Source organism: Paraburkholderia unamae (assembly GCF_003268775.1).
GTDB lineage: Bacteria > Pseudomonadota > Gammaproteobacteria > Burkholderiales > Burkholderiaceae > Paraburkholderia > Paraburkholderia unamae.
The window spans coordinates 171,821-229,212 of the sequence record NZ_QLSU01000010.1; the positions used below are offsets into that span (position 1 = coordinate 171,821).

The following is a 57,392-nucleotide window of genomic DNA, read 5'->3' on the forward strand; positions in this document are numbered from 1 at the left end:
CACGGCAGGCGGCGCCGAAGAGATCGTCGTGGCCGCCGGCATGACCGGCTCGATGCGCTCGCCTTCGTCGGCCTTGTCGGTCTTGGCGGCGTAGTCGGCCTTTTCAGTCTTTTCCGTGGCCGGTTCCGCCGCGCTCGCGCCGTCAGCCGGTGCGGCCTCCGCGCCCTCGCCCGCCTCGTCCTCGGGAAAGCCGTTGGGTGTCGTGGTTTCCGCCTGGATATCGGCGGGCGTGTCGAGCGGCGCCGCAGTCGCGAAACCCGGCTCCATGCGCTCGGCCTCCGCAGCGCCCGCGAGCGACGGCTCACGCCGCGACGGAGCATGCGCCGGCTCGATAAAGGGGCTTGCCTCCTGTAGCTCGTCGCGTTGCGGCGCTTCGGCCACTTCCTCGGGCATCGGTCGCGGCATGCGACGGCGCACCCTCGCGCCCTGCCATGCGTTGTACACCACCACGCCCCCGACTACCACAGCGCCCGCGCCGATCAACCCGAGAGTCAACTCGTCCATGCATGCTCCATCAGCAATTCTTATTCGACGGCGCGCGCATCACGCACGCCGTTTTCGTGGCGCTTGCGATGCGCGCGGCGGCTGCCTGTTCGATGGCGCCGCCGGTCGCGCTTCGCGCGCCGTCCGTTAGTCCGTAAAAACGATTAGACCGTATTCTGGGCGAAACCCGCCGCAGTTTCCATGTCGACCGCAACGATACGCGAGACGCCCTGCTCCTGCATCGTCACGCCAATGAGCTGCTGCGCCATTTCCATGGCGATCTTGTTGTGCGAAATGAACAGGAACTGGGTTTTGTCCGACATCGCGCGCACGAGGTTCGCGAAGCGCTCGGTGTTGGCGTCGTCGAGCGGCGCATCCACTTCGTCGAGCAGACAGAACGGCGCCGGGTTGAGCTGGAACATCGCGAACACGAGAGCCGTGGCCGTGAGCGCCTTCTCGCCGCCGGAAAGCAGGTGAATCGTCGAGTTCTTCTTGCCGGGCGGCTGCGCCATCACCTGCACGCCCGCGTCGAGAATCTCGTCGCCGGTCATGATGAGCTTCGCCTGGCCGCCGCCGAAAAGGCGCGGGAACAGCTCGCCGAAATGGCGGTTCACTTCGTCGAAGGTGCCCTGCAAGAGCGTGCGTGTTTCCTGGTCAATCTTGCGGATCGCGTCTTCGAGCGTTTCGATCGCGCTCGTGAGGTCGGCCGACTGCGCGTCGAGGAAGGTCTTGCGCTCCTTCGCCGCGGCCAGCTCGTCGAGCGCCGCCATGTTCACGGGGCCCAGCGCCGCGATGGCGTTGTTGATGCGCGTGACTTCGCCTTGCAGGTACGACGGCTTCATGTCCGCCGTGAGCTTCTCCTGCAACGCCGCTTCGTCCACGCCCGCGGCCTGCAACTGCTCCACGAACTGCTCGCCGTTCAGGCGCGCGGCCTGCTCCTTCAACTGAAGCTCGGTGATGCGGTCGCGCAGCGGCTGCAACGCGCGCTCGGCGGCGAGACGCGTTTCGTCGGCCGTGCGCAGCTTCGCGCTCAGGTCGTCGAGTTCGGCGCGCGCGGCGCGCAGCGTGTCTTCCTTCTGCGCGCGAATTTCCAGCGCGTCCTGCAAGCCCGTGTGCGCGGTTTGCTCGTTGATCGTTTCCAGCTCGGCACGCGCGTCTTCGAGGGAAACGGCCACGCGCTCGCTCTGATCGTGCGCGACCTGGATGTTGCGCCTCAATTCCTCGATGCGGTTCGCCATGTTGCGCGCCGCAAAACGCGCGTCGCCGGCGGCGCGTTCGAGGTCGCGCGCCTGGTTGCGCGCCGCGCCGAGTTCCTCGTCGAGCGCTTCGAAGGCGAGCTGGTTGTCCTCGAAACGCGCCTGCAATTCGGCCAGCTCGATGTCGTGGCGCTCGAAGTTCGCTTCCGATTCGGCCCGCAGCGCACGCTGCTCCTCGATCTGCGCGCGAATTTCTTCGAGTTCTTCGCGAATCTGCGTGCTGCGCGCCGTGTAGCGCTCGTGCGCCTGGGTCAGCTTCAGCACGTCCATTTGCAGCGCGTGCACGCGCTGGGTCGCGCGTTCCGCCTGCTGGCGCACTTCGGTGAGCACCTGGGCGGCCTGCGTGTGCGCCGCTTCCGCACGCACGACGGCCGTGCGCGCATCGTCGGCGAGCAGCGCCTGGGCGCGCACCTGACGCTCGAGATTCTCGATCTCCTGCTGGCGCGCGAGCATGCCCGCCTGTTCCGTGTCGGCCGCGTAGAGCTGCACGCCCACGCGCGTGACCGTGTGGCCGGCCTTCACCACGAAGGTGCCGCCGCCTGGCAACTGCGCGCGCTGCGCGAGCGCCTCGGCAAGATCGTTGGCGACGTAGGTCGAACCGAGCCATTCGGTGAGCACTGCGCGCAGACCCGCGTCGTCGATGCGCACCAGCGAAAGCAGCGGCGTGAGCCCCGCGGGCGCCGTGGGCGGCTGGCCCGCGGCGGGAGGCGAATAGAACGCGAGTTTCGCGGGCGGCGCGTCGCTGGCGAACGCCTTCACCCAGTCGAGATTCGAGACTTCGAGCGCCGCGAGACGCTCGCGCAGCACCGATTCGAGCGCCGTTTCCCAGCCCGCTTCGACGTGCAGCTTCTTCCACAGACGCGGCAGCGCACCCAGTTCGTGGCGTTCGAGCCACGGCTGGATCTTGCCCTCGGTCTGCACGTTCTCCTGCAACTGCTTGAGCGCCGCAAGGCGCGCTTCGAACTGGTGGATCTGCGCGTTTTCGGCCTGCACGCGCTCATGCGCGGCGCGGCGTTCGGCGTCGAGGCGCGGCACCGTTTCCTGGGCGTCCTCAAGGCGCGCCTGCGCGTCGTGGAGCACCTCTTCCTGCTCGGCGAGCTGCATGCGCAGTTCTTCGAGCTGGGCTTCGTCGGGGGCGTCGAGGCCGCCTTCCTCCGACTTCAGGCGCTCGTGGCGCTGCTGAAGCTGCTGGAGCATCTGGTCGGCGTTGCGCTGGTGCGCGGCTTCGAGCTTGATGGCCTGCTCGGTGCGCGCAATGCCCGCGCGCTCGTCGTTCAACTGCGCCTGGGCGTCGCGCCAGCGGTTTTCGAGCGCGGGCAGCGCTTCCTGCTTCGCGGCCGCGTCTTCTTCCGCAAGCGCCGCTTTTTCCTCGGCGATCGCCAGTTGCTCTTCGGCGTCTTCGATGTCGTCCTGCGCCTTCTGCGCCTGCGCCTGCCACTGCTCGCGCTGCGCGGTGAGCGCGGCGATCTGCGCCTGCACGCGGTTGCGCGACTCGACAATGAACTTGATCTCGGCTTCGAGACGGCTCACCTCGGCGTTCGCTTCGTAGAGCGAACCCTGCGCGCCCTGCATGGCGTCGCTTGCCGAGTAGTGGGCCACGCGCAGCGTTTCGAGCTGCGCTTCCACTTCACGCAGTTGCGCGGTGTGGCGCTCCAGGTCGATCTGCGCCTGCTCGATCGCGCGCTGCTGGCGCTGCTGCTCGCCCGATGCCTCGTTCTTGCGCAGAAGCCAAAGCAGCCGCTGCTTCTCCTCGCCCTCGGACTGCAACTCGCGGAACCTGGTGGCGACGACGGCCTGGCCTTCGAGCTTTTCGAGGTTGGTCGACAACTCGCGCACGATGTCTTCAACACGCGTGAGATTTTCACGCGTATCGTGCAGGCGGTTCTCCGTCTCGCGGCGGCGTTCCTTGTACTTCGAAACGCCCGCGGCCTCTTCGAGGAACACGCGCAACTCTTCGGGCTTCGCCTCGATGATGCGCGCGATCATGCCCTGCCCGATGATCGCGTAGGCGCGCGGGCCGAGGCCCGTGCCGAGGAAGATGTCCTGGATGTCGCGGCGACGCGCCGGCAGGTTGTTGATGTAGTAGCTCGAGGTGCCGTCGCGCGTGAGCACGCGCTTCACGGCGATCTCGGCATACTGGCCCCACTGGCCGGCGGCGCGGCCGTCCGCGTTGTCGAACACCAGTTCGACGCTCGCGCGGCTGCCGGGCTTGCGCGCGGTGGAACCGTTGAAGATGACGTCCTGCATCGACTCGCCGCGCAACTCGGACGCGCGCGATTCGCCGAGCACCCAGCGCACCGCGTCGATGATGTTGGACTTCCCGCAGCCATTCGGTCCCACCACGCCAACGAGTTGGCCCGGAACCTGGAAATGCGTGGGATCGACGAAGGATTTGAAGCCAGCGAGTTTAATCGAGGTCAGACGCACGGCGATATCGCTGTTTGAATAGTGGTGAACGGGACCGCCCGTGCCGCACGCCGCGCGCCGCCGCAAATCCGGTTTCGATCGCACGGCGGCGGTACGCGCACTGGGCAGCCGCCACGGCTCGCCGCACGAACGCGCATGAGCGCGAGCGGTCGGCGGGAATCAGGGGCAATCATACCATCGCACGCGCGCCATTCCGCGCGCGGGAAGGCAGCGGGCCGGAGTCGCCGCCTGCATTGCCACCGCCGTTGGCACCCCCGTTGTTGCCGCCGTTGCCGCTGTCACCGCCCCCATCGTTTCCCGGGCCGTCGCTGTCGGCATCGTCCGAGTCATCGGTGCGGCTGGCGTCGGCGTGAGTCATGACGCTGGCGTCGGCACTCACATGGGCAGCGCCTTTGCGCGCGTCCTGCGCGCGGTGCGCCCAGCTCGACAGCAGCGAAGCGAGCACGATGCACGCGCCGCCCGCCCATTCGCGCGGGCCGGGCGTCTCGCCGGCGAAGAGCCACGACGTGAGCGCCGTCACGACGATCTCGAACAGCATGATGATCGACGCGCGATTCGCCGGCACGCGGGCGAGTCCGTACTGCACGAGCATGTTGTTGGACCCGAGCACGACGCCGAGCGCCAGCACGAGCAGCACGACGCGCGCGAGATGCTCGCCCGCCGGCACGGCCGACATCGGCTCGAAGCACGAGGTCAGCACGCCGAACAGCGCCGCGCCGGCGAAGATCACGGCCGTGCGCATCTCCGGCTTCATGTGCGGAAGCACACGGCTCGTCTTCACGACCAGCACGTTGCTCATCGCGAAACCCATGCCGCCCGCGAGACCGGCCCATTCCGCCGCATTGGCGGGCAGCGGTACGCCGAGCTTCGGCGACCACAGCATGAGCACGGCGCCCAGCAGCGAGAGCGCCGCGAGTGCGCTGCCCGCCAGGTTCAGGCGTTCATGGAGGATGAAGTGCGCGAAGATCGCCGTCCATGCCGGGGTCAGATAAAAGAGCAGCAACACGCGCATCACTTCGCCGTGGATCGCGCCCCACACGAAGCCGACGTTGGTCACGCCCGCGGCGAGCCCGAGCATCGGCAGCACCCAGTGCCAGCGCACGGTCGCGAGCGAGCGCCAGCGCAGCACCAGCACGAAGAGGCAACCGGCCGCGCTCGTCGCGGCGCTCGCGGCCGTGCCGGTCAGCCCGAATGCCGCCAGCATGCGCAGCGGATACCAGACGAATCCCCATACGGATGCGCCGACCATGATGGCGAGCGTCGGCCAGGCGGCGCGCAGGCCTGTGCTCTGGGTCATGGCTCGCGCGTCCCCAGGTTCCGACGCGCGCTCGCCGCGGCTGCGCCGTTATTCGGCAATTTCATGCTTTTCCCTTTGTCCTGTTGCCCGGCGAGCCCGGGAGACGCCAGCGCCCGCACCGGCCCGCGCCCGCAGCAGCAGCGGTGCCACGCTATAATCGACCCCTTGCAGCCGCATGACCGCGCCACCGTGCTGTTTCGTTTTGTTTCGTTTCGCACAGCCCGGCGCAGCGCGCCACCGGCACCGCACCGGGTGCGCCGAACCCGCGCGCCACGCCTTCCGTCTTTCGCCCACGCCCGTCCAGCCCCAAGTGAATCCGCTACTCGACACCCTTCAGTCCTATCCCTTCGAAAAGCTGCGCGTACTCTTCAAGGACGTCACGCCGAACGCCGGCCTGCGCCACATCAGCTTCGGGATCGGCGAGCCGAAACACCCCACGCCGGCGGTGATCCGCGACGCCATCGTGGCGTCGCTCGACGGCCTCTCGTCGTACCCGGCCACGGCGGGCAGCCCGGCGCTGCGCGAGTCGATCGCGAACTGGGTGAAGGCGCGCTACGGACTGCCGGCCATCGACGCGAACACGGAAGTCCTGCCCGTCTCGGGCTCGCGCGAGGCGCTATTCGCGCTCGCGCAGGCCGTGATCGATCCCACGGCGGGCGTGAAAGACCCGGCAAAGCGGGCGATCGTACTCTGCCCGAACCCTTTCTACCAGATCTATGAAGGCGCCGCGCTGCTGGGCGGCGGCGAGCCGTACTTCGTGAACAGCGATCCGGCCCGCAACTTCGCCTGCGACTATTCGCAGGTTCCCGAGGAAGTCTGGGCCCGCACGCAACTGCTGTACGTGTGCTCGCCGGGCAATCCCACGGGCGCCGTGATCACGCTCGACGACTGGCGCGAGCTGTTCGCGCTATCCGACCGCTACGGCTTCGTGATCGCCTCGGACGAGTGCTACTCGGAAATCTATTTCGACGAAGCGAATCCGCCGCTGGGCGGCCTCGAAGCGGCACACAAGCTGGGCCGCGACTTCGAGCGCCTCGTCATGCTGTCGAGCCTTTCCAAGCGCTCGAACGCGCCGGGCATGCGCTCGGGCTTCGTCGCCGGGGACGCCGCCATCCTCAAGCCGTTCCTGCTGTACCGCACCTATCACGGCGCGGCCTTGTCGCCGGTGTGGCAATCCGCCAGCATCGCGGCCTGGGGCGACGAGGCACACGTGCGCGAGAACCGCGCAAAATACGTGCAGAAGTTCTCGACGGTCACGCCCATGCTCGCCGACGTGCTCGACGTGAAACTGCCCGACGCGGCGTTCTACCTCTGGGCCAACGTCGCGCGCACCGGCATGACGGACACCGCGTTCGCCCAGCGCCTCTACGCCGACTATAATGTGACGGTTCTGCCCGGCTCGTTCCTCGCGCGCGAGGCGCATGGCACGAATCCCGGCAAAGACTTCGTCCGCATGGCGCTCGTCGCCGACGTCGAGGAGTGCATCGAGGGCGCGCAGCGCATCGTCGAGTTCTGCCGCTCGCTCAAACCGTAAAGCCTTTGCGAGCGCGCCGGGGTCCCGCACCCCGCTGCGCGCAACACCGCTTTCCATCATCAATCTCACGAAATCACCACCATGTCGCAACAACTTCAGCAGATCATCGACACCGCCTGGGAAAACCGCGCCGACTTTTCGCCCAAGTCGGCCCCGAACGACGTGCGTGAAGCCGTCGCCCACGTCATCGCCGAGCTGGACCGTGGCGCATTGCGCTGCGCCGAGAAGAAGGACGGCGACTGGGTCGTCAACCAGTGGGTGAAAAAGGCCGTGCTGCTGTCGTTCCGCCTGGAAGACAACGCACCGATGCCCGCCGGCGGCTACAGCCAGTTCTACGACAAGGTGCCCTCGAAGTTCGCCAACTACACGGCCGAAGACTTCGCCGCGGGCGGTTTCCGCGTCGTGCCGCCCGCCATCGCGCGCCGCGGCTCGTTCATCGCGAAGAACGTCGTGCTGATGCCGTCGTACACGAACATCGGCGCCTACGTCGATGAAGGCACGATGGTCGACACGTGGGCCACCGTCGGTTCGTGCGCGCAGATCGGCAAGAACGTGCACCTCTCGGGCGGCGTGGGCATCGGCGGCGTGCTGGAGCCGCTCCAGGCGAACCCGGTCATCATCGAAGACAACTGCTTCATCGGCGCGCGCTCGGAAGTCGTGGAAGGCGTGATCGTCGAAGAGAACTCGGTCATCTCGATGGGCGTGTACCTCGGCCAGTCGACCAAGATTTACGACCGCGAAACCGGCGAAGTCTCGTACGGCCGCATTCCGGCGGGCTCGGTCGTGGTCGCGGGCAACCTGCCCTCGAAGGACGGCTCGCACAGCCTGTACTGCGCCGTGATCGTCAAGAAGGTCGACGCCAAGACGCGCGCCAAGGTCGGCCTGAACGAGCTGCTGCGAGGCGACTGATGGCGAAGTCCGCCAAGACCGTCGTCTACGGCATTCCGAACTGCGACAGCGTGAAGAGGGCCCGCGTGTGGCTGGAGGAGCACGGCGTCGAGTTCGAGTTCCACGACTTCAAGAAAGCGGGCGTCTCGAACGCGCTGGTCCAGGACTGGCTGAAAGACGTCCCGCTCGATCAGCTCATCAACAAGCGCGGCACGACCTGGCGCGGCCTTTCGGACGTGCACAAGGCCGAAGCCGACACGACCGCCGGTGCAATCGCGCTGATGATCCACAAGCCGTCGATCATCAAGCGCCCCGTGGTCGTGGTGAACGGCCGCGTGAAGACGCTCGGTTTTTCCGCCGACCAGTATGCGGAGCTGTTCGTCTGAGCGCCGCATGAGACCGGTGCGCCCGATCCGCTCTACGGAAGGTCGTGCGCACACGGTCATGACACGTTGTTGCCGGCCCCTGCTCCCGCAGCGGCGCCGGCATTTTTATTGAAAGTGGTCCTTTTATGTCCGCCACCCTCGCCCTTACCGAAGCCCTGATCGCGCGCGCCTCCGTCACGCCCGACGACCAGCACTGCCAGCGCATCATGACCGAACGCCTTGGCGCGCTCGGCTTCGCGTGCGAAACGATCGAATCCAACGGCGTGACGAACCTCTGGGCCGTCAAGCGCGGCACTGCGGGCACGCAAGGCCCGCTGCTCGCCTTCGCGGGCCATACCGACGTCGTGCCGACCGGCCCCATCGAGCAATGGAGCTCGCCGCCGTTCCAGCCCTCGCACCGCGACGGCATTCTCTACGGCCGCGGCGCCGCCGACATGAAAACCTCGCTCGCGGCCTTCGTGGTGGCAAGCGAAGAGTTCGTGGCGGCGCATCCTCAGCATCGCGGCGCCATCGCGTTCCTCATCACGAGCGACGAGGAAGGCCCCGCCACCGACGGCACCGTGAAGGTCGTCGAGGCGCTCCAGGCGCGCGGCGAGAAGATGGACTACTGCATCGTAGGCGAGCCGACTTCGACGAATACGCTCGGCGACTGCGTGAAGAACGGCCGCCGCGGCTCGATGTCGGGCAAGCTCGTCGTGAAGGGCGTGCAGGGGCACATCGCCTATCCACATCTCGCGAAGAATCCCGTGCACCTGCTGGCGCCCGCGCTCGCCGAACTCGTGGCCGAAAAATGGGACGACGGCAACGAATATTTCCCGCCCACCACGTGGCAGGTGTCGAACATGCACAGCGGCACGGGCGCGAGCAACGTGATTCCGGGCCACGCCGACGTGATGTTCAACTTCCGCTTCTCGACCGCGAGCACGGTGGAAGGCCTGCAACAGCGCGTGCACGCGATCCTCGACAAGCACGGTCTGGAATACGACCTGCACTGGAGCGTGAGCGGCCTGCCCTTCCTCACCCCGCGCGGCGACCTCTCGAACGCGCTCGAAAAGGCGATTCACGACGAAACGGGCGTCACGACCGAGCTTTCGACCACGGGCGGCACCTCGGACGGCCGCTTCATCGCGCGCATGTGCGAACAGGTGGTGGAGTTCGGGCCGCCCAACGCCAGCATCCACAAGATCGATGAGCATATCGAAGTGAAATTCATCGATCCGCTCAAGAACGTCTACCGCCGCGTGCTCGAACAACTGATCGCCTGATCCATCCACCGCACACGCTCTGGAGTCCAGAACATGACCCATCCGCTCGCCACCACCTTCGGCTCCGTGCGCGATTTGCTGCGCTACGGCGTCTCGCGCTTTTCCGCCGCGCAACTCGCGTTCGGCCACGGCTCGAGCAATGCTTACGACGAAGCCGCGTACCTGATCCTGCACACGCTGCATCTGCCGCTCGACCTGCTCGACCCGTTCATGGACGCGCGCCTCACGACCGAGGAAGTCGACAAGGTGCTCGGCGTGATCGAGCGCCGCGCGAACGATCGCGTACCCGCCGCCTACATCACGCAGGAAGCGTGGATGCACGGCCTGCGCTTCTATGTGGACGAACGCGTGATCGTGCCGCGCTCGTTCATTGGCGAGCTGCTCGCAGACGGGCTGCAACCCTACGTGGAAGATCCCGAGCAAGTGACCGCCGTGCTGGAACTGTGCACCGGCTCGGCGAGCCTTGCGATCCTCGCGGCGCACGCGTTCCCGAACGCCGATATCGACGCCGTGGACCTTTCCGCGCCCGCGCTCGAAGTGGCGCGACGCAACGTCCACGATCACGACCTGGACGAGCGCATCGCCCTCTTCGAAGGCGATCTGTACGCGCCGCTGGCTGAGCGCCGCTATGACGTGATCATCACGAACCCGCCGTACGTGAACACCGATTCGATGCAGGCGCTGCCGCCCGAGTACCGTCACGAGCCGGAAATGGCGCTCGCAGGCGGCGCGGACGGGATGGACATCGTGCGCCGCATCATCAAGGACGCGCGCAACTGGCTCACCGACGACGGCGTGCTGGTGGTCGAGATCGGCAACGAGCGCGAGAACGTCGAAGCCGCGTTTGGCGGCCTCGATCTCGTCTGGCTCTCGACGAGCGCCGGCGACGATCAGGTGTTCCTGATCCAGGCCTGCGACTTGCCGGTCTGATGGTCTAATGGTCTGACGGACCTGCGCGAACGCGTCGCGGCGCCCGTGCGCCGCTTTTTGACGCGGGTCGCCGCGCGCAGGACTGGGACGATAGCCGTCGCGGCAGCGGGTTCGGTAAGATTGAGCCCTCCGGCCGTGCGCCTCCCGGTGCAGGCCGGCCCTGCGTCCGGCCCCAGGGAGCGTCCCACGCCGCTATGCGATTCGACTGGTCACACCTTGGCACGCTGCTCGCGATCATCCATCTGCTTGGGCTGATCGCGGCGTGCCACGCCATCCTCAATACGCGCACCTCACAGGGCGCGATTGCCTGGGCCGTCTCGCTCGCGGCGATGCCCTACCTCACGCTCGTCCCGTATCTCTTCCTTGGCCGCAGCAAGTTCGCGGGCTATGCCGACGCGCGGCGCCTGCGCAACGAAACCTTGCGCTCGCGCGCCCATGCGCCCGAATGGGACAAGCTCGTCTCCGCAGGCGAATGGCCCGCTGACGAACTGGGCGTGCGCGTGATCCGCACGTTCGCGCGCCTGGGCGGCATGCCGCTCGTGCCCGGCAACTCGGTGCGCACGCTCGTGAATGGCGAGGCGACCTTCTCCGCCATTTTCGACGCGATCGAGCGCGCCCGGCACTACGTGATCGTGCAGTTCTTCATCGTGCACGCCGACGCGCTCGGCGACATGCTCAAGGACGTGCTGCTCGACTGCGCGAAACGCGGCGTGCGCGTGTATTTCCTCTACGACAGCATCGGCTCGTTCGACCTGCCCGCCAGCTACGTGCACGAATTGCAGGACGGCGGCGTGGAGGTGCACCCGTTCTCCACGAAGCGCCACTTCGTCAACCGCTTCCAGCTCAATTTCCGCAACCACCGCAAGATCGTCGTGGTGGACGGCCACCACGCGTTCGTGGGCGGCCATAACGTGGGCATCGAATACCTGGGCGCGAATCCGCGCCTCTCGCCCTGGCGCGACACGCATATCGAGCTGCGCGGGCCGGTCGTCGCCAACGTGCAGTTCGCCTTTACCGAGGACTGGTACTGGGCCACCCAGCAGTTGCCCGGCTGCGAACCGCCCACGGTCGTGCCGCAGGAAGGCGACGACATGTACTGCCTCGTGATGCCCACCGGCCCGGCGGACCGCCAGGAGACCTGCTCGCTCTTCTTCGTGGAAGCAATCAACGCGGCGAAAAAGCGCGTGTGGATCACCACGCCCTACCTCGTGCCCGACGAAGCCGTGTTCTCGGCGCTGCGCCTCGCAGTGCTGCGCGGCGTGGACGTGCGCATCATGATTCCGAGCCGCCGCGATCATTACGTGGTGTTCGAGGCGTCCACGCTGTACGCCTTCGACGCCGTGCGCGCGGGCATCCGCATCTTCCGCTACAAGCCGGGCTTCCTGCACCAGAAGGTCGTGCTGATCGATGACGTGGCCGCGGCCATTGGCAGCGCGAATCTCGACAACCGGTCGTTCCGCCTGAACTTCGAGATCATGGTGCTGACCGTGCATCGGGGCTTCGCCGCCGAAGTCGAGGCGATGCTGCTGCGCGACTTCGAGGAGACCTTCGAGATCGATCGCAGCGAGTACCGCGACGCGCCCGCCTGGCGCAAGATCACGATGCATCTCGCGCGGCTCTTCGCGCCGATTCTCTAGCGCAATGCTCGCCCGGCGGTGCTCAAAGCCGCTTTTCGATATCTGCCGCGATCGCCTCGGGTTTCGTGACCGGCGCATAGCGCTTCACCACGTTGCCGCTGCGGTCGACGAGAAACTTCGTGAAATTCCACTTGATGCCCTCGAGCCCGAGCAGTCCCGGCGCCTCGCCCGTGAGCCAGCGATACAGCGGGTGCGCGTTCGCTCCGTTGACGTCGATTTTCTCGAACATGGGAAACGTCACGCCGTAGTTCTTCTCGCAGAAACTGCCGATCTGCGCGGCGTCGCCGGGCTCCTGCTTGCCGAACTGGTTGCACGGAAAGCCGAGCACCGCGAGGCCGCGCGCGGCGTACTCGTCGTAGAGCTTTTGCAGGCCTGCGTACTGCGGCGTGAATCCGCACTCGCTCGCCGTATTGACGATCAAGAGCACCTTGCCCGTATAGCGGTCGAGACTGACCGGCTCGCCGCCGCCAAGCGGTTGCGCCGAAAACGAATAGATCGAAGTCATCTGGCTCTCCCCTGGAAAAGCGCCAGTCTACGTGAGAATGCATGCAATTCGCACTCGACCAAACGGCTAGCCGAACGGCTGATGCCGGCGACGCCGTGTACCCGGCTAAAATAGCGCTTTCTCTCGTTTCCTTCCTGCCGGCGCCGTCGTGATCCGCTTCAACCAATTCAGTCTTGCCCGCGGCACCAAGCCGCTTTTCGAGCAAACCTCGTTCACGCTGAACCCCGGCGAAAAGGCCGGTCTCGTCGGCGCAAACGGCGCGGGCAAATCGACCCTGTTCGCCGTGCTGCGCGGCGAACTGCACGCGGACGCCGGCGACTTCTCGCTGCCGCCGTCCTGGCGCATCGCGCACGTCGCGCAGGAAACCCCGGCGGTGGACCGCACCGCGCTCGACTACACGCTCGACGGCGACGCCGCGCTGCGCGAGATCGAGGCGCGCATCGCCGCGGCCTCGGCGGCACACGACGGCGCGGCCGAAGCCGAGGCGCACGGCGCCTTCGCCGACGCCGACGGCTACACCGCCCCGGCGCGGGCGGAAGCCCTGCTGCTCGGGCTCGGCTTCACGCTCGACCAAACGCGCCAGCCCGTGTCGAGCTTCTCGGGCGGCTGGCGCATGCGCCTGAACCTCGCGCAGGCGCTGATGTGCCGCTCCGACCTCCTGCTGCTCGACGAACCCACGAACCACCTGGATCTGGACGCGATCGTCTGGCTCGAAGACTGGCTGCACCGCTATCCCGGCACGCTCGTCGTGATCTCGCACGACCGCGAATTCCTCGACTCGGTCTGTAACGTCACGCTGCATCTGGAAAACCAGCAGGTCAAACGCTACGGCGGCAATTACTCGCAGTTCGAGATCCTGCGCGCGCAACAACTGGCGCTCCAGCAAAACGCCTATGAAAAACAGCAGCGCACCGTCGCGCATCTGCAAAGCTTCATCGACCGCTTCAAGGCCAAGGCCACCAAGGCTCGCCAGGCGCAAAGCCGCGTGAAGGCGCTCGAAAAAATGGAACTGATCGCGCCCGCGCACGCCAGCTCGCCGTTCACGTTCGAATTTCGTGCGCCCGACTCCGCGCCCAACCCCATGCTCGTCATGGAAAACGTGCGCTGCGGCTATCGCGCCGAAGACGGCAGCGAAACGCCCATCGTCGAACGCGTGACGCTGTCGATCCAGAACGGCCAGCGCATCGGCCTGCTCGGCGCGAACGGCCAGGGCAAGTCCACGCTCATCAAGACGCTCGCGGGCACGCTCGCACCGCTCTCGGGCGACCTGCGCACGGGCAAGGGCCTGCAAATCGGCTATTTCGCGCAGCATCAGCTCGAAACGCTGCGACCCGACGACACCCCGCTCCAGCATCTCGCGCGTCTTGCGCCCGACACGCGCGAGCAGGAACTGCGCGACTTCCTCGGCGGCTTCAACTTCCCGGGCGAGATGGCCACGGCGCCCATCGCGCCGTTCTCGGGCGGCGAAAAGGCGCGCCTCGCGCTCGCGCTCATCATCTGGCAAAAGCCCAACCTGCTGCTGCTCGACGAGCCGACCAACCACCTCGACCTCGAAACGCGCCACGCGCTCACCATGGCGCTCGCGCAGTTCGAAGGCACGCTGATTCTCGTGTCGCACGACCGGCATCTGCTGCGCGCCACGACCGATCAGTTCATGCTGGTGGCGAAGCACCGCCTCCAGCCGTTCGACGGCGACCTCGACGATTACCGCGACTGGCTGCTCCAGCACGCGGCCGAGCAACGCGCGGCGCTCAAGGAGGCGGCATCCGGCACGGCGAATGCGGCGAACGGCGCAGGCGCGGGCGACGGCGTCAACCGCAAGGAGCAACGCCGTCAGGAAGCCGAGCAGCGCCAGAAGGTGGCGCATCTGAAGAAGCCGTTGCAGGTGAAAATCGGCAAGATCGAAAAGGAAATGGACGCGCTCAACGCCGAAAAGAGTACGCTCGACACCTTCGTCGCCAACCCGGCGAGCTACGAGCCCGAGCAAAAGAGCCGCCTGACCGAGGCAATCCGCCGCCAGGCCGAAGTGCAGTCGCGCCTCGATGCGCTCGAAGCCGAATGGCTCGACGCGCACGAGGAACTCGAACAGATCGGCTAGCGCAGCGCACTTTCACCGACTTGTCCAGGCACAGCCGCCTTTTCCGCCACGTCCATTCGCCAGGGAGCCACGAGTGTCGTCACCCGCCGCCGCATTGCAGGGCCTTCGCGTACTCGATCTGACCCGCCTTCTGCCCGGGCCCGTGGCCACCTTGCGGCTCGCGGAAATGGGCGCCGACGTGCTGAAGATCGAGCCGCCCGGCGCCGGAGACGCGGCGCGCGTCATGATGCAAAGCGCCGTCGACGAAGTGGCCGCGCGGCCCGGCGCGTTTTACCTCCTCGTCAATCGCGGCAAGCGTGAAACGCGGCTCGATCTGAAGACCGAGAACGGGCGCGCGGTACTGCTCGCCCTCGCGCGCGACGCCGACGTGCTCGTGGAGAGTTTTCGGCCCGGCGTGATGGACCGTCTCGGGGTCGGATACGAGGTGCTGCGCGCCGTGAATCCCAAGCTCGTGTATTGCGCGATCACCGGTTACGGCGCGACCGGCCCGTTTGCCGGTCATCCGGGTCATGACATCAACTATGTCGCCTACGCGGGCGTGCTCGACCAGCTCGCCACGCGCGACGGCGCGCCGGTGCTGCCCAACTTCCAGATCGCCGACCTGCTCGGCGGCGCGCTCTCGGCCGTCACGCAGATGCTCGCGGCGCTCTGGCATGTGGCGCGCGGCGGCGAAGGCCGTTTCGTCGATGTTTCCATGGCGCATGCGAGCTACGCGCATAACGTGGTCGCACAGGTCGCGCTCGCCAACGACGACGCCGCGGCGCTGCAACCCGGCGGCGGCCTGCTCAACGGCGGCGTGCCCTGCTACAACCTCTATCGCACCCAGGACGGCCGCTGGCTCGCCGTCGGCGCGCTGGAGCTGAAATTCTGGCAAACGCTTTGCCAGGCCATCGGCCGCGACGACTGGGCCGAGCGGCACTGGAGCCTCGGTCAGGCGATCGGCGGCGCCGACGCCGCCGCGCTCACGCGCGAGCTGGCGGCCATCATTGCATCCGAGTCGCTGCAAACCTGGATCGACCGGCTGGAATCCATCGCCTGCTGCGTGTCGCCGGTCCTGACGCCTGGTGAAGCGTCACGCCACCCGCTCTTCAACGCCGAAGTGTTGCAGGCCATCATGGACGAAATGGCCGCGAAGAAGCAGGCCGAGGAGGCCGGGCTCGGCCAGCCGGCCGGGCAGCCGCATGGCGCGCCGTTCGGACAAGCGGGCTATCAGGGGCAAGCAGGACAACCTGGACAGAGCGGACAAAGCGCACAACCCGGTCAAACCGGCACAGGGGCCAATCCGGGCGCACCGGACACCCCGGGGGCGAAAAAGCCCTTCACCTACGGACCGTGGGGCTGAGCGCCCGCGCGCAAACCGGCCGCGCAATGAAAAATGGGCGCTTCGTAGCGCCCATTTTTACCGGCTAGCGTCGCGGCAGCGTTTGCCGCGGAGCGCGTTCGTCGTCGTACAGCACATATTTGCGGCCTTCCACGTGGTGCGCGATGGTGCTGCGCACTTCGGCCGCCGTCACGTCTTCGGCCACGACGCGGCGCGAAATGCGCCCGTCGCCGTCGATCCACTCGACAATGCGGCAAGTGCTGCCCCAAGGTTGCATGAGCGGCTGCGAAACCCGGCAGCCGCGTACGACGATCGAACGATCGCCGACGGACGTATCAGTCTGTTTCAAGTCGCTATCCTTTTTGCTCTGGACACGTGTGGAACATCGGCCCCAAGGATAGGGAAATCGCGAATCGAAAAGGTTACAGCGGCGACCAGGGTTGTTACTAATCATTACGCGACAGTACAGGCGTTTTTGCCTGCGCCGCCGCGCTCAATCGAGTTCGCGCACCCGGCCGATCGCCTCCTCGATGCGCTCCACCGCAATCACCTGTAAACCTTCGATCGGCTGTTTCGGCGCATTGGCGCGGGGAATCAGCGCGCATGAAAAGCCGAGCTTCGCCGCTTCCTTCAAGCGATCCTGGCCGCGTGGCGAGGGTCGGATCTCGCCGGCCAGCCCCACTTCGCCAAAAACGATCAGACCCTTGGGCAACGCCTTGTTACGCATCGATGAATGGATGGAGAGCAGCACGGCCAGATCGGCGGCCGGTTCGGTGATCTTCACACCGCCCACGGCGTTGAGGAAAACATCCTGATCGAAGCACGCAATACCCGCGTGCCGATGCAGCACCGCGAGCAGCATGGCGAGCCGGTTCTGCTCGAGGCCGACGGCGAGGCGGCGCGGATTGGGCACATGCGCGGTGTCGACGAGCGCCTGCACCTCGACGAGCAGCGGCCGCGAGCCTTCCTGCGTCACGAGCACGCACGAACCGGGCACGCTTTGCTCGTGCTGCGAGAGAAAGAGCGCGGACGGATTCGCCACGCCGCGCAAGCCCTTCTCGGTCATCGCGAACACGCCCAGCTCGTTGACCGCGCCAAAGCGGTTCTTGAACGCGCGCACGAGACGGAACGACGAATGCGTGTCGCCCTCGAAGTACAGCACGGTGTCGACGATGTGCTCCAGCACGCGCGGGCCCGCGAGGTTGCCCTCTTTCGTCACGTGCCCGACCATGATGATCGCGGTACCCGACTGCTTCGCGATGCGCGTGAGTTGCGCCGCGCATTCGCGCACCTGGGCGACCGAGCCCGGCGCGGACGTCAGCGCTTCGGAATAGATCGTCTGGATGGAGTCGATCACGGCGACATCGAGCTTTTCCGTCTCGATCGTCGCCTGGATTTTTTCGAGCTGAATTTCGGCGAGCAGTTGCAGTTCGCTCGCCATCGAGCCCGGATCGAGCAGCGCCAACCGTTGCGCGCGCAACGCGATCTGCGCCGCCGATTCCTCGCCGCTCACGTAGAGCGCGCGACGCTCCGCGGCGATCTGCGCGAGCGACTGCAACAGCAGCGTCGACTTGCCGATGCCCGGATCGCCGCCGATCAGCACCACGCCGCCCGCCACGAGCCCGCCGCCCAACACGCGGTCGAACTCGCCCACGCCGGTGGTGAAGCGCGGCACGTCGGACGCCTCGATATCGGCGAGACGGCGCACCGGCGCGCTCTTCGCGAGCGACTGGAAGCGGTGACTGCCCGCCGTTTCCGCCACGCCTTCCACGAGTGTGTTCCACGCTCCGCACGCGGGGCACTGGCCTTGCCACTTGGGCGCTTGCCCGCCACATTCCGTGCACGTATACAGCGTTTTGACCTTCGCCATGCTCTTTGCCATGGCGTTATTCGGCGCGCACCGGCACGCGCGGCGCCACCGCGCACATCAGCTCGTAGCCGATCGTGCCGCAGGCTTTCGCGACGTCGTCGATCGGCAGGTTCGCGCCCCACAGCTCCACGCGCGCGCCCACGCCCGCACCGTGCACCGGCGTGAGGTCGACGGTGAGCATGTCCATGGAGACGCGGCCCACGACGCGTGTGAGCACGCCGTCGACGATCACCGGCGTGCCTTCGGGCGCGACGCGCGGGTAGCCGTCGGCGTAACCGCACGCCACCACGCCGATGCGCATGGGCTTGCGCGCCGTGAAGGTCGAGCCGTAGCCGACGGTTTGCCCTTCGGCCACGTTTTGCGTCGCGATGAGTTCTGAGGCGAGCGTCATGGCCGGTTGCAGGCCCACGCCGTCGAGCGCCGTGGCGACGCCCGAAGGCGAGGCGCCATACAGAATGATGCCGGGCCGCACCCAGTCGAAGTGCGTGGACGGATGCCAGAGCGTGGCGGCCGAATTGGCGAGACTGCGCGTGCCCGCAATGCCCTGCGCGCCGCGCTCGAACGCCGCCATCTGCTCGCCCACGCCACGCGGCGTGTCGGCATCCGAGAAGTGGGTCATCAATGTGATCTGGCCGATGCCGGCATTCGCGCGCGCGCGCTCCCAGGCGGCGCGATACTTCTCCGGCGTGTAGCCGAGCCGGTTCATGCCGCTGTTCATCTTGAGCTGGATATTGACCGGCTTCGAGAGCCGCGCCATTTCGAGCATGCGCATCTGCTCGTCGCAATGGACGACGGTCGTGAGGCTATAGCGGTCGATCACGTCGATGTCGGTCGGCCGGAAAAAGCCTTCGAGCAGCAGGATCGGACCTGCCCAGCCGAGCTCGCGCAGCTTCGCCGCCTCCTCGAGGTCGAGAAGGCCGAAACCGTCCGTCGCGCGCAGGCCCGGAAACGCTCGCGCAAGCCCGTGCCCGTAGGCATTGGCCTTCACGACGGCCCAGATCTTCGACTGTGGCGCGTACTTGCGGACGACGGCGAGATTATTGGCGAGAGCGGCGGTATGAATCGTTGCTGAGAGGGGGCGCGGCATGGGAGATATTTTCACAAAGACGCTTTTGAATCAGGAGCTTACAGGGTGTTTTCAGCGCCCGGCAGGCCCGCCTGATGGGCGGTCAAGGATTGTGCTAGTCCGAATGCACCTATTTTCGTGATATAAAGCCCTGCGCACAACCCATTTCGAACGTAATAAGCCCGGATGCCTCCCACCCGTCCGGGGCGGACGGACCGCAGCGAGGAAAGCATCGCATCAGATGAAAAAAGGCTTTTACACCATCATGGCCGCGCAGTTTTTTTCGTCGTTGGCCGACAATGCGCTCCTGATCGCTGCAATTGCACTGCTGAAAGATCTCCACGCCCCGAACTGGATGACGCCGCTGCTCAAGCTGTTTTTCGTCCTTTCCTACGTCGTTCTTGCCGCCTTCGTCGGCGCCTTCGCAGATTCCCGCCCCAAGGGCCGCGTGATGTTCATCACGAACACAATCAAGGTCGTGGGCTGCGCCATGATGCTGGCGGGCACCCACCCTTTGCTCGCCTACGGCGTGGTGGGCTTCGGCGCGGCGGCCTATTCGCCTGCCAAATACGGCATTCTCACCGAGCTGTTGCCGCCTGAGCGCCTCGTCGCCGCCAACGGCTGGATCGAGGGCACCACGGTCGGCTCGATCATCCTCGGCACCGTGCTGGGCGGCGCGCTGATCAGCCCCCACATCGCCTCGCATGTGATCAAGCACACGCCCGCCGCGATCAACACGCCGGCCGAAGCCGCGATGCTCGTCATCATGGTGATCTATGTGATCGCCGCGCTCTTCAACCTGCGCATTCCCGACACCGGCGCACGCTACCCGCGCCAGCAGCACGGCGTCGTGCGCCTCATCACCGATTTCGCCGATTGTTTCAACACCCTCTGGCACGACAAGCTCGGCCAGATCTCGCTGGCGGTCACGACGCTCTTCTGGGGCGCGGGCGCGACGCTCCAGTTCATCGTGCTCAAATGGGCCGAAGTATCGCTCGGCATGTCGCTCTCCGAAGGCGCGGTGCTCCAGGCCGTGGTGGCCGTGGGCGTGGCGGCCGGCGCGATGATCGCCGCCGCGCGCATCCCGCTCAAGAAGTCGCTTTCGGTGCTGCCCGTCGGCATCATCATGGGTATCGCCGTGATGCTGATGGCGTTCTACACGCGCCATCTCTTTCCGCCGCATTGGGGCCTGCATATCGGCCATCTGCGCATTCCGGGCTACCTCGTTTTCGCCTACATTTTCCTCATGATCGTGGGCGGTCTCTCGGGCTTCTTCGTGGTGCCGATGAACGCGCTGCTCCAGCATCGCGGCCACGTGCTGCTCTCGGCCGGCCACTCCATCGCCGTGCAGAACTTCAACGAGAACCTCTCGGTGCTCATCATGCTGTGCCTCTATGCCGTGCTCGTCTGGCTCGACGTGCCGGTGACCATCGTCATCGTGCTGTTCGGCACTTTCGTCTGCCTGATGATGTGGCTCGTGATGCGCCGCCACCAGGCGAATCAACGCTCGTTCGACTCGGTCGCGCTGATCGGCGAAAATCACAGGCATTGATCACCGGCGCGCGGGCGCGTGGATGCGAGCCGCTGCACGCGCTTGCATAGCCGCCCGCCGTGTTTGCCGAACCGACTCTTTCCTGCGCACGCGCGGCTGGGCCGTCCAAACCCGCCGCGCGCGACGCGCACCTGACGCTGCCATGAACTCACCGATTTTCAACGTCCTCACGATCGCCGGCTCCGACTCGGGCGGCGGCGCCGGCATTCAGGCCGACCTCAAGGCGTTCTCCGCGCTCGGCGCCTACGGCGCGAGCGTCATCACGGCGCTCACCGCGCAGAATACGCGCGGCGTCACCGCGATCCACGCGCCCGACGCGGACTTCGTGACCGCCCAGCTCGACGCCGTGTTCGACGACATCCGCATCGACGCCGTGAAGATCGGCATGCTCGCGAACGCCTCGATCGTGCGCGCCGTGGCCGATGCGCTGCGCCGCCACCGCCCGCCGCGCGTCGTGCTCGACACCGTGATGATCTCGAAGAGCAACCACGCGCTGCTCGCACCCGAGGCCGTGGCCGCCCTGCGCGACGAGTTGCTGCCGCTCGCGGGCATCGTCACGCCGAATCTGCCGGAAGCCGCCGCGCTGCTCGGCGTGGCGCCCGCCACCGACGAAGCGGCCATGGTCGAACAAGGCGAAGCGCTGCGCTCGCTCGGCGCGCAGGCCGTGCTGATGAAAGGCGGCCACCTCGGCAGCCAGGACAGTCCCGACTGGCTGATCGAAGCGGGCGGCACGCTGCGCCTGGGCGGCCCGCGCGTGCCGGTCACCAATACGCACGGCACGGGCTGCACGCTTTCTTCCGCGATCGCCGCGCTCTGGCCGCAACACGGCGGGCTCGCGCCGGCGGTCGGCGAGGCCAAGCAGTATCTGACTGCGGCGCTCGAAGCGAGCCAGCGCCTCGACGTCGGCCACGGCGTCGGGCCGGTGCATCATTTCTGGCGCTGGTGGTGAGCGAGATCGCGCTCGCTTGTTGACGGGCTTGTTGACGGGCTTATCGCCGGTCTTGTTGACGCGCGTATTCGGCCGCGAGTTCGGGCCAGTCGTCAGGAACGATGAAGCCGCGCGAGCACTCGCGATAACCGCCCGCGCTGTCAGCCATGAAGGCGGCGACGAGCGCCGGGTCGTGCGGCCGGGTGAGCGCCGCGAGTAGCGTTTCGGGGTCCGCCGGAGCGGCGAGCGCCGTCAAGATGGCGTCGCCTCCCGGCTGCGCCGCGTCGCGCGGCAGCGTACGCGGAGCGAGCCACGCGAGCCTTGGCAGCGCACACCAGCCACTGGCCGCTTGCCGCTGCGCGAATGCCGGCCACTCCGAACGCGTCACCCACCAGCCGCGCCCGTGATCGGCGGCAAGCTCCGGGGCGTCTTGCACGGGCGACGGCATGACCTCTCCCGCGCGATAAAAGAGCCTGCCCTTCACGAGCATCTGCGCGGGCCACGGACCACCGAGACCGAGCGAAGCGAACTCTTCACGCTCGGTCAGGCGTAGTTGATGTTCTCGCAGATGGGCGAGCTTCAGATCGAAGCGATCGCGCAGATTCGGTCCCACGTAATCCGCAAGCGATGCGCCCGCGTCACCCGCCCCCACGTGCAGGTAGAACTTCACCGCCAGTTCCCAATGCAGGCGTTCACCCGAGCGTGACTGCACGAGAAAATCGCACTCGCCCAGCGTGCGCCCCGCGTGGCGCAGCGCCACATTCTGCGCAACGAGCCGCGCGGCAGGACCGTTCGCGAGAAACCAGCCAAGCAGGTTTTCGGCATAGCGCCCGAGTCGCGTGGTCGGCGCGGCGGCAAGCGCTTCGTGCAAACGCGCGGGATCGCGATCGAGCCGGACGAGCCAGTCGCGCGCGGCGTCCGGTCCCCCAGCATCGGCCCACAGCTGCGCGAGCGGGGCCAAGGGCGGTTGTGCGCGCAACAGATCGGCGCTGAAGAGCAGCCATGCGAGATCGCGCACGGCCCAATCGGTAAGGATGTCGAGTGCGTCGCGGCTGGCGGGCTCGACAGCGCGGGCGGCGTCGAACGGCCCGCCCTCGCCTGCGGCACCGGATGCGTCCGCCGGCCGCGCGGCGTTCATCAGTCGCCGCCGGACGCCGCGCGCCACGTATCGCGCGCAAGACAGAGATCGGCCCAGGCCTTCGCTTTGTCCTGGAGACTGCGCAGCAAATACGCGGGGTGGTAGGTGACGATGACGGGCACGCCTTCGTACTCATGCACGCGTCCGCGCAGCGACGCGATGCTGCCGTCGGTCTTGAGCAGGCTCTGCGCCGCGAAGCGGCCGAGCGCGACGATGATCTTCGGCTTCACGAGCGCCACCTGACGTTGCAGATACGGCTCGCAGCGCGCGACTTCATCGGGCTCGGGATTGCGGTTGCCGGGCGGCCGGCATTTGATGACGTTCGCGATGTAGACGTTCTCGCCGCGAGCGAGCGAGAGTGCGCGCAGCATGTTGTCGAGCAGCTTGCCCGCCTGGCCGACGAAGGGCTCGCCCTGGCGGTCCTCGTTTTCGCCGGGCGCCTCGCCGATCAGCATCCATTCCGCCTCGCGGTCGCCCACGCCGAACACGGTGTTCGTGCGCTTCTCGCACAGGCGGCAGCGCGTGCACGACGCAACGCGCCCGGCGAGCGCGTCCCAGTCGAGCGTCGCAACGTCGTCGCGCGCGGCGCTGTTCGACTGCGCGCCTGGGGCGTCGTGCGGCAACGCCGGCTCGGCGACGCTGTCGAACCAGGCGAAATCGTCTTCGGTGAAGGGCGGCGGTTCGTCGGAAGAAAGCGGCGCCGCCTTCACGACGGGCGCGGCGCGCGGGGCCGCTTCGGGCGCCGGCAATGGATCGGCCTGTTGCGCGACGGTTTCACGCGGCGCGGCAACCGGTGTCGCAGCCTGTGCGACCGGCGCTTCGACGCGCGAGCGCGTCGGTTCAGGCGCGGCCTCGCGCGCGATCGGCGGCGCAACGGCAATCGCTTCGCCAGCGGCTTCGGCAGCCGCTTCGACTGACGCCGGTAGCGCCGCCACGGCAGTCCGTGCGCCCTTGCGCACCCAGCGCGGCGCGAGCCCTAACTCCTCCAGCGCGATCTCATCGAGCGGCATCCGCGCCCTCCCCTGCAAAAGAAAAACGCATCACGAGTGCGTCCTCGCGGCTGTGATGCCGCGCCGGATAGTAGTTCTTGCGACGGCCGATCGTGATGAACCCGAACTGCTCGTACAGACGGATCGCGCGATGATTCGACGGCCGCACTTCGAGCAGCAGCCCTTCGAGCCCCTGCGTGTGCGCAATGCGCACCGCCTCGCGCAGCATCGCGAGGCCCGCGCCCACGCCTTGCGCCGGAGGCGCCACGCACAGGTTCAGGAGATGCATCTCGTCCACCACCGGCATCAGCACGCAATAGCCGATCAGCGTGCCCGTGACGTGGCGCATGCACAGGCCGTAGTAGCCGTTGCGCAGCGAGTCCTCGAAGTTGCCGCGCGACCACGGAAACTCGTAAGCCAACCGCTCGACGATCACGACCTCATCCAGATCGCTCTCGGTCATCGGCGACAGATAGCGCTCCGTCATGAGCACGCCGCTCATCGTGAGCCCTCGCCACCGGTCCCGCCTGGCTGTGCCCCGGCCTTCGCGGCCAGACGCTCGGCCGTGGTCTGAGCGACCTTGTTGCGCACGTATTCGGGCGCGGCCTGGTCGGCGCGTTGCGTGCGACCCGCGCGATACGCGCGCAGCGCCGCGTGGGCGAGCGGCAGCGCATGCGGCAGCGCCTCGCCGTCGACGGTGCGCGCGGCAGCGGCGGCGCTCAGCCGTGCGCCGAACGCGGCGGCCGCGTTGCCGGCCAGCGTGAAGGGCTCTTCAGGGGCGACGATGCGCTCGGGCGCGTCGAGCGACGCGCCTTGCAGCGTGCGCCAGTCGCCGGCTTCGGCGTCCCAGGCGTAGTCGGCCCAGTAGGCTTCGTCCATGCGCGCGTCGAGCGCGGCCAGCACGCGTGTGGCGCCGGGGTCGCGCAGCCGCGCGCTTTCCGCGCACACGAGCAGCGTGCCCACCGGCACCACCGGAATATCGAGGCCGAACGCGAGCCCCTGAGCCACGCCCGTTGCTGTGCGCAGTCCCGTGAACGAGCCCGGCCCCGCGCCAAACGCAATCGCGTCGCAGTCGGCGAGCGTCAGCCCGGCTTCTTCGAACAATTCGCCGATGGCCGGCAAGAGGCGCGTGCTGGAAACCGCCCCGGTGGCCTCGTGGCGCACCCAGACGCTCACTTCGGAGCGCGACCCGGCGGTGGGCTCCAGGGCGGTAGTTCCACTGGCGGAGGGGGAAGCCTGCGCGCCGCCCGGGGCGACGCGAAGCAGCGCGACCGAGCAATATTCGGTCGAGGTATCGAGGGCAAGCAGCACGGTTTCATTCATGAGCGCTATTGTAATGCCCCGCCCCCCACGCGGGCCCCCGGCGCTCGCCATGCGACGCACACGCCATCGCGTGGAGGGGCGCGAATGCCCATGCGTTCGCGCCCCGAGTGGAGGAATCGCTCCAGCCTTTCGCCGGGTTGCGCTGCTACCATCGGCGCAGACCTGAATCAACATGCGGAGAAAAAAACCATGAGCGATGTGAACGCCCTGTTCGCGCAAGCCCAGCAAGACGTGCAGCAACTCCCGGAGCGTCCCGGCAACCTGACGCTCCTGCGTCTGTACGCGCTCTTCAAGCAGGCAACCGAAGGCGACGTGCACGGCGACAAGCCCGGCTTCACCGATATCGTCGGCAAATACAAGTACGACGCGTGGGCCGCCCTGCAAGGCACGGCGCAGGATACGGCGAAGCAGCAGTATGTCGAGCTCGTCGAGTCGCTCAAGAGCGGCGCCACGAGCTGATCTCCACGCGGCTCCCGCAGTTCCCCCTCAGCCGCCCCCACGGGGCGGGCCGCGTGAGCGCACGCCGTCCCGCCCGCCTCCTCTTGCGCCGCCCGCCCCCTGCGGCATATTGTTCTGGCGCGACGCAACAAAACGAGATATAATCCGCGCTGCGTTGCTGCTCCGGTCGCTAGTTCGATCAGCGCAACGCCACGTAGCGTTAAGCTCCAATCCAGTTTAGAACCTGTCCCCCCCTGCCGTGGCCCTGTTTTCGGGCCGTCAAGAATCAGGCTGGCGACTGGCCAATCCCGGCCTTGGTCGCACCCAAAACAGCTTCTAACGAAAATCCGCGGATGTGTGCGGATTGCCCCCGTTTTTCGATTTGTTCGCAAAATCCGACGACTTGGGTATGCCGATTGGCGCCGACGTTCTATTTCCTGTGTACCAAGGATTTTCATGACTTCGAGCAATACCCAAAGCCCCCTCGACGCGATCGCCAACGACGCCCTCGGTCTCGACGCCGCTGCCAGCGCTGAAGCGCCTGCGCAAGAAGCCGCCGACACCCCCACGGGTCCGACGTTCGCATCGCTCGGTCTGTCGCCGGAGATCGTCTCCGCGCTGACCGCGGCGGGCTACAAGGCTCCGACGCCCGTGCAGGAACGCGCCATTCCTGCTGCGATCGCCGGCCGCGACCTGCTGGTCTCCAGCCCGACCGGTTCGGGCAAGACCGCAGCATTCATGCTGCCCGCCATCGAGCGCTTTGCCCAGATTCAAAAGGCCCAGGCCGCCCAGCCGCGCGAGCCGCGTCCGCAAGGCGCGAACAGCCAGCAAGGCGATCGCCGCCAGCGCCGCCCGCAACCCGTGGCGCGCCCCGGCCTCCTCGTCCTCACGCCCACGCGTGAGCTCGCCATGCAGGTGACGACGGCCGCTTCGACGTACGGCCAGCACCTGCGCCGTCTGCGCACCGTCAGCATTCTCGGCGGCGTGGCTTATGGCCAGCAACTGATGCTGCTCGCGAAGAACCCCGAGATTCTCGTGGCGACGCCGGGCCGTCTGCTCGATCACCTCGAGCGCGGCCGTATCGATCTGTCCGAACTCAAGATGCTCGTGCTCGACGAAGCCGACCGCATGCTCGACATGGGCTTCATCGACGACATCGACACGATCGTGGCCGCCACGCCCGAATCGCGTCAGACGATGCTGTTCTCGGCCACGCTCGACGGCAAGATCGCGTCGATCACGGGCCGTCTGCTGAAGGACCCGGAGCGTATCGAGATCGTGCGCAAGGTCGAAGCGAACTCGAACATCGCGCAAACCGTGCACTACGTGGACGACCGCGATCACAAGGATCGTCTGCTCGACCATCTGCTGCGCGCCGAAAGCCTCGACCAGGCCATCGTGTTCACGGCAACGAAGATGGACGCCGACCAGCTCGCCGGCAAGCTTGCCGACGCTGGCTTCGAAAGCGCCGCGCTGCACGGCGACCTGCCGCAAGGCGCGCGTAACCGCACGATCCGCGCCCTGCGCGAGCGTCGCGTGCGCGTGCTCGTCGCGACCGACGTCGCGGCGCGCGGCATCGACATCCCCGGCATCACGCACGTCTTCAACTACGACCTGCCGAAGTTCGCCGAAGACTACGTGCACCGTATCGGCCGTACCGGCCGTGCAGGCCGCTCGGGCGTGGCGGTGAGCCTCGTGCATCACGCCGAGCAAGGCGCGCTCAAGCGCATCGAGCGCTTCGTGCGCTCGCCGCTGCCCGTGAACGTCGTGGAAGGCTTCGAGCCGCGCAAGGCACCGCCGGCCAACCGAGGCTTCGGTGGCCGCGGCCGCCCCGGCGGTGGCAACGGCGGTGGCCGTCGCTTCGGCAATGGTGGCGGCAACGGCAAGCCGGGCGGCTACGGCGCACGCGGTGGCAATGGCGGCAACGGTGGCGATCGCAACGGCAACAGCTGGGGCAACAAGCCGGAAGGCTCGCGTGGCGGCTATGGCGCCCGTGAAGGCGGCTACGGTTCGCGTGAAGGCGGCTTCGGCGGCGGCTCGCGCAGCGGCGAAGGCAACCGCGGCGGCTACAGCCAGCAACGCGAAGGCTACGGCCGCCCGCGCGAAGGCGGTGGCGGTTACGGCGCGCGCCGCAACGACGGCCCGCGTGGCGCACGTCGCGACAGCTAAATAACCGACAACGGCGTGTGGCGCGGCCTTCGAGCCGCCCCGCCGCCGCAGCGAAATGCTCAAGGACCGGTGCTCAGGCACCGGTCTTTTTTTATTTCCACGCAAATTTCACGATATGAAAAATTTTTTTGCTTCGTAAAAAATCGTGCTGCGTGGCACAAAGCGCCCGATTGCAAGATGGAAAATCACCTTTCACATCGCAAAATTAAAAGTGTAAATAATTGATTTTATTAAAATAAAAACATCGAAAAAAGCACCTTGCCTGCCTGTTGCCGGCTGATCGATTTGCCTAGACTCTTATATAAGAGTTAGCGAAACGAAACGGCCAAATCCAGTCCCGGCGCCTTCGTTTCTTGAGATTCAAGCGGTTCAGCCGTTCGGTATCAGCGATCCACTTATCCGGTAAACGAAGGAGCACGCCATGTCGACACGTCAACAGCAAGCCCAGCAACTCCAACAGCAATGGGAAACCGATCCACGCTGGAAGGGCATCAAGCGCAACTACACCGCTGAAGACGTCGTGCGCCTGCGCGGTTCGATCCAGCCGGCGCACACGCTCGCGAAGCTCGGCGCCGAGAAGCTCTGGAAAGGTGTGAACACCGAGCCGTTCATCAACGCACTGGGCGCGCTCACGGGCAACCAGGCCATGCAGCAGGTGAAGGCCGGCCTCAAGGCGATCTATCTGTCCGGCTGGCAGGTCGCGGGCGACGCCAATCTCGCGGGCGAAATGTACCCCGACCAGTCGCTCTATCCGGCCAATTCGGTGCCGCAGGTCGTCAAGCGCATCAACAACACGCTCACGCGCGCCGACCAGATTCAGTGGTCCGAAGGCAAGAATCCCGGCGACGAAGGCTACACCGACTTCTTCCAGCCGATCGTGGCCGACGCCGAGGCGGGCTTCGGCGGCGTGCTCAACGCGTTCGAACTGATGAAGGCGATGATCGAAGCGGGCGCGGCAGGCGTGCACTTCGAAGACCAGCTCGCTTCGGTGAAAAAGTGCGGCCACATGGGCGGCAAGGTGCTCGTGCCGACGCGCGAGAACATCGCCAAGCTCACGGCCGCGCGCCTGGCCGCCGACGTCTGCGGCGTGCCGACCGTGCTGCTCGCCCGCACCGACGCCGAAGCCGCCGACCTCGTGACCTCGGACATCGACGACAACGACAAGCCGTTCCTTACCGGCGAGCGCACGGTGGAAGGCTTCTTCCGCACGCGCAACGGTCTCGAACAGTCGATCGCGCGCGGCCTCGCCTACGCGCCGTACGCCGACATGATCTGGTGCGAGACAGGCAAGCCGGATCTGGAGTTCGCGAAGAAGTTCGCCGAAGCGATCCACAAGCAGTTCCCGGGCAAGCTGCTCTCGTACAACTGCTCGCCGTCGTTCAACTGGAAGAAGAACCTCGACGACGCGACCATCGCCCGGTTCCAGCGCGAGCTGGGCGCGATGGGCTACAAGTTCCAGTTCATCACGCTCGCGGGCTTCCACTCGCTGAACTACTCGATGTTCAACCTCGCGCACGGCTATGCGCGCCAGAACATGAGTGCGTTCGTCGAGCTCCAGCAGGCCGAGTTCGCCGCCGCCGAAAAGGGCTTCACCGCCGTGAAGCACCAGCGCGAAGTGGGCACGGGTTACTTCGACGCCGTGACGCAGACGGTCGAGCGCGACGCGTCGACGACCGCCCTGCACGGGTCGACCGAAGACGAACAGTTCTTCGACAAGAAGGTGGCGTAAGACCACCGGCAGCAACGGCAGGCGCAAGCCGCCGCGCACGAGACGGCAGCCGGCGCGCGTTACCTTGGCGGGGCGCGCCGGCCGCCCAACGGCGCGGCACGCGCGCGCCGCAAGGCGTTTCAGGGAGAAGCCGTAGAAGCGGAAGCGGCAGGTGGTAGCAAGCAGGGAGCAGCGATAACAAGAAAGACACAGGCCGCGCGTGCCGGACAGAATCCGGCTCGCGGCACGCCCAGCCAACGCACCGGGCGTGCAGGGCCATGTGCTTCGTCGCGTCTGCGGACCCGCCACCCGGCCCCAACCTAGCGGTACACGATCACCGGAATCTTCGTATGGGTGAGCACGCGCTGCGTTTCGCTGCCGATCAACAGGCTGCCGAGCCCGCGCCGCCCGTGCGAGGCCATGAATATGACATCGCAGCCGCCCGCTTCGGCGGCTTCGATGATGCCGAGATACGGCGATGGATGCACGCTCGTGCGGCTCTCGCAGCTCACGCCCGCGTTGCGTGCCGCCGCCTCGATTTCCTGTAGATGCACGCGCGCCTCGCGCTCGCTGCGCGTCTGGAAGTCGCCGGGCGGCTCGATCACCACGTCGGCATAAGGCGAGTATGGGTACTGCGGCAGGCACGCGTAAGCCGTGACGCGCGCGCCGACCGTGCGGGCGAGGTCGATCGCGCCGTCGATCGCCTTCTTCGACAGCTCCGAGCCGTCGGTCGGAACAAGGATGTGCTTGAACATGGCGCCCTCCGTGGTCTGGCGGATGATGGGCAAGTCAGGCGGCGTCTCGCGCTGGCGTGCGCAAAGCCCCCCAGGTCGATTGTAGTGCGCGAAAAAACCGCGCAAGCCGTGCGTGCGGGTCATCCCGGATATCGGAAACACGCAGCGCGGCCCCTATCCCCAGTAACCGGGTTGACCGTAGGTATGCTTGAGATAGTCGAGAAAGAGGCGTACACGCAGCGGCAGATGCCTGCGCTGCGGAAACACGGCATGAATGCCGATCGGCGGCGCCGCGAATGCGTCGAGCACGCTCACGAGCCGGCCCGCCGCGATGTCCTCCCCGACTTCCCACCACGAGCGCCACGCAAGTCCGTGGCCTGCGAGACACCATTCGTGCAGCACCGCGCCGTCCGAGCATTCCATCGTGCCCCCCACGCGGATCGACATCACCTTGCCGTCCTGCTGGAATGCCCAGCCGCGCTGCTGGTTCGCGCTCGCGCCGAACGCGAGGCAGTTGTGGCGCGCGAGATCGGCGGGCGTGTCGGGTTGGCCGCGCCGCGAGAGATACGCGGGTGCGGCCACGCACACGCGGCGGTTCTCGCCGAGCTTGAGCGAAACCAGGGACGAATCGGGCAGTTCGCCCAGACGCACCGCGCAATCGAAACCTTCATTGACGAGATCGACGAGCCGGTCCGACAGATCGAGCGTGAGCGTCACATCCGGGTGCGCGACCGTGAAATCGGGCACGAGCGGTGCGACATGCCGCCTGCCGAAGCCGGCCGGCGCCGACACGCGCAAGTGCCCGCTCGCCTTCACGCCGCCCGCCGACACGCTCGCCTCGGCGTTCTGCATGTCGTGAATGATGCGCTGGCAGTCCTCGAGGAACGCGGAGCCTTCGAAGGTGAGCGTGATGCGCCGCGTGGTGCGCACGAGCAGCTTCACGCCAAGGCGTTCCTCCAGCGCGTCGATGCGCCGGCCGATGATGGCGGGCGCCACACCCTCGGCCTGGGCGGCGGCGGAAAGGCTGCCCTTGGCAGCCACGGTCACGAAGGTTTCGATCTGCTTGAAGCGGTCCATGGGTGGGCAATACCGGCACTGAGCAACAGAAATAGAGGGAAAGACAAATCAGGTCGCCAGATTAGGTGGGTAAAAGTAAAAGATCAAGTGATCAATCCCGCCTTTTTCAGTGATACGACTCATGAATACAATCGACCTCGACCTCTGAAGATGGAGTGCAAGGCTATGTCGGCCACAACGACACCACTCGCAACCGCAATCTCCTTTCCCAAGGCAGTGATTTTCGACGCGTACGGCACGCTGTTCGACGTGCACTCGGTCGTCGCTGCCGCCGAGCAGATGTTTCCAGGCCAGGGCGAAGCGCTCTCGCAGCTCTGGCGTCTGAAGCAGATCGAATACACGCAGCTGCGCACGCTCTCGGACCCCGCCGGCGCGCGCTACCGCCCGTTCTGGGACATCACGCTCGACGCGCTGCGCTACGCCGCGCGCCGCCTGAACCTGCCGCTCACGGGCGCGGGCGAAAAGCGTCTGATGGACGAATACGCGTGCCTGTCCGCGTTCCCCGACGTGTTGCCCGTGTTGCGCCGCCTGCGCGAGCCGCGCGAAAACGGCACGCGCACGGGCCTCGCCATCCTCTCGAACGGCAATCCGCAGATGCTCGACATCGCCGTGAAAAGCGCCGGTATGAGCGGCCTGTTCGACCACGTGCTCTCCGTCGACGCCGTGCGCGCCTACAAGCCCGCCGCCGCCGCGTACGCGCTCGGCACGACCGCCTTCGACGCCGCGCCCGGCGAGATGGTGTTCGTCTCGTCGAACGGCTGGGACGCCGCGGGCGCGGGCTGGTTCGGCTACACCACGTTCTGGATCAATCGCCAGCGGCTGCCCGCCGAGGAACTCGGCGTCGCGCCGCACGGCACCGGCGGCGGCATGGCAGAGCTCGCCGCCTTTATCGAAACCGCTGCGCCCGCCGGGCGAAGCCGCCCTCGCCCCAGCCCGGGCGCATGACGGCACGCCTCGCACGACGCAGCCATAACAACCACGCATTCACAATCTGACCGACCAAGGAGCAAGAAAATGGCGAACACGTTGCAACTGCCGCAAGGCATGCAGATCACGGCTGACATCCAGCCCGGCTTCGAAACGATCCTCACGCCCGAAGCGCTCGAACTCGTCGCAAAGCTGCACCGCGCATTCGAGCCGCGCCGCCAGGAACTGCTGAAGGCACGCGTCGAGCGCACCAAGCGCCTCGACGCCGGCGAGCGCCCCGACTTTCTTGCCGACACCCAATCCATCCGCGAAGGCGACTGGAAGATCGCGGCGCTGCCGAAGGACCTCGAATGCCGCCGCGTGGAGATCACGGGCCCGGTCGAGCGCAAGATGATCATCAACGCGCTGAACTCGGGCGCGGATTCGTACATGACCGACTTCGAGGACTCGAACTCGCCGAACTGGGAAAACCAGATCGTCGGCCAGCTCAACCTCAAGGACGCCGTGCGCCGCACGATTTCGCTCGAGCAGAACGGCAAGACCTACCAGCTCAACGACAAGACCGCGACGCTGATCGTGCGTCCGCGCGGCTGGCACCTCGACGAGAAGCACGTGACGGTGGACGGTCAGCGCGTTTCCGGCGGCATCTTCGACTTCGCGCTTTACCTCTTCCACAACGCGAAAGAACTGATTTCGCGCGGCAGCGGCCCGTACTTCTATCTGCCGAAGATGGAAAGCCACCTCGAAGCACGCCTGTGGAACGACATCTTCGTCGCGGCGCAGGAAGGCGTGGGCATCCCGCGCGGCACGATCCGCGCGACGGTGCTGGTCGAGACGATCCTCGCCGCGTTCGAGATGGACGAAATCCTCTATGAACTGCGCGAGCATAGCTCGGGCCTGAACGCCGGCCGCTGGGACTACATCTTCTCGGCCATCAAGAAGTTCAAGAACGACAAGGACTTCTGCCTCGCCGACCGCTCGCAGATCACGATGACGGTGCCGTTCATGCGCGCCTATGCGCTCGAACTGCTCAAGACCTGCCACAAGCGCAACGCCCCGGCGATCGGCGGCATGAGCGCGCTCATTCCGATCAAGAACGACGCGGCCGCCAACGACAAGGCCATGGCCGGCGTGCGCTCGGACAAGGCGCGCGACGCAACCGACGGCTACGACGGCGGCTGGGTCGCGCACCCGGGCCTCGTGCCCATCGCGATGGAAGAGTTCGTGAAGGTGCTCGGCGACAAGCCGAACCAGATCGGCAAGCAGCGCCCCGACGTGAACGTCGCGGGCAAGGACCTGCTCGACTTCCGTCCGGAAGCGCCGATCACCGAAACGGGCCTGCGCAACAACATCAACGTGGGCATCCACTACCTGGGCTCGTGGCTCGCGGGCAATGGCTGCGTGCCGATCCACAACCTGATGGAAGACGCAGCCACCGCCGAAATCTCGCGCTCGCAGGTGTGGCAATGGATCCGCACGCCCAAGGGCAAGCTCGATGACGGCCGCAAGGTCACGGCCGAATACGTGCGCGAGCTGATTCCGCAGGAGCTGGACAAGGTCAAGGCTTCGGTCGGCGGGGACACGAAGACCTACGAGCGCGCCGCGCAGATCTTCGAGCAGATGTCGACGGCGGATAACTTCGTCGAATTCCTGACGCTGCCGCTTTACGAAGAAATCTGATCGATCGGCAGAGCTAACGATCAGCCGATGAAAAAGGCCCGGCGGACGCAAGTCCGCCGGGCCTTGGTGCTTTCACGCACGGCGCACTCAGCGCAAACTCAGCGCGCCAGCCGGTACGCGACCCAGTCGCCGCTTTCGATCTCGGGGCGTCCGGCGATGGCGCCAGGCGCGACCGGATAGTAAAGGCAGGCAATGCGTTCGCCCTGCACTTCGATGTTCACTTCCTTCGAAATGAACAAACCATCGACGCCCGGATAGACCTGTTCGATCTCGTCGAGCACGGGCAGCAGCGCATCGTCGATTTCATAGACGTCGCCCACCACCGTCGATTGCACATCGGCGGCCTCGGTCACCATTCCCGGATAACTCCCGAAGTCGAACAGGCGGCCCGCAAGCCGCGTGAGACCGAGATGGCGCGGCCGCGCAATGGCGTGGCGATCCGCGGCGAGGTTGATGTCGTTGATCTCGCCCGCGCGCAAGGTGCCGTAGACGAACACGTATTTCATGGCGTTTTGCTCCTTCAAGGCGGCTCGCCGGACACGAGCTCGCTGCCGTTTCGGCGACATTATGCCCCGGCGCGCGCCGTGCGCGGCCCGATCCTCCGCACGCGAGCCGGATCGCCCCGAGGCGTCTACAATGAGTCCGCCCGCTCGTCCTTCCCCCGCATCAGGCCATGTCTCAGGACCCTCTCGCCAATTCACCCCGCGCCGAGCTGATCGATATTCCGCCCGAGTTCGCGCCCACGCCCACGCACCCCATTCGCGTGCGCTCGCGCCCCATGCCGGCCGGCATCTCCATCGCGCTGCACACGCATGCGTGGGCGCAGCTCGCCTATTCGTCGCGCGGCGTGCTGCGCATGGCGACGCCCGGCACGACATGGATGGTGCCGCCCTCGCGCGCGATCTGGGTGCCGCCGTATGTGACGCACGAGGTCGTGATCGTCGAGGACGCCTTCCTGCGCACGCTCTACGTCGACGGTTCGGTGATTCCACCCGGACTCGACGCGTGCCGCGTGGTCGAGGTCTCGGGCCTGCTGCGCGAGACAATCGCGGCACTCGACGAGCGTGGCATCACGCCGGCGCGCGAGCGCCTGCTCGGCACGCTGGCGCTCGACGAGATCACGCGCTCGGCCCCGCTGCCGCTCGCGGTGCCGATGCCCGAGGAAAAGCGCTTGCGCGCGCTGTGCGAGGCGCTGATCGCCGACCCGGCGGGACCGGGCTCGCTCGAATACTGGGCCGCTCACGTGGGTGCGAGCACCCGCACGATCGCGCGGCTCTTTCGCCAGGAACTGGGTGTGAGCTTCTCGCAGTGGCGCCAGCAAGCGATCCTCGCGCGCGCGATTCCGCTGCTCAACCAGGGGCGGCCGATGGCCATCGTGGCACAGGAGCTTGGCTACCAGAGCCAGAGCGCGTTTTCGGCAATGTTTCGCCGCGCCTTCGGCGAGAGCCCGCGTGCCTTCATCGCCCGCGGCGCAGGCGAACGGGAAGAGGACGAACCCGAAGACTCTGTGGCCGCGACGCGCGACGCTGCGCCATAAATTCAGACCAGCCGCGTCATATGGCGGATCGAGCCAAGACGCGCAAGCCGCGGCCCCGCCACGCGGTAACCCATGCGCAGATAAAGACGCGCCGCCGGGTTATCGACGAACACGCGCAGTTGCAGCTCGCGCAGGCCGCGCTCGCGCGCCCACTGATGCGAGATGTCGAGCAGGAACGTCCCTGCGCCATTGCCGCGATACCCTTGCGCGATCTGCACGTCGCGAATGTGCAGCGAGTCGCCCTCCTGCGTCACGCGCAGCACGCCGATCGCATCGCCATCGAGTTCGAGAATGAAGTTTTCGGACTCGCGATAGCTCGCCAGAAAGAGATCGCCGCGCCAGACGAGGTGATGCCGCAGGTAGTAGCCGCCCATGTTGTTGCGCGTGAGCGCCTCGGCGAATTCGAAATCGTCCATGGTGGCGTGGCGCAACTGGAAACGCGACGGAATGTCGTTCGGTGCGAACATGTCGGCAAGCAGGGAAACGTAGGTTTCGACAACGCTACGATAACGCGCAGCGCCCGGCAATCGCAGATTGTCCGTACGACGGGCAGAAATAGCGTGTAGGGAAAGGATCAGGAAAACATCAGGAACGCAGCGGGGAAAAGTCTGCGGAAAAAGAAAAAGCCCGTTGGACGTATCCAACGGGCTTTATTCTGGCGGAGCGGACGGGACTCGAACCCGCGACCCCCGGCGTGACAGGCCGGTATTCTAACCAACTGAACTACCGCTCCAGCTTGCTGCTCAACCTACGGGCGTCGGTCGATTCCCGTTGGCGGCGTCGCCGCATGACTTTCTTGGCGCCGCATTTTTATTTGGCGTCCCCTAGGGGATTCGAACCCCTGTACTCACCGTGAAAGGGTGATGTCCTAGGCCTCTAGACGAAGGGGACAACACAGGCTTTCGCCTTGAACTGCAATCCGTCCGATACGACTGAACGACTTTGAATCTGGCGGAGCGGACGGGACTCGAACCCGCGACCCCCGGCGTGACAGGCCGGTATTCTAACCAACTGAACTACCGCTCCAGCTTGCTGCTCAACCTGCGGGCGTCGGTTGATTCCCGCTGGCGGCGTCGCCACACTGCTTTGGCGCCGCATTTTAATTTGGCGTCCCCTAGGGGATTCGAACCCCTGTACTCACCGTGAAAGGGTGATGTCCTAGGCCTCTAGACGAAGGGGACAACACGGGCTTTCGCCTGTAATCGTCACTTTAACTAAAAAGCCCGCTCACAGTTTCTGAACGGGCTCGTTCTGGCGGAGCGGACGGGACTCGAACCCGCGACCCCCGGCGTGACAGGCCGGTATTCTAACCAACTGAACTACCGCTCCAACTCGACACAATCAGATGGATGTCGGCTGACTTCCACCCGATGCTTCGCCAATCTCATTGACGCCGCTCATGTCTGGCGTCCCCTAGGGGATTCGAACCCCTGTACTCACCGTGAAAGGGTGATGTCCTAGGCCTCTAGACGAAGGGGACATGATCTTTTCAGATAATGCCGCTACCACACTTTACTGCCTGATCCTGCCAACTGCTTGTTCTGTTGGTGGAGGTAAGCGGGATCGAACCGCTGACCTCTTGCATGCCATGCAAGCGCTCTCCCAGCTGAGCTATACCCCCTTGCAGAACAGAAGCGAGATTATAAACATCAATTTCGCTTTCGTCAAGAGCTTTTGAATCGTTTTTTGTAGCGCTTCGAGGTTTTCTTGAAACTTCGTTGCCCGATTCTGCCGCTCTTTGCGTGAGATTTGCTGCTTCTCGCGCTCCGTATTCAACGGAGCCCGAATACTACAAGAACTCCCGCCCGGGCGCTAGGGCCCGAGCGAAAAATTCTTCAAATAATTTAGTTGGCGCCCGAAATGCCCTTCTCCAGGCGGCTCACCACGGCATCGCGGCCGAACAGCACGAGCACCGCATCCACCGACGGCGTATGCGTCGTCCCCGCCACCAGCAGACGGGCCGGCATCGCAAGCTGCGGCATCTTGAGCTTGTGCGTGGCAAGCGTGCCCTTGAGCGCGGCGGAGACGCCCTCCTTCGTCCACTCGGCGGCCTTGAGCGCCGCGGCGAGATCGGCAAGCGCCGGACGCACCGCGTCGGTCAGATGCTGCGCAAGCGCGTCCGCTTCCGGCTGCGGCTCGCGATAGAACATCATCGCGCTCTCGGCGATCTCCTTGATCGTGTTCGCACGATCCTTGAAGAGCGCCACCACGCCTTCGAGCGACGGGCCGTTCGCGAGCGCCGCCTCGTCCACGCCGAGCGCCGCGAAGAACGGCTTCGAGAGTTCGGCCAGGCGCGCGTGGTCCACTTCCTTCAGGTAGTGGTTGTTGAGCCAGTTGAGCTTGTTGTGGTCGTACTGCGCCGGCGACTTGCCGAGATGGTCGAGATCGAACCACTCGACGAACTGCTCGCGCGTAAACACTTCGGCGTCGCCGTGCGACCAGCCCAGACGCGCGAGATAGTTGAGCACGGCCTCCGGCAGATAGCCGGCATCGCGATAGCCCATCACGCTCATCGCGCCATGACGCTTGCTCATCTTCTCGCCCTGCTCGTTGAGCACGGTGGGCAGGTGCGCGTAGACCGGCGGCTCGGCGCCGAGCGCGCGCAGGATGTTGATCTGGCGCGGCGTGTTGTTCACGTGATCGTCGCCGCGAATCACGTGCGTGATCTTCATGTCGAGGTCGTCCACGACCACGCAGAAGTTGTAGGTCGGCGTGCCGTCCGGGCGTGCGATCACGAGGTCGTCGAGTTCTTCGTTCGAGATCTCGACGCGACCCTTCACGGCGTCCTCCCATGCCACCACGCCCGTAAGCGGATTACGGAAGCGCAGCACGGGCTGCACGCCTTCGGGCGGCGTGGGCAGCACCTTGCCCGGCTCCGGACGCCACGTGCCGTCGTAGCGCGGCTTCTCGCCGGCGGCGCGCTGGCGCTCGCGCAGCGCGTCGAGCTCTTCGGTCGACATGTAGCACGGGTACACGAGGCCGTTCTGCTGCATCTCCTTGAGCACTTCGCGATACCGGTCCATGCGCTGCATCTGGTAGAACGGGCCTTCGTCGAAATTCAGGCCGAGCCACGCCATGCCTTCGAGAATCGCATCGACCGACTCCGAGGTCGAACGCTCGAGGTCGGTGTCCTCGATCCGCAGCACGAAGACGCCCTCGTTGTGGCGCGCGAACGCCCAAGGGTAAAGCGCGGAGCGGATGTTGCCGAGGTGGATGAAGCCGGTCGGGCTCGGCGCGAAACGGGTACGGACGGGAGTCGTGGTCATGGGCGATTACTCGAAGACGATGCCGGCCGGCGGCGCGCGACGCTGGCGATGAAGGCAGCAACGGCGGCGGCGGACAGCCAGGGTTCGCGGCGCATTCGGCTCGCGCCTGAAGCGCGCGGGCGCCGGGGCGCGCAGCCGGGCGCGCGCGAACGGAAATCCGGGAAAATTAGAGACCGGATTATACCCGCCGCACGCGGCTTCGGCCCGAGGGAAAGTCCGGCGCGGGCGGCCGCTACCAGCACATGGCGTCCTGGCGTCTGTCCCATACCTTCGTCCATGCGTTCGCAGGAAGCGATGCGCACCGTCATGCGCCGACACATCGCGTTACATGCACGCTCGCAAAACCCGCCGCCCTTTGCCTTATGATGTCGGCGCGCCGCCACTTGCCAACAAGATGCGGCGCCGCGCGCGCAAACACAGTCACTCGGCCGCACGCGCGAGAGAGACCGGGGCACCGCGCCGCTCGTCGACCTGGTTCGACCTGGTGTCGACCACTCGGCAGGCTCGGGCCACATGGAGAACCTTCTTGAAGCAGTCATCGCCCTCTCTGGGCCGCCGCCACTTTTCGCTCGCGGCCGCCTCCACCGTCCTTGCGGCCTGCACGACCGCGGGCACGCAGACGGCCAACGTCACGCCGCCCGTCACCACCGCGCCGCCACCGCCCGTCGCCAAGCCGCAGCGGCCGCTGCGCGTGGGACTCGCGCTCGGCGGCGGCGCGGCGCGCGGCTTTGCGCACATCGGCGTGATCAAGGCGCTGGAAGCGCGCAACGTGCAGGTGGACTTTGTCGTCGGCACGAGCGCGGGCTCGGTCGTGGCGGCGCTGTACGCCTCGGGCATGAACGGTTTCGCGCTCAACAAGCTCGCGCTGACGATGGACGAAGCCTCGATCAGCGACTGGGCCATGCCGTTTCGCACGCGCGGCCTGCTGCAAGGCGTCGCGCTGCAAAACTACCTGAACACGACGCTGCGAGATCGCCCCATCGAGAAGATGGCGAGGCCGCTCGGCGTGGTCGCCACCGACCTGCGCACAGGCCAGCCCATCCTGTTCCAGCGCGGCAACACGGGCATCGCCGTGCGCGCGTCGTGCAGCATTCCGTCGATTTTCGAGCCGGTGAAGATCGCGGGCCACGAGTATGTGGACGGCGGCCTTGTGAGCCCCGTGCCGGCCGCGTTCGCGCGCAAGATGGGCGCCGACTTCGTGATCGCCGTGGACATCTCGGCGCGCCCGGAAACCGCCTCGACGCTGAGCCAGTTCGACGTGCTGATGCAGACCTTCACGATCATGGGCCAGACGATCAAGACCTATGAGCTCGACAAGTATGCCGACGTCGTGATCCGCCCGAACCTCAACGCCATGTCGAGCAGCGACTTCACGCAGCGCAACGCGGCGATCCTGGCGGGCGAGGAAGCGGCGGCGCGCATCATGCCGGAACTCGACCGCAAGCTGGCTGCCGCGCGCGTCGCGGCGTAGTCGCACGCGACGACCCAAGCGCAAAAAGCCTGCTTCTTTCGAAGCAGGCTTTTTTATTCATTGGTACGGGCTAGCTGCGAGGGTTCGCTGCAAGCGCGACAAGCACGCGATCAGTTGCCGCCGTTGCTGTCGAACTGGGCGCTCACACGCTGCTTGAGGCTTTGCTGCTGGTCCGGCGTGAACGAGGTCTCGACACGGCGAGCCCCCGTGAAACGCTTTTCCCAATAGCCGTCGTCAAGGTCGTCGACACGGATCGTGCTGCCCGTGGACGGCGAGTGCACGAACTTGTTGTCGCCGATATAGATGCCGACGTGCGAGAACGTGCGGCGCATCGTGTTGAAGAACACGAGGTCGCCCGGCTTCAGGTTGCTCATGCTCACCTTCTCGCCCACGCGGCTCATTTCCTCGGCGCGGCGCGGCAGCGACATGCCGAGCGTGTCCTGGAACACGTAGCGCACGAAGCCGCTGCAATCGAGGCCGGAGTCCGGCGTGTTGCCGCCCCAGCGGTAACGCACGCCAATCATGTTGAGTGCACCGACAACGACGTCACCGGCCTTTCCGGCCATGCCGGAAAGAAACGCCTTCGCGCCGCCTTCGGACGGAGCCGGAGCTGCTGCCGGCGCCGCCTGATTGGCGTTCTGAAGTGCGTTCTGGATCGCGGGAAGGGACTGCGAATTCGCCGTGTTGCTCGGCGAAAATGAGGCATTCTGGCTAAAGCTGCTGACTTCGTCGGCGAACGCGCCGGGAGCTGCTGCCATTAGGACGCCGATGAACATCCCGGCGACGACGCGCGTACAAGCCTGGGTCAGGTATCCGTGCTGCATGGGTCGGTAGAAATTGCCCGTAAATCAGGGAGTTAGTAGAAAAGTTTGGACGATACTAGCCAGTAAGTATTTGTGTGTCAAAACAAATAGAAAAATTCAATCGCGATGCGCACTTCATTGGTGAATTTCACCGAAATCCACACTAAAGTTCCGCCAAAGCTCAGCGATCGAACGCGGCTTTCAGTAATTTTCGAGTGTAAGGATGCGCGGGGCTATCGAAGATGTTCGAAATGTCTCCGGCCTCGACAATCGCCCCGTTTTGCATGACCGCCACCCGGTGCGCCATCGCCCCGATCACTTCGAGATCGTGACTGATGAACACATAGCCCAGGTTGTACTTGCGTTGCAAATCCGTCAACAATCGCAACACCTGCTGCTGGATCGACACGTCCAGCGCACTGGTCGGTTCGTCGAGCACGATCACGCGCGGCTCCAGCACCAGCGTGCGCGCGATGGCAATGCGCTGACGCTGCCCGCCCGAGAACTCGTGCGGGTATCGTTGCAGCACCGTGCGATCGAGGCCCACTTCGCGCAGCACGCCGACGATGCGCTTGCGCCGCTCCTCAGCCGAAAGATCGGGCCGATGCAGCACGAGCCCCTCCCCCACGATGCGCTCGATGGTCTGGCGCGGTGAAAGCGAACTGAACGGATCCTGAAAGACCACCTGCAAGTGCGAGCGCAACGACAGCTTCTCGCGCCCCTCATAGCTCGCGATCGGACGCCCCTGGAACTCGACGACGCCCCCGGCCGTGCGCTGCAAGCCGAGCATCGCCATCGCAAGCGTCGTTTTTCCCGATCCGGACTCGCCGACGATGCCCAGCGTCTCGCCCTGGCGCACGGCGATGTTCGCGTCGTTCACGGCGCGATAGCGCCCCTTGTGCCACCACCCGCGAAATCCCGGCAGCTTCGTCGCGAAGTCGACGATCACGTCCTTCGCCTGCAATAGCACCGGCGCGATCGGCAGCACCGGCAACACATTGCGCTCGGGCCGGCTAGCGATGAGCCGCTGCGTGTACGCATGCTGCGGTGCCTCGAAAATCTGCTCCACGCTGCCCGACTCCACGAGCCTGCCCTTCTCCATCACGGCCACGCGCTGCGCGAAGCGGCGCACGAGGTTCAGGTCGTGCGTGATGAGCAGCACCGACATGCCGCGCCGCGCCGCCTCCTCGCGCTGGAGTTCGAGCAGCAGGTCGACGATCTGGCCGCGGATCGTCACGTCGAGCGCCGTGGTCGGCTCATCGGCGAGCAACAGGCGCGGCCGGCACGCGAGCGCCATCGCGATCATCACGCGCTGGCGCTGGCCGCCCGAAAGCTGGTGCGGATAGCTCCACACGCGCCGCCGCGCCTCGGTAATGCCGGTGCGTTCGAGCAGCCCCACCGCCTGCTCGTAGGCCTCCTTCTTCGAGACCCCGTCGTGCAGCACGATCGTCTCCGCAATCTGCTCGCCAATCGTGTACAGCGGATTGAGCGCCGACATCGGCTCCTGGAAGATCATCGCGATGTCGTTGCCGCGCAGGCCGCGCATCGCGCGCTCGCTTTTCGCGAGCAGATCGTCGCCGTCGAGACGGATCGACCCCGCGATTTCGGCGTCGCGCAACAGGCGCAGGACCGCCAGCGCCGTGACGGTCTTGCCCGAGCCCGATTCGCCCACCAGCGCCACGCGCTCGCCACGCCCGATCGCGAGCGTGACGTCGTCCACGGCGAGCGTCTCGCCGAAGCGCACGTTCAGGTGCTCGATCGAGAGCAGCGGCGCGGCGATCTCCTGAGGCATGGCGCTCACTGGTTGCCCCCGGCCTTCATGGCGTCGGAGATGCGCGTGTCGAGCGCGTTGCGCAGTGCGTCGCCGATGAAGGTGAGCAGCAGCAACGTGGCGACCAGCACGCCGAAGGTCGAAAGCGCGATCCACCACGCGTCGAGATTGCGCTTGCCCTGCGCGAGCAGCTCGCCAAGGCTCGGCGTGGGTGCGGGCACGCCCAGCCCCAGAAAGTCGAGGCTCGTGAGCGCGAGAATCGCGCCGCTCATGCGAAACGGCAAGAACGTGATGACGGGCGTGAGGCTATTGGGCAGCACGTGATGCCAGATGATCTGCCAGTTCGACAGGCCCATCGCGCGCGCGGCGAGCACGTAATCTTGATTGCGGTTGCGCAGGAACTCGGCGCGCACGTAGTCGGACAGGCCGATCCAGCCGAACAGCGAGAGCAGCACGATCAGCAGCACGAAGCCCGGCTCGAAGATCGCCGCGAAAATGATGAGCAGGTAAAGCTCGGGCAGCGAACTCCAGATCTCGATGAGCCGCTGTCCGATGATGTCGACCTTGCCGCCGAAGTACCCTTGCACCGCGCCCGCCAGCACGCCGAGCAGCGTGCCGATGAACGTCAGCACGAGCGCGAACTCGACCGACACGCGAAAGCCGTAGAGCAAACGCGCGAACAGGTCGCGGCCGCTCTCGTCGGTGCCGAGCCAGTTTTGCCGCGACGGCGGCGCGGGGTTCGGCACCTTCGCGAAGTAATTGAGCGTGTCGTAGTAGTACGGGTTCGGCGGGTAGATCGCGAAGTTGCCGGGCGCGTCGAAGCGGTGACGGATATACGGATCGAGATAGTCGGCGGGCGTGGGGAAGTCGCCCCCGAAGGCCGTCTCCGGATAGTCCTTGAACAGCGGGAAATACAGATGCCCCTCGTAGCGCACGACGATCGGCTTGTCGTTGCACCAGAGCGGGCCGGCCAGGCTCGCCGCGAACGCGACGAGAAACACGATCAGGCTCCAGTAGCCAAGGCGCTGCTGCTTGAAGCGCAGCCACACGCGGCGCGCGGGCGTGGCGGATTTGAAGGCGCGCACGCTCTCGGTGCGCAGTTCGGGCTCGGCGCCGGTGCGGACTCGGTTCAACTCAGCGCTCCAGTTGTTCGAATTGGATGCGGGGATCGACCCACACGTAACAGAGATCGGAAATCAGCTTGGTTAGCAGTCCGATCAACGTGAAGAGATACAGCGTGCCGAGCACGACGGGATAGTCGCGCCGCACGACGGATTCATACGAAAGCAGCCCCAGGCCGTCGAGCGAAAAGAGCGTCTCGATCAGCAGGCTGCCCGTGAAGAACGCGCCGATGAAGGCGGCCGGGAACCCGACCACGAGCGGCAGCAAGGCGTTGCGAAACACGTGCTTCCAGAGCACCGTGCGCTCCGAGAGCCCTTTCGCGCGCGCAGTCAGCACGTACTGGCGGCGGATCTCTTCGAGGAAGGCGTTCTTCGTGAGCATCGTCGTGACGGCGAAGCTGCCCACCACCGAAGCCGTCACGGGCAACGTGATGTGCCAGAGATAGTCGAGAATCTTGCCGCCGAGCGAGAGCGTGTCCCAGTTGTCGGAGGTGAGATTGCGCAGCGGGAACAACTGCACGAACGAGCCGCCGCCGAACAGCACGAGCAGGAGCACGCCCAGCACGAAGCCCGGAATCGCATAGCCGACCAGCACGACGAGGCTCGTCACGAGATCGAAGCGCGAGCCGTTGCGCACCGCCTTGGCGATGCCCAACGGCACCGATATCAGGTACGTGAGAAAGAAGGTCCAGAGGCCGATGCTGATCGACACCGGCAGCTTGGAAATGATGAGCGACCACACACTCTGGTGATGGAAATAGCTCTGCCCGAGATCGAAGCGCGCGAAACGTCCGAGCATCAGGAAATAGCGTTGCAGCGGCGGCTTGTCGAAGCCGTAGAGCTGCTTGAGCTGTTCGATCTGCTGCGCGTCCACGCCCGAATGCGCGCGCATGCCGAACGGCATGCCCTGCTCCGCGCCGCGCCGCAATTCGCGCACGGCCTGCTCGACGGGGCCACCCGGCACGAACTGGATCACGCCGAAAGTCAGCGTGAGCACGCCGAGCAGCGTCGGGATCATCAGCAGCAGGCGTTTGACGATGTAGCTCCACATGATTCGTTGCTTCCGTCGTGTCCGTTGTTAATGACCAGCCGCCGAGTGATCGGGGTGCGGCTCGGGCTGTGGCTGGGTTTGCGACTTCTGCCACCACGTCGAGATGATCCAGTCGTTCGCGCCATAGTACAGCGGCAGTTTCGCCGGATACGCCAGCGTGTTCTTGAACGCCACGCGATGTGTCGCGCTGTACCACTGCGGCACCACATAGTAGCCGTGCATCAGCACCCGGTCGAGCGCGTGCGTGGCGTCGAGCAGTTGCTGGAGCGTCTGCGCCTGCGTGAGCGCCTTGAGAATCGCATCGACGGCCGGCGACTTCAGGCCCAGCAGATTGCCCGAGCCCGGCTGGTCGGCGGCCTTGCTGCCGAAACGGTCGACCTGCTCCGCGCCCGGCACCTGCACGTCGGGGAACTTGATGGTGGTCATGTCGTAGTCGAAGGCGTCGAGCCGCTTCTGGTAGAGCGCGAAATCGACCGAGCGATAGTTCACCTGGATGCCGAGCCGCCTGAGCGCCTGCGTGTACTGCGCCATGATCGGCGCCCACTGCGCGGACGCGCTCGTATCGTCGAGCACCTCGAACGTAAACGGCTCGCCCTTCGCATTGCGCAGCGCGCCGTCCCGGTAGGTCCAGCCCGCCTCGGCCAGCAACGCTCGCGCCTTGAGCAGATTGGCGCGCAGCGAGCCCGGCGGCCTCGTGTCGGGCTGCACGGGCGGCGGGCCGAACACGGCGGGGTCGAGCGTCTCGCGCCAGGGCTCGAGCAGCGCGAGTTCGCCAGGCGACGGCAAGCCCTTCGCCTGCAATTGCGTGTTCGCGAACCAGCTGTCGATGCGCCGATACTGACTATAGAACAGCATGCGGTTGAGCCACGGGAAGTCGAGCGCGAGGTCGAGCGCCTGGCGCACACGCACGTCCTGGAACACCGGCTTGCGCAGGTTCATCACGAAACCCTGCATGCCCGTGCCGTTGTGCTGCGGGAACTCCTTCTTGATGAGCTCGCCGCTGTCGAAGCGCTTGCCGACGTCGCGCCGCACCCAGTTGCGCGCGACGTATTCGACCAGCGCGTCATACTCGCCCGCCTTGAACGCTTCGAGGCGCGCGACGTCGTCCGAATAGAGCTTGTAGGTGATGCGCTCGAAGTTGTTGGTGCCCACGCGCACGGGCAAATCCTTGCCCCAGTAGTTCGCGTCGAGCTTGTAGGTGATCGTGCGGCCGTTCGAATAACGGTCGATCACGTAGGGGCCGCTGCCGATCGGCTGCTCGAATGCGATCTGATCGAAGGCGATGCGGCTGCCGTCGGGACGCAGGCCCCACTTGTGCGAAAACACGGGCATACCGCCCGCGATCAGCGGCAGCTCTCTGTTATTGCTGCGGAACTCGAAGCGGATCGTCGCGGGATCGACCACCACCGCGCGCGTGATCTCGCTGAAGTACGCCTGCATCGAAGGTGCGGCCTGGCGGCTCTTGAGCGTGTCGAGCGAGAACTTCACGTCCTCGGCCGTCACCGGGTCGCCATTCGAAAAGCGCGCCTTCGGGTTGATGTGGAATGTGACCGAAAGCGCGTCGGGCGCAATGCGGATATCGTCGGCAAGCAGGCCGTAGGCGGAGGCCACTTCGTCCAGGCTGCCCGTCGTCAGGCTCTCGAACAGCATGCCGAGCCCGGGCGCCGCGTTGCCACGCAGCGTGAACGGGTTGAACTTGTCGAAGCTCGTGAGGCGGTCGGGGTTGGCGAGCACGAGCGTGCCGCCCTTGGGCGCATCCGGATTCACATAGTCGAAGTGCGCGAAACCTTGCGGATATTTGGGCTCGCCGTATTGCGCAATGGCGTGGACCGCATACGCGGACGGCATGGCCAGCAATCCGAATGCAAGCGCCGCGCACGCGGCCGCCAGTCGCTTGCCGAGCGCGCGCCGCCCCGCAGGAACCGTCGCCCCAAGCGCGCTGCGCGCGGTCCTGCCTCGCGTTCCTGTCGTCATAGATCGGGATTTGTCCGGGGTGCCTTGTCAGTTGTGAGAGAATTCTACCCAAACCACGCGGCGCCGCCCCCACTGGCGCCCGGCGCACTGACCTGATTTAGGAGAATTCATGGGCTTCCTCGCTGGCAAACGCATCCTGTTGACCGGCCTGCTGTCGAACCGTTCGATCGCGTACGGCATCGCGCAGGCGTGCAAGCGCGAAGGCGCGGAACTGGCGTTCACGTACGTTGGCGACCGTTTCAAGGACCGCATCACGGAATTCGCGCAGGAATTCGGCAGCGACCTCGTGTTCCCCTGCGACGTGGCCGACGACGCGCAGATCGACGCGCTCTTCGCCGACCTCAAGCAGCGCTGGGACACGCTCGACGGCCTCGTCCACTCGATCGGCTTTGCGCCGCGCGAAGCGATCGCAGGCGACTTCCTCGACGGCATGACGCGCGAGAACTTCCGCATCGCGCACGACATCTCGGCGTACAGCTTCCCCGCGCTCGCCAAGGCCGCCAAGCCGATGCTTTCCGCAAACGCTTCGCTGCTGACGCTGACTTACCTCGGCGCCGAGCGCGCGATCCCGAACTACAACACGATGGGTGTTGCGAAGGCCGCGCTCGAAGCCAGCGTGCGTTATCTCGCAGTGGCGCTCGGCACGCAAGGCGTGCGCGTGAACGGCATTTCTGCCGGCCCGATCAAGACGCTCGCGGCGAGTGGCATCAAGGGCTTCGGCAAGATTCTCGACTTCGTCGAGCAGAACGCCCCGCTGCAACGCAACGTGACCATCGAACAGGTCGGCAATTCTGCTGCGTTCCTGCTCTCCGATCTGGCAGCCGGCGTGACCGCCGAGATCATGCACGTCGACTCGGGCTTCAACGCCGTGGTGGGCGGCATGGCCGGCCTCGAATAAGCCTGCTTACCCGCTTGCTGTGTTGCATGCGCCTCGTTGCGTGTGCAACGGCAACAAAACAAAAGCCGCCTTTTCAGGCGGCTTTTGTTTTGGCGCGACAGCTTGACGCGTCGCGCGCTGACGGCCGGGCGGAGGCTTAGTGCCAGTGCCCCGGAGGACCGCCGTGATCCCGGTCATAGTGCCCACGGCCGGGGCCAGGGCCACCGTACCCACCGTGATGGCGATACCAGTCGTCACGACCCCAGTAGCGGCGGCCGTCCCAGTAACGGTCGCCGTGCCAGCCGATCACGATCGCCGGCGGCACTGCATACACCGGAGCCGGTTGATAGACGACCGGCGGCGGAGGCGGCGGCGCATAGACCGGCTGCGGCGCGACATAAACCGGGGCCGGAATACCAATGTTGACACCAACGCTCACGCCAGCCATGGCAGCACTTGAAGCGCCAATAGCCACGCCCCCGAGCAGCATTGCAACAACACGTGGGAACTTCATGGACTCACCTTTCGGGTTTGATGTTTTCTTGAAACCAATATAACGCAGCACCTCTCGCCTGCGTATTTCAAACTTGTAAGAACTGATGCACAAAACTGCCCCCCGTTCTTTGTCGTTACGTCTCGTTACATAGGCGCGAGCGCTTGTGGCGCAGCACCGCGAGCAACGGCGCTGCGGAGGATAGCATTGCCGGCGCTGGAGCGTACTGCCGTCAACAGGGATGTGAGCCGCTGTATGCATGCGCGCGCATGGTCGCGCGTCGGTTGGGAGGCGGGCATGGGCATCTGCAAGAATCGCCCGATTTCATTCGCACTCCGTATCAGTCTTCGCACACCCTGCTCTCTCTCGGAGCATCGCACCCGAACCCGACGCTGGAATACGCGGAGGATTTGTCGTACTCCTACTGAAATCCGGCTGACGTGACTCGGTGCAAGGACAGAACCATCGACGCGCCGCGATCCGACTGCGAACACGTAGGCGCCTGTCGTGCACGCGACTGCTTTTCGCGTAACGGGCACGGAAAAAGAAAAACCCCGCAAGCCGAGACTTGCGGGGTTTCCACCGCCATTACTGGCGGAGACGGAGGGATTCGAACCCTCGATCCAGGTTTTGGCCCAGATGCTCCCTTAGCAGGGGAGTGCCTTCGACCTCTCGGCCACGTCTCCCGAAAACTTCGTTCGCGCCAGGGAGGCAGCGCAACGAAGCCAAGATAATAGCGGGTAAGAGCGTTCCGGTCAATTCATAAGACGCTTTTTTTCGAAGTTTTTTCTGCAACCGCGCAGCGAACTTCGCGAACAGCATCTTGACCGGTGAAAACGCGTCACACCCGCGTCATGAAACAACAACAGCGCAACGACGCAAGCGCAAATTACGCGTGCTCGAGATCGAACACCTTGTGTAGCGCGCGCACGGCCAGCTCCATGTACTTCTCGTCGATCAGCACCGAGATCTTGATTTCCGACGTGGAGATCATCTGGATGTTGATGCCCTCTTCCGAGAGCGTGCGGAACATCTTGCTCGCCACGCCCACGTGCGAGCGCATGCCCACGCCGACCACCGAAACCTTCGAGACCTTCGCGTCGCCCAGCACCTGCTCCGCGCTCACGTGACCCTTCACCTGGTTCGTGAGGATGTCCATGGCGCGCTGGTAGTCGCCGCGACCCACCGTGAACGTGAAGTCGGTCTTGCCGGCCACGCTCTGGTTCTGGATGATCATGTCGACGTCGATGTTAGCGTCCGCCACCGGGCCGAGGATCTGATACGCGATGCCGGGCTTGTCGGGCACGCCCATCACGATGATGCGGGCCTCGTCGCGCTGGAACGCGATACCCGAGATGACTGCTTTTTCCATGGTCTCGTCTTCTTCAAAAGTAATCAGGGTGCCCGAGGACATTTCCTCGTCGAGGTTCATCAGCGGGTCGGTCAGGCTGGAGAGCACACGCGTCTTCACCTGATACTTGCCTGCGAATTCCACCGAGCGGATCTGTAGCACCTTCGAGCCGAGGCTGGCCATTTCCAGCATCTCTTCGAACGTAATGCGGTCGAGACGGCGCGCGTCGTCAACCACGCGCGGGTCCGTCGTGTAGACCCCGTCGACGTCCGTGTAGATGAGGCATTCGTCAGCCTTCAGCGCCGCAGCGACGGCCACCGCCGAGGTGTCCGAGCCGCCGCGGCCGAGCGTGGTGATATGGCCGTCCGGGTCGATGCCCTGGAAGCCCGTGATCACGACCACCTTGCCGGCGTCGAGATCGGCCAGCACGCGATCGCCGTCGATGTCGTTGATGCGCGCCTTGGTGAACGAGCTGTCGGTTTTGACCGGCACTTGCCAGCCGGTGTAGCTAATGGCGTCGACGCCGGCTTCCTGCAAGGCGATCGACAAAAGGCCGACGCTTACCTGCTCACCGGTCGACGCAATCATGTCGAGTTCGCGCGGGCTCGGCTGCGGCGAAATTTCTTTCGCGAGACCGAGCAGGCGATTGGTTTCGCCGGACATTGCCGAAGGCACGACGACCATCTTGTGGCCGGCCTTGTGCCATTTGGCGACGCGCTTGGCGACGTTCTTGATGCGCTCGACCGAGCCCATCGAGGTGCCGCCGTATTTGTGTACGATGAGTGCCATTGTCGTTCTGAACTGGAGATGTTACTGCGCTGGCGCGCTGAAGGACTGGGCCGCCCGGTCACTCAAGCCCATGGCGGCGGCTTCAGCGCGTGCAGCACGCGCGGGTTTTGCCTCAGGGGCGCGAAGGCCGCCGCATCGGTGTCGATGCACGCTTGTGACATGCCTGTGCCTTCTTCTTGCGCCCTGCCCGCATACCGCTACGACATCCCTGCAACCGTCGGATACCGCTCGAAGGAGAAATCGCGCCTTCACGGCACACGCCGCTTTTGACGGCGTCCGTGAACGCGAAAAAGCGGGCTGGACAAACGACTTACACTACCCGATTGACGTCAAAATTACAAGACAGAACACGCTTGCGGAGGCCGAAAAACGCTTGCGTGGCAAGGATTTGCGGGGGAGCGATCGCTTCGGACACGCCCGCGTCATTGAAGGATGCGTGTGCGCGCGGCGACGCGATCAGGCGATCACGAGATCCTCGCGCCATTCGATGCGACGCCACGCCGCGCGGGGATCGGTTGGCAAGGCGCCCAACGCCGACCGGTTCACGCCGATACGGGGCACGAACAGCAGCGTCTCCCCCACGAACAGTAGCGGCACGTCGCGCTCCCACGCGGGCACGCCATGCGTCTGGAACAGGTTCTTGAGCGTGCGGCTCACGTTAGCCGCCTCGTCGCGCAAGCGTTCGCCGCCGCTGCGTTCCCGCGCGACGAGCGTCGCGCGCGCGAGCACTTGCTCGGGCACGGCGTCGGGGTCATCGGCCGCGGCGGGCGCAAAAACATAGGTGCCGCGCCATGAAGGCAGACGCCAGATTTCTTCACCGCTCCACCGTGACGAGACGGCAGCGCGTGACGCGGTAACACTCGCATGCGCACGCTCCGCCCCTTCGCTCGCGCGTGCAGCCTCCCACGACACCCGACCGCGATAACAGCGCAGCCGGCGCCCCGCGTGATCGACGCGCAACGCGTGGCCGTTGCCCGTTTCGCGCGCGGTCTCGCGCAGTTGCCGCAGCGCATCGGTCAGACGCGCCGCCGACGCCGCCGGCATGCCAAGCGCGCGCATCCAGTAGCGCAGCAGATTGAGCGCGCGAGCGTCGTCGAGCGCGAGAAGCCCGGCCTGCGAAAGCGCACTGCCCTCCTCGCACTCGACCTCGCGTAAATCGATCCGCGCAAGATCGTCGAGCAAACGCTGCGACGCGGCGGCGTGCGCCGCCGTGCGCGCGAGCGCATCGCGATAACCGGGGAAATGGGCGGAAAGCGCCGGCATCACATCGTGACGCAAGGCGTTGCGCGCGTAGCGCGTGTCGTCGTTCGATTCGTCGTCGATCCAGTCCAGCCGATACGCACGGGCGTAGCGCTCCAGTTGCGCGCGCAACAACGCAAGCAGCGGGCGCATGCGCGGCACACCGCTCGCGCCCGCGCGCACCGGCGCCATGGCCGCCATGCCCGCCAGCCCCGCGCCGCGCAATAGCTGAAGCAGCACCGTTTCCGCCTGATCGTCGGCATGCTGCGCGAGCCAGAGCGCCTGCACGCCGTGCGCCGCACACATCGCGTCGAGCGCGCGGTAGCGTGCGTCGCGCGCGGCTGCCTCGACGCCGGCCGGATCGTCGCGCGCCACGTCGACGCGCCGCGCGTCGAACGTCACGCCATACGCGCGCGCGCGCGTCTCGCAATGCGCAAGCCAGGCGTCGGCGCTCGGGCTCAGGCCGTGATGCACGTGCAGCGCCACGAGGCGCGCCGCGCCCGCCGTGCGCACCGCGGCGTCGAGCAGCACGGACGAGTCGAGCCCGCCGCTATACGCAATGGCGATGCGCGCGTCGTGGGGCAGCGTGGAAAGCACAACGCCGAGCGCATCGATAACGATGCGCCCGGCGTCGGATTCGGATTCGGGATGGTCGGTCATCGCACGACCGCAGACGTGAACAAGCGATGACGTCGTGCGCGTTACGCGCCCGGCGTCGTTTCCTTGAACTTGCCGTAAGCCATCAGGCGCTCGAAGCGGCGCTCCTTGACGTCGGCGATGCTCATGCCCTGGAACTGGCGCAGCGAGTCGGCGAGCGCGCGGCGCAGCAGCGCGGCCATGCCCTTCGGGTCGCGATGCGCGCCGCCCAGCGGCTCGTTCACGATCTTGTCGATCAGGCCGAGCGCCTTGAGGCGGTGCGCCGTGAGGCCCAGCGCTTCGGCGGCTTCCGGCGCTTTCGCGGCGCTCTTCCACAGGATCGAGGCGCAGCCTTCCGGCGAGATCACCGAGTAGGTCGAGAATTGCAGCATCATGACCGTGTCGGCCACGGCCACGGCAAGCGCGCCGCCCGAACCGCCTTCGCCGATGATCGTCGTGATGATCGGCGTCTTGAGCTCGGCCATCACATAAAGATTGCGGCCGATCGCCTCCGACTGGCCGCGCTCTTCCGCGCCGATACCCGGATACGCACCCGGCGTGTCAACGAACGTGAAAATGGGCAGACCGAACTTCTCGGCAAGACGCATCAGGCGCTCGGCCTTGCGATAGCCCTCGGGGCGCGGCATGCCGAAGTTGCGCGCGGCGCGCTCCTTCGTGTCGCGGCCCTTCTGATGGCCGATCACCATGCAGGCCTGGCCGTTGAAGCGCGCGAGACCGCCGACCACGGAGAGGTCGTCTGCGAACGAGCGATCGCCATGGAGTTCGTGAAAATCGGTGAACAGCTCGTGCACGTAATCGAGCGTGTACGGACGCTGCGGATGACGCGCGATCTGCGAAACCTGCCACGGGCTCAGGTTCGCATAGAGGTCCTTCGTGAGCTGCTGGCTCTTCTTCGACAGCCGCTCGATTTCTTCCGAAATATCGACGGCCGAGTCGTCCTGAACGAAGCGCAGTTCTTCGATCTTCGCTTCCAGTTCAGCGATCGGCTGTTCGAAATCCAGAAACGTGGTCTTCATGTGTGGGAATCCTTCACTTTGCGGCAGCGCGTATTCTAACCGCGTCAGCCCGCGCCGAAATCGGCTCAGAACTATCGATTTCAGATATCGATAGGAATATTCTTGTTAATCCAGGCGTCATCCGATCGGGGCGCGGGCCGCGGAGCACGGCTGCGCGCGCCCGGCGCGCCGGTCCGGCCAGCGCCTTACGACGGTTCCAGGCTGCGCCACATATACCAGGTCGCGACAGTCCGCCACGGCTCCCAGTTGGCCGCCACTTCGCGCGCCTCGCTGCGCGTGACCGGTTCGCCGCTGAAATAGTTGACGCTGATCGCGCGGATCAGGCCGAGATCGTCGAGCGGCAGCACATTGGGACGCGCGAGATTGAAGATCAGGAACATCTCGGCGGTCCAGCGGCCGATGCCGCGAATCGCCGTGAGTTCGGCGATCACGTCCTCGTCGTCCATCGACGTCCACTTGCCGACGTGCAGCGCACCGGAAACGAAATGCTGCGCGAGATCGAGAATGTATTCCGTCTTGCGCTTCGAGAGTCCGCACGCGGCGAGCTTCTCGTGACCGAGTTTCAGAAATTGTTGCGGCACGAGCTTCGGGCACGCGGCTTCCACGCGCTGCCACAGCGCCTGCGCGGCCGCCGTCGAAATCTGCTGGCCGACCACCGAGCGCGCGAGCGTGACGAACGGATCGTCGCGGCTCAGCAGATGCACCGGGCCGAACTTCGGAATCAGCTTCTTGAGAATGCGGTCGCGCTTGACGAGGTCGGCGCAAGCCTTGTCCCAGTAGTCGGGACGCTGCACTTCGAATTCGAGATCGCCGAGCGCGTTCGCGGCCGGCTCCACCGCTTCGAGCGCCGCCGGGCCGTCGTCGAGCGCGGCGTCGATCGCCGCGCCGTCGAGCGCGTCATGCGAGACCGCCGAGCCATTGGTCTTCGCGCGCGCCGGCCGGGCGGCCGTCTTGCCTGCTGCTTTTACAGCGGATTGCGCACCCGCGCCGTTGAGCGCGCGCTTTGCACCCGATCCTGCCGCCGCGGCACTCGCCGCTTTGGTGTCGGCACCGCGCTTGCCCGCTGCGGCGCCCGTGAGCGACGCAGACCGCCTGGCCTGCGTCTTCGTGGCCGTTGCCATCCTGCCTCCTGCCTCGCGAATCGATCAGTGGAAACTGGACAGCCCGCTCACACGCGGCGCCACTCGGTCAATCCGCCCGGTTTGTCTTCGAGCGCGACACCGGCTTCGAGCAGTTCGGCCCGAATCCGGTCCGCCTCCGCATATTGCTTCGCCTGCTTGGCCGCCGTGCGCGCCGCGATCTTTGCGTCGATCGCCGCCACGTCGAGCGCGCCTGCCTCTTGCGCGCCCGCGGCCTGTTGCAGGAACACGCGCGGCTCGCGCACGAGCAGCCCGATCACGCGTGCGAGGCGCTGCAACTGACGCGCGAGCACGGCGTCGCGCGTACGGTTCACTTCGCTCGCGAGCTCGAACAGCGCGGCAATCGCCACCGGCGTGTTGAAGTCGTCGTTCATCGCCGCGCGAAAACGTTGCGCGTACGGTTCGTTCCAGTCGAGCTCGCCCGCGTCCGGCGTCACGTCCTTCAACGCCGTGTAAAGACGCGTGAGCGCGTTGCGTGCGTCGTCCAGATGCACGTCGCTGTAATTCAGCGGCGAGCGATAGTGCGCGCGCGCCATGAAAAAGCGCACCACTTCCGCATCGTACTTCGCCAGCACTTCGCGGATCGTGAAGAAGTTGCCGAGCGACTTCGACATCTTCTCGTTGTCGATATTCACGAAGCCGTTATGCATCCACGTATTGACGAACGTCTTGCCCGTTGCGCCTTCGCTCTGGGCAATCTCGTTCTCATGGTGCGGAAACTGCAAGTCCTGGCCGCCGCCGTGAATGTCGAAATGCTCGCCGAGCAGCGTGCAACCCATGGCCGAGCACTCGATGTGCCAGCCGGGGCGCCCGCGCCCGTACTTCGACTCCCAGCTCGTGTCGGCCGGCTCTTGAGGTTTTGCCTGTTTCCACAGCACGAAGTCAAGCGGATCCTGCTTGGCATCGTTCGCGGCCACACGTTCGCCCGCGCGCAGATCCTCGATCGACTTGCCCGAGAGCGCGCCATAGTTCGCGAACTTGCGCACCGCGTAATTCACGTCGCCGTCCGCGCCTTGATAGGCATAGCCGTTGGCTTCCAGCTTGCCGATCATATCGAGCATCTGCGGAATGTATTGCGTCGCGCGCGGCTCATGATCGGGACGCTCGATGCCGAGCGCGTCCGCATCTTCATGCAGCGCCGCGATGAAGCGGTCGGTGAGCTGCTTGATCGTCTCGCCGTTTTCCACCGCGCGACGAATGATCTTGTCGTCGATGTCGGTGATGTTGCGCACGTATGTCACCTTGTAGCCGAGCGCGCGCAGCCAGCGCTGCACGACGTCGAACACCACCATCACACGCGCATGGCCGACGTGACAATAGTCGTACACCGTCATCCCGCAGACGTACATGCGTACGACACCAGGTTCGAGGGGCACGAAATTTTGCTTGTCACGGGCGAGCGTGTTGTAGATGCGCAGTGATTCCATAGAGACAATGGATACGTGGGTCGAAGGAAATCCGCGGCAACGCCGACCGCAGCCGGCGGGTGTAGTACACCGCGATGCTCAGGCTGCTGTTTGTCGGCGCCTGGCCTGCAAACAGGTTGCAATCGAGGCGGAGACGACCACGAGTGGCGAAAGAAAGCCCGTCGATTCATGCGGCGCGCCCGAAATGCCCTCGATTCGAGCGAGGGACAAAGCGCGCGACGAAAACGCACAGACCTTTTGTTAGAATGGCTCGGAGTATAACACCGCGACCTCACCCTATGAAACCTTCCAGCGGCCGCGCGCCCCGTGCTGCGACCCTTGCCGCGTCGGCTCTCGCGAGCGTCGCGATCATGCTGTGCGGCGCGCGCGTAGCGCTTGCCGCGCCCCCGGCGACGGCCGACGGCACGCCCGGCGCCGACAGCGCGATCGTCCAGCACGACTGGGCGGCGGCCTTGACGCAGCTCGACGAGCGCATCAAGACGAACCCGCGCGACGTGCAGGCGAAGTTCAAGCGCGCGACCATTCTCGCGCGCCTGAACCGCGACGACGACGCAATCGAAGCGTTCACGGAGCTCACGCAGCTCTACCCCGAACTGCCCGAACCGTACAACAACCTCGCGGCGCTTTACGCAAAGCACGGCCGCTACGACGAGGCGCGTGTGGCGCTGGAAACCGCCGTGAAGGCGAACCCGTCGTACAGTCTCGCGTGGGAAAATCTCGGCGACCTGTACCTGCGCATGGCCGATGCGTCATACCGCCGCGCGCAAACGGTGGGCCACACAAACAGCAGAACGCAACAGCGCCTCGCCGACATCGCGAAGATCGTCGCGCCGCCGCCGGCGCCGAAAAAACCGCGCAGCGCCGCCGCGGCCGAGGCGGCTTCCGGCACGCAGCCTTCGAACCTCGTGCCCGCGCTCAGCAATCCCGCTTACCAGTTCGGCGGCCCGACCGGGTCGCTGGCGATGCCGCCGTTCGTGGCGCCGTCGAACTAAGCCGCGGCGCGCCGTGCGTCGCGCGCCGCGACACGTATTTCCCGCACTTCCGAGGATACTCATGAAATGGTTGATGTTGGCGCTGGGTAGCGCCGCCCTGATCGCGAACGCACCGGCTTTTGCGCAAAACGGCCAGCCGGCCGCCGCGCACCCGCAGGTGTTGCTCAAGACCAGCGAAGGCGACATTCGCGTCGAGCTCTATCCCGAGAAGGCGCCCAAGACCGTCGACAACTTCCTGCAATACGTGAAGGCCGGCCAGTACAACGGCACGATCTTCCACCGCGTGATTCGCGGCTTCATGATCCAGGGCGGCGGCTACACGCAAAGCTTCGTCGAAAAGCCCACACGCGCGCCCATCCCGCTTGAAAGCAAGAACGGCCTGAAGAACCTCACGGGCACGATCGCGATGGCGCGCACGAGCGACCCGAATTCGGCCACGGCGCAGTTCTTCATCAACACCGTGGACAACGCCGGCCTCGACTATCCGAACCCGGACGGCAACGGCTATGCCGTGTTCGGCAAGGTCACCCAGGGCATGGACGTCGTGAAGAAGATCGAGGCGGCGCCCACCACCTCGCGCGGCCCGATGGGCGATGTGCCGCAAAAGGAAATCGTGATCCAGTCGGCCACCGTAGTGGGCAAATAATTGACGCGTCGTTGTCACGCAGTCTTCACGCAGTTTCCAGGTAGCCGGTAACACGGCAGGTCGTCATCGACTAACCGGGCGGCAACGCCGCCCTCACCCGTCGCACGTCGCGGCGGCGGCACACGCGACCGGCACCACGCCCCGCC

General features: G+C 65.8%; 47 protein-coding genes and 8 tRNA genes (1 of these 55 cut by a window edge). 20 read left to right on the top strand and 35 right to left on the bottom strand.

Annotated elements, in window-relative coordinates:
* From C7401_RS18320 to C7401_RS18330, 3 genes are all read right to left on the bottom strand, one after another.
* On the bottom strand, positions 1-504 hold the start of the coding sequence (locus C7401_RS18320; RefSeq protein ID WP_112172813.1) for a cell division protein ZipA C-terminal FtsZ-binding domain-containing protein. The gene continues 810 nt to the left of window position 1, outside the view; the window shows 504 of its 1,314 coding nt (coding positions 1-504); it begins with the start codon at positions 502-504; its stop codon lies beyond the left edge, outside the window.
* Between the two features lie 143 nt (positions 505-647).
* Positions 648-4,166, bottom strand: coding sequence for a chromosome segregation protein SMC (gene smc / locus C7401_RS18325; protein ID WP_112172933.1), 3,519 nt, complete (start codon positions 4,164-4,166; stop codon positions 648-650).
* A gap of 169 nt (positions 4,167-4,335) precedes the next feature.
* Positions 4,336-5,463 carry a DMT family transporter gene (locus C7401_RS18330; RefSeq protein WP_112172814.1) on the bottom strand — a complete coding sequence of 376 codons (1,128 nt, stop codon included), beginning with the start codon at positions 5,461-5,463 and terminating at the stop codon, positions 4,336-4,338.
* Positions 5,464-5,773: 310 nt separating this feature from the next.
* Here C7401_RS18330 and dapC point away from each other — a divergent pair, with 310 nt between their 5' ends.
* The 6 genes from dapC to cls all read left to right on the top strand — a co-directional run bounded on the left by dapC (position 5,774) and on the right by cls (position 12,103).
* Entirely contained in the window at positions 5,774-6,997 is a 1,224-nt protein-coding gene (gene dapC / locus C7401_RS18335; RefSeq protein WP_258397135.1) for a succinyldiaminopimelate transaminase, read from the top strand.
* Positions 6,998-7,078: 81 nt separating this feature from the next.
* Positions 7,079-7,906, top strand: a complete 828-nt coding sequence (gene dapD, locus C7401_RS18340) for a 2,3,4,5-tetrahydropyridine-2,6-dicarboxylate N-succinyltransferase (protein ID WP_112172816.1) — start codon at positions 7,079-7,081, stop codon at positions 7,904-7,906.
* Entirely contained in the window at positions 7,906-8,271 is a 366-nt protein-coding gene (locus C7401_RS18345) for an ArsC family reductase (protein WP_112172817.1), read from the top strand. The genes dapD and C7401_RS18345 overlap by 1 nt, the downstream gene beginning before the upstream one ends.
* Before the next feature lie 125 nt (positions 8,272-8,396).
* Complete coding sequence (dapE, locus tag C7401_RS18350) at positions 8,397-9,536, top strand: succinyl-diaminopimelate desuccinylase (RefSeq protein ID WP_112172818.1); 1,140 nt, start codon at positions 8,397-8,399, stop codon at positions 9,534-9,536.
* A gap of 33 nt (positions 9,537-9,569) precedes the next feature.
* Positions 9,570-10,466 carry a 50S ribosomal protein L3 N(5)-glutamine methyltransferase gene (gene prmB / locus C7401_RS18355; protein WP_112172819.1) on the top strand — a complete coding sequence of 299 codons (897 nt, stop codon included), beginning with the start codon at positions 9,570-9,572 and terminating at the stop codon, positions 10,464-10,466.
* Positions 10,467-10,660: 194 nt separating this feature from the next.
* Complete coding sequence (gene cls / locus C7401_RS18360) at positions 10,661-12,103, top strand: cardiolipin synthase (protein ID WP_112172820.1); 1,443 nt, start codon at positions 10,661-10,663, stop codon at positions 12,101-12,103.
* A 22-nt stretch (positions 12,104-12,125) separates the two neighbouring features.
* Here cls and C7401_RS18365 read toward each other — a convergent pair whose 3' ends face one another.
* Positions 12,126-12,608, bottom strand: a complete 483-nt coding sequence (locus C7401_RS18365) for a glutathione peroxidase (RefSeq protein ID WP_112172821.1) — start codon at positions 12,606-12,608, stop codon at positions 12,126-12,128.
* A gap of 148 nt (positions 12,609-12,756) precedes the next feature.
* On the opposite strand from C7401_RS18365, the gene C7401_RS18370 reads away from it, so the two are divergent.
* Entirely contained in the window at positions 12,757-14,706 is a 1,950-nt protein-coding gene (locus tag C7401_RS18370) for an ATP-binding cassette domain-containing protein (protein ID WP_112172822.1), read from the top strand.
* Positions 14,707-14,779: 73 nt separating this feature from the next.
* Positions 14,780-16,048 (top strand): CaiB/BaiF CoA transferase family protein, encoded by a 1,269-nt coding sequence (locus C7401_RS18375; RefSeq protein ID WP_373864442.1) that lies wholly within the window; start codon positions 14,780-14,782, stop codon positions 16,046-16,048.
* A 64-nt stretch (positions 16,049-16,112) separates the two neighbouring features.
* On the opposite strand, the gene C7401_RS18380 is transcribed toward C7401_RS18375, so the two are convergent.
* From C7401_RS18380 to alr, 3 genes are all read right to left on the bottom strand, one after another.
* Complete coding sequence (locus C7401_RS18380; protein ID WP_181565608.1) at positions 16,113-16,376, bottom strand: DUF2866 domain-containing protein; 264 nt, start codon at positions 16,374-16,376, stop codon at positions 16,113-16,115.
* A 144-nt stretch (positions 16,377-16,520) separates the two neighbouring features.
* On the bottom strand, positions 16,521-17,897 hold the full coding sequence (radA, locus tag C7401_RS18385) for a DNA repair protein RadA (RefSeq protein ID WP_112172825.1): 1,377 nt from the start codon (positions 17,895-17,897) through the stop codon (positions 16,521-16,523).
* Between the two features lie 16 nt (positions 17,898-17,913).
* Positions 17,914-18,984 (bottom strand): alanine racemase, encoded by a 1,071-nt coding sequence (gene alr, locus C7401_RS18390; RefSeq protein WP_112172826.1) that lies wholly within the window; start codon positions 18,982-18,984, stop codon positions 17,914-17,916.
* A 220-nt stretch (positions 18,985-19,204) separates the two neighbouring features.
* On the opposite strand from alr, the gene lplT reads away from it, so the two are divergent.
* Both lplT and thiD read left to right on the top strand, forming a co-directional pair.
* Complete coding sequence (gene lplT / locus C7401_RS18395; RefSeq protein ID WP_112172827.1) at positions 19,205-20,515, top strand: lysophospholipid transporter LplT; 1,311 nt, start codon at positions 19,205-19,207, stop codon at positions 20,513-20,515.
* 142 nt (positions 20,516-20,657) lie between these two features.
* A complete protein-coding gene (gene thiD / locus C7401_RS18400) occupies positions 20,658-21,464 on the top strand; it encodes a bifunctional hydroxymethylpyrimidine kinase/phosphomethylpyrimidine kinase (RefSeq protein WP_112172828.1) in 807 nt (268 codons plus the stop codon).
* 40 nt (positions 21,465-21,504) lie between these two features.
* Here the strand turns inward: thiD and C7401_RS18405 are convergent, their stop codons facing one another.
* The 4 genes from C7401_RS18405 to tsaB are packed head-to-tail and all read right to left on the bottom strand — an operon-like array spanning position 21,505 to position 24,893.
* A complete protein-coding gene (locus C7401_RS18405) occupies positions 21,505-22,581 on the bottom strand; it encodes a DUF1853 family protein (protein WP_112172934.1) in 1,077 nt (358 codons plus the stop codon).
* On the bottom strand, positions 22,581-23,591 hold the full coding sequence (locus C7401_RS18410; protein WP_112172829.1) for a uracil-DNA glycosylase: 1,011 nt from the start codon (positions 23,589-23,591) through the stop codon (positions 22,581-22,583). The genes C7401_RS18405 and C7401_RS18410 overlap by 1 nt, the downstream gene beginning before the upstream one ends.
* Positions 23,578-24,072: a ribosomal protein S18-alanine N-acetyltransferase gene (rimI, locus tag C7401_RS18415; RefSeq protein WP_112172830.1), complete on the bottom strand. Its 495-nt coding sequence runs from the start codon at positions 24,070-24,072 to the stop codon at positions 23,578-23,580. The genes C7401_RS18410 and rimI overlap by 14 nt, the downstream gene beginning before the upstream one ends.
* Positions 24,069-24,893 (bottom strand): tRNA (adenosine(37)-N6)-threonylcarbamoyltransferase complex dimerization subunit type 1 TsaB, encoded by an 825-nt coding sequence (gene tsaB, locus C7401_RS18420; RefSeq protein ID WP_112172831.1) that lies wholly within the window; start codon positions 24,891-24,893, stop codon positions 24,069-24,071. Before tsaB ends, rimI begins: the two co-directional genes overlap by 4 nt.
* A gap of 189 nt (positions 24,894-25,082) precedes the next feature.
* On the opposite strand from tsaB, the gene C7401_RS18425 reads away from it, so the two are divergent.
* The 3 genes from C7401_RS18425 (at position 25,083) to aceA (ending at position 29,229) form a co-directional block, all read left to right on the top strand.
* Positions 25,083-25,352, top strand: a complete 270-nt coding sequence (locus C7401_RS18425; RefSeq protein WP_112172832.1) for an acyl-CoA-binding protein — start codon at positions 25,083-25,085, stop codon at positions 25,350-25,352.
* A gap of 435 nt (positions 25,353-25,787) precedes the next feature.
* Positions 25,788-27,500, top strand: a complete 1,713-nt coding sequence (locus C7401_RS18430; protein WP_112172833.1) for a DEAD/DEAH box helicase — start codon at positions 25,788-25,790, stop codon at positions 27,498-27,500.
* A gap of 421 nt (positions 27,501-27,921) precedes the next feature.
* A complete protein-coding gene (gene aceA / locus C7401_RS18435; protein WP_112172834.1) occupies positions 27,922-29,229 on the top strand; it encodes an isocitrate lyase in 1,308 nt (435 codons plus the stop codon).
* 299 nt (positions 29,230-29,528) lie between these two features.
* Here aceA and C7401_RS18440 read toward each other — a convergent pair whose 3' ends face one another.
* Together C7401_RS18440 and C7401_RS18445 are read right to left on the bottom strand one after the other, a co-directional pair.
* Positions 29,529-29,963: a universal stress protein gene (locus tag C7401_RS18440; protein ID WP_112172835.1), complete on the bottom strand. Its 435-nt coding sequence runs from the start codon at positions 29,961-29,963 to the stop codon at positions 29,529-29,531.
* Positions 29,964-30,116: 153 nt separating this feature from the next.
* Positions 30,117-31,019 carry a LysR family transcriptional regulator gene (locus C7401_RS18445; protein ID WP_112172836.1) on the bottom strand — a complete coding sequence of 301 codons (903 nt, stop codon included), beginning with the start codon at positions 31,017-31,019 and terminating at the stop codon, positions 30,117-30,119.
* 165 nt (positions 31,020-31,184) lie between these two features.
* On the opposite strand from C7401_RS18445, the gene C7401_RS18450 reads away from it, so the two are divergent.
* Positions 31,185-31,964: a haloacid dehalogenase type II gene (locus tag C7401_RS18450; protein WP_112172837.1), complete on the top strand. Its 780-nt coding sequence runs from the start codon at positions 31,185-31,187 to the stop codon at positions 31,962-31,964.
* A 69-nt stretch (positions 31,965-32,033) separates the two neighbouring features.
* Entirely contained in the window at positions 32,034-33,626 is a 1,593-nt protein-coding gene (gene aceB, locus C7401_RS18455; protein ID WP_112172838.1) for a malate synthase A, read from the top strand.
* 98 nt (positions 33,627-33,724) lie between these two features.
* Here the strand turns inward: aceB and C7401_RS18460 are convergent, their stop codons facing one another.
* Entirely contained in the window at positions 33,725-34,132 is a 408-nt protein-coding gene (locus C7401_RS18460; RefSeq protein ID WP_112172839.1) for a gamma-glutamylcyclotransferase family protein, read from the bottom strand.
* 167 nt (positions 34,133-34,299) lie between these two features.
* Between C7401_RS18460 and C7401_RS18465 the strand changes: the two genes are divergently transcribed.
* Positions 34,300-35,163 carry an AraC family transcriptional regulator gene (locus C7401_RS18465; RefSeq protein ID WP_112172840.1) on the top strand — a complete coding sequence of 288 codons (864 nt, stop codon included), beginning with the start codon at positions 34,300-34,302 and terminating at the stop codon, positions 35,161-35,163.
* A gap of 2 nt (positions 35,164-35,165) precedes the next feature.
* Here the strand turns inward: C7401_RS18465 and C7401_RS18470 are convergent, their stop codons facing one another.
* The 9 genes from C7401_RS18470 to gltX form a co-directional block, all read right to left on the bottom strand.
* The gene (locus C7401_RS18470; RefSeq protein WP_112172935.1) at positions 35,166-35,630 is read right to left on the bottom strand and encodes a GNAT family N-acetyltransferase; all 465 of its coding nucleotides are present in this window, start codon (positions 35,628-35,630) and stop codon (positions 35,166-35,168) included.
* Positions 35,631-35,819: 189 nt separating this feature from the next.
* Positions 35,820-35,896: transfer RNA gene (locus C7401_RS18475), tRNA-Asp, on the bottom strand.
* An 82-nt stretch (positions 35,897-35,978) separates the two neighbouring features.
* Positions 35,979-36,054 (bottom strand) — tRNA-Glu (locus C7401_RS18480).
* A 58-nt stretch (positions 36,055-36,112) separates the two neighbouring features.
* Positions 36,113-36,189, bottom strand: a tRNA-Asp gene (locus C7401_RS18485).
* A gap of 79 nt (positions 36,190-36,268) precedes the next feature.
* A tRNA-Glu gene (locus tag C7401_RS18490) sits at positions 36,269-36,344 on the bottom strand.
* Positions 36,345-36,415: 71 nt separating this feature from the next.
* A tRNA-Asp gene (locus C7401_RS18495) sits at positions 36,416-36,492 on the bottom strand.
* A gap of 75 nt (positions 36,493-36,567) precedes the next feature.
* Positions 36,568-36,643, bottom strand: a tRNA-Glu gene (locus C7401_RS18500).
* Between the two features lie 65 nt (positions 36,644-36,708).
* Positions 36,709-36,784: transfer RNA gene (locus tag C7401_RS18505), tRNA-Ala, on the bottom strand.
* Between the two features lie 223 nt (positions 36,785-37,007).
* Positions 37,008-38,429, bottom strand: a complete 1,422-nt coding sequence (gene gltX / locus C7401_RS18510) for a glutamate--tRNA ligase (RefSeq protein ID WP_112172841.1) — start codon at positions 38,427-38,429, stop codon at positions 37,008-37,010.
* Positions 38,430-38,955: 526 nt separating this feature from the next.
* On the opposite strand from gltX, the gene C7401_RS18515 reads away from it, so the two are divergent.
* Positions 38,956-39,900, top strand: a complete 945-nt coding sequence (locus C7401_RS18515) for a patatin-like phospholipase family protein (RefSeq protein ID WP_258397138.1) — start codon at positions 38,956-38,958, stop codon at positions 39,898-39,900.
* A 110-nt stretch (positions 39,901-40,010) separates the two neighbouring features.
* Here the strand turns inward: C7401_RS18515 and C7401_RS18520 are convergent, their stop codons facing one another.
* The 5 genes from C7401_RS18520 to C7401_RS18540 form a co-directional block, all read right to left on the bottom strand.
* Positions 40,011-40,724, bottom strand: coding sequence for a C40 family peptidase (locus tag C7401_RS18520; RefSeq protein ID WP_112172842.1), 714 nt, complete (start codon positions 40,722-40,724; stop codon positions 40,011-40,013).
* 160 nt (positions 40,725-40,884) lie between these two features.
* Positions 40,885-42,495, bottom strand: coding sequence for an ABC transporter ATP-binding protein (locus C7401_RS18525; protein WP_112172843.1), 1,611 nt, complete (start codon positions 42,493-42,495; stop codon positions 40,885-40,887).
* A gap of 5 nt (positions 42,496-42,500) precedes the next feature.
* Positions 42,501-43,574: an ABC transporter permease gene (locus C7401_RS18530; RefSeq protein WP_372460562.1), complete on the bottom strand. Its 1,074-nt coding sequence runs from the start codon at positions 43,572-43,574 to the stop codon at positions 42,501-42,503.
* Between the two features lie 34 nt (positions 43,575-43,608).
* Positions 43,609-44,646, bottom strand: coding sequence for a microcin C ABC transporter permease YejB (locus C7401_RS18535; RefSeq protein ID WP_112172845.1), 1,038 nt, complete (start codon positions 44,644-44,646; stop codon positions 43,609-43,611).
* Between the two features lie 27 nt (positions 44,647-44,673).
* Positions 44,674-46,620, bottom strand: coding sequence for an extracellular solute-binding protein (locus tag C7401_RS18540; RefSeq protein ID WP_112172846.1), 1,947 nt, complete (start codon positions 46,618-46,620; stop codon positions 44,674-44,676).
* A 109-nt stretch (positions 46,621-46,729) separates the two neighbouring features.
* On the opposite strand from C7401_RS18540, the gene fabI reads away from it, so the two are divergent.
* On the top strand, positions 46,730-47,518 hold the full coding sequence (fabI, locus tag C7401_RS18545) for an enoyl-ACP reductase FabI (RefSeq protein WP_112172847.1): 789 nt from the start codon (positions 46,730-46,732) through the stop codon (positions 47,516-47,518).
* A gap of 136 nt (positions 47,519-47,654) precedes the next feature.
* Here fabI and C7401_RS18550 read toward each other — a convergent pair whose 3' ends face one another.
* The 7 genes from C7401_RS18550 to cysS all read right to left on the bottom strand — a co-directional run bounded on the left by C7401_RS18550 (position 47,655) and on the right by cysS (position 55,608).
* Positions 47,655-48,011 (bottom strand): hypothetical protein, encoded by a 357-nt coding sequence (locus C7401_RS18550; RefSeq protein WP_112172848.1) that lies wholly within the window; start codon positions 48,009-48,011, stop codon positions 47,655-47,657.
* A gap of 571 nt (positions 48,012-48,582) precedes the next feature.
* Positions 48,583-48,676 (bottom strand) — tRNA-Ser (locus C7401_RS18555).
* Between the two features lie 203 nt (positions 48,677-48,879).
* Positions 48,880-50,130, bottom strand: a complete 1,251-nt coding sequence (locus C7401_RS18560) for an aspartate kinase (protein WP_112172849.1) — start codon at positions 50,128-50,130, stop codon at positions 48,880-48,882.
* Between the two features lie 456 nt (positions 50,131-50,586).
* Positions 50,587-52,029, bottom strand: a complete 1,443-nt coding sequence (tilS, locus tag C7401_RS18565) for a tRNA lysidine(34) synthetase TilS (protein ID WP_112172850.1) — start codon at positions 52,027-52,029, stop codon at positions 50,587-50,589.
* A 41-nt stretch (positions 52,030-52,070) separates the two neighbouring features.
* On the bottom strand, positions 52,071-53,042 hold the full coding sequence (locus C7401_RS18570) for an acetyl-CoA carboxylase carboxyltransferase subunit alpha (protein WP_112172851.1): 972 nt from the start codon (positions 53,040-53,042) through the stop codon (positions 52,071-52,073).
* A 185-nt stretch (positions 53,043-53,227) separates the two neighbouring features.
* Positions 53,228-54,163 carry a DNA-3-methyladenine glycosylase family protein gene (locus C7401_RS18575; protein WP_112172852.1) on the bottom strand — a complete coding sequence of 312 codons (936 nt, stop codon included), beginning with the start codon at positions 54,161-54,163 and terminating at the stop codon, positions 53,228-53,230.
* A gap of 47 nt (positions 54,164-54,210) precedes the next feature.
* On the bottom strand, positions 54,211-55,608 hold the full coding sequence (gene cysS / locus C7401_RS18580; protein ID WP_112172853.1) for a cysteine--tRNA ligase: 1,398 nt from the start codon (positions 55,606-55,608) through the stop codon (positions 54,211-54,213).
* Between the two features lie 278 nt (positions 55,609-55,886).
* Between cysS and C7401_RS18585 the strand changes: the two genes are divergently transcribed.
* Together C7401_RS18585 and C7401_RS18590 are read left to right on the top strand one after the other, a co-directional pair.
* Positions 55,887-56,600: a tetratricopeptide repeat protein gene (locus C7401_RS18585; protein WP_112172854.1), complete on the top strand. Its 714-nt coding sequence runs from the start codon at positions 55,887-55,889 to the stop codon at positions 56,598-56,600.
* Positions 56,601-56,661: 61 nt separating this feature from the next.
* A complete protein-coding gene (locus tag C7401_RS18590) occupies positions 56,662-57,246 on the top strand; it encodes a peptidylprolyl isomerase (protein ID WP_112172855.1) in 585 nt (194 codons plus the stop codon).
* Positions 57,247-57,392 lie beyond the last annotated feature (146 nt).

Excerpts from the sequence above, each read along its gene's own strand:
- C7401_RS18540 (WP_112172846.1), bottom strand. The coding sequence starts at position 46,620 with ATGACGACAGGAACGCGAGGCAGGACCGCGCGCAGCGCGCTTGGGGCG.
- C7401_RS18570 (WP_112172851.1), bottom strand. The coding sequence starts at position 53,042 with ATGAAGACCACGTTTCTGGATTTCGAACAGCCGATCGCTGAACTGGAA.
- C7401_RS18470 (WP_112172935.1), bottom strand. The coding sequence starts at position 35,630 with ATGTTCGCACCGAACGACATTCCGTCGCGTTTCCAGTTGCGCCACGCC.
- alr (WP_112172826.1), bottom strand. The coding sequence starts at position 18,984 with ATGCCGCGCCCCCTCTCAGCAACGATTCATACCGCCGCTCTCGCCAAT.
- thiD (WP_112172828.1), top strand. The coding sequence starts at position 20,658 with ATGAACTCACCGATTTTCAACGTCCTCACGATCGCCGGCTCCGACTCG.
- gltX (WP_112172841.1), bottom strand. The coding sequence starts at position 38,429 with ATGACCACGACTCCCGTCCGTACCCGTTTCGCGCCGAGCCCGACCGGC.
- C7401_RS18410 (WP_112172829.1), bottom strand. The coding sequence starts at position 23,591 with ATGCCGCTCGATGAGATCGCGCTGGAGGAGTTAGGGCTCGCGCCGCGC.
- lplT (WP_112172827.1), top strand. The coding sequence starts at position 19,205 with ATGAAAAAAGGCTTTTACACCATCATGGCCGCGCAGTTTTTTTCGTCG.
- C7401_RS18585 (WP_112172854.1), top strand. The coding sequence starts at position 55,887 with ATGAAACCTTCCAGCGGCCGCGCGCCCCGTGCTGCGACCCTTGCCGCG.
- aceB (WP_112172838.1), top strand. The coding sequence starts at position 32,034 with ATGGCGAACACGTTGCAACTGCCGCAAGGCATGCAGATCACGGCTGAC.
- C7401_RS18345 (WP_112172817.1), top strand. The coding sequence starts at position 7,906 with ATGGCGAAGTCCGCCAAGACCGTCGTCTACGGCATTCCGAACTGCGAC.
- C7401_RS18460 (WP_112172839.1), bottom strand. The coding sequence starts at position 34,132 with ATGAAATACGTGTTCGTCTACGGCACCTTGCGCGCGGGCGAGATCAAC.
- C7401_RS18465 (WP_112172840.1), top strand. The coding sequence starts at position 34,300 with ATGTCTCAGGACCCTCTCGCCAATTCACCCCGCGCCGAGCTGATCGAT.
- dapD (WP_112172816.1), top strand. The coding sequence starts at position 7,079 with ATGTCGCAACAACTTCAGCAGATCATCGACACCGCCTGGGAAAACCGC.
- tsaB (WP_112172831.1), bottom strand. The coding sequence starts at position 24,893 with ATGAATGAAACCGTGCTGCTTGCCCTCGATACCTCGACCGAATATTGC.
- C7401_RS18590 (WP_112172855.1), top strand. The coding sequence starts at position 56,662 with ATGAAATGGTTGATGTTGGCGCTGGGTAGCGCCGCCCTGATCGCGAAC.
- C7401_RS18575 (WP_112172852.1), bottom strand. The coding sequence starts at position 54,163 with ATGGCAACGGCCACGAAGACGCAGGCCAGGCGGTCTGCGTCGCTCACG.
- tilS (WP_112172850.1), bottom strand. The coding sequence starts at position 52,029 with ATGACCGACCATCCCGAATCCGAATCCGACGCCGGGCGCATCGTTATC.
- C7401_RS18405 (WP_112172934.1), bottom strand. The coding sequence starts at position 22,581 with ATGAACGCCGCGCGGCCGGCGGACGCATCCGGTGCCGCAGGCGAGGGC.
- prmB (WP_112172819.1), top strand. The coding sequence starts at position 9,570 with ATGACCCATCCGCTCGCCACCACCTTCGGCTCCGTGCGCGATTTGCTG.
- C7401_RS18535 (WP_112172845.1), bottom strand. The coding sequence starts at position 44,646 with ATGTGGAGCTACATCGTCAAACGCCTGCTGCTGATGATCCCGACGCTG.
- C7401_RS18430 (WP_112172833.1), top strand. The coding sequence starts at position 25,788 with ATGACTTCGAGCAATACCCAAAGCCCCCTCGACGCGATCGCCAACGAC.
- radA (WP_112172825.1), bottom strand. The coding sequence starts at position 17,897 with ATGGCGAAGGTCAAAACGCTGTATACGTGCACGGAATGTGGCGGGCAA.
- C7401_RS18445 (WP_112172836.1), bottom strand. The coding sequence starts at position 31,019 with ATGGACCGCTTCAAGCAGATCGAAACCTTCGTGACCGTGGCTGCCAAG.
- cls (WP_112172820.1), top strand. The coding sequence starts at position 10,661 with ATGCGATTCGACTGGTCACACCTTGGCACGCTGCTCGCGATCATCCAT.
- C7401_RS18550 (WP_112172848.1), bottom strand. The coding sequence starts at position 48,011 with ATGAAGTTCCCACGTGTTGTTGCAATGCTGCTCGGGGGCGTGGCTATT.
- cysS (WP_112172853.1), bottom strand. The coding sequence starts at position 55,608 with ATGGAATCACTGCGCATCTACAACACGCTCGCCCGTGACAAGCAAAAT.
- C7401_RS18450 (WP_112172837.1), top strand. The coding sequence starts at position 31,185 with ATGTCGGCCACAACGACACCACTCGCAACCGCAATCTCCTTTCCCAAG.
- C7401_RS18330 (WP_112172814.1), bottom strand. The coding sequence starts at position 5,463 with ATGACCCAGAGCACAGGCCTGCGCGCCGCCTGGCCGACGCTCGCCATC.
- rimI (WP_112172830.1), bottom strand. The coding sequence starts at position 24,072 with ATGAGCGGCGTGCTCATGACGGAGCGCTATCTGTCGCCGATGACCGAG.
- C7401_RS18520 (WP_112172842.1), bottom strand. The coding sequence starts at position 40,724 with ATGCAGCACGGATACCTGACCCAGGCTTGTACGCGCGTCGTCGCCGGG.
- C7401_RS18560 (WP_112172849.1), bottom strand. The coding sequence starts at position 50,130 with ATGGCACTCATCGTACACAAATACGGCGGCACCTCGATGGGCTCGGTC.
- C7401_RS18425 (WP_112172832.1), top strand. The coding sequence starts at position 25,083 with ATGAGCGATGTGAACGCCCTGTTCGCGCAAGCCCAGCAAGACGTGCAG.
- C7401_RS18365 (WP_112172821.1), bottom strand. The coding sequence starts at position 12,608 with ATGACTTCGATCTATTCGTTTTCGGCGCAACCGCTTGGCGGCGGCGAG.
- aceA (WP_112172834.1), top strand. The coding sequence starts at position 27,922 with ATGTCGACACGTCAACAGCAAGCCCAGCAACTCCAACAGCAATGGGAA.
- fabI (WP_112172847.1), top strand. The coding sequence starts at position 46,730 with ATGGGCTTCCTCGCTGGCAAACGCATCCTGTTGACCGGCCTGCTGTCG.
- C7401_RS18525 (WP_112172843.1), bottom strand. The coding sequence starts at position 42,495 with ATGCCTCAGGAGATCGCCGCGCCGCTGCTCTCGATCGAGCACCTGAAC.
- dapE (WP_112172818.1), top strand. The coding sequence starts at position 8,397 with ATGTCCGCCACCCTCGCCCTTACCGAAGCCCTGATCGCGCGCGCCTCC.
- C7401_RS18440 (WP_112172835.1), bottom strand. The coding sequence starts at position 29,963 with ATGTTCAAGCACATCCTTGTTCCGACCGACGGCTCGGAGCTGTCGAAG.